The 57491-nt window shown below is 72.3% G+C and carries 46 protein-coding genes (1 of these 46 running past the window's edge); 26 read left to right on the forward strand and 20 right to left on the reverse strand.

The window, feature by feature from the left end; all coding sequences use genetic code 11:
- Window positions 1-299: 299 nt before the first annotated feature.
- Complete coding sequence (locus tag AC3EQ1_RS24825) at window positions 300-716, reverse strand: tautomerase family protein (RefSeq protein ID WP_432096546.1); 417 nt, start codon at window positions 714-716, stop codon at window positions 300-302.
- 118 nt (window positions 717-834) lie between these two features.
- Between AC3EQ1_RS24825 and AC3EQ1_RS24830 the strand changes: the two genes are divergently transcribed.
- The 3 genes from AC3EQ1_RS24830 (at window position 835) to AC3EQ1_RS24840 (ending at window position 4255) form a co-directional block, all read left to right on the forward strand.
- Entirely contained in the window at window positions 835-1758 is a 924-nt protein-coding gene (locus AC3EQ1_RS24830) for a LysR family transcriptional regulator (protein ID WP_432096547.1), read from the forward strand.
- 477 nt (window positions 1759-2235) lie between these two features.
- A complete protein-coding gene (locus AC3EQ1_RS24835; protein ID WP_432096548.1) occupies window positions 2236-3243 on the forward strand; it encodes a 1-aminocyclopropane-1-carboxylate deaminase/D-cysteine desulfhydrase in 1008 nt (335 codons plus the stop codon).
- 343 nt (window positions 3244-3586) lie between these two features.
- Window positions 3587-4255 carry a hypothetical protein gene (locus tag AC3EQ1_RS24840; RefSeq protein ID WP_432096549.1) on the forward strand — a complete coding sequence of 223 codons (669 nt, stop codon included), beginning with the start codon at window positions 3587-3589 and terminating at the stop codon, window positions 4253-4255.
- Window positions 4256-4387: 132 nt separating this feature from the next.
- Here the strand turns inward: AC3EQ1_RS24840 and AC3EQ1_RS24845 are convergent, their stop codons facing one another.
- Window positions 4388-4561: a CsbD family protein gene (locus tag AC3EQ1_RS24845; protein ID WP_388847387.1), complete on the reverse strand. Its 174-nt coding sequence runs from the start codon at window positions 4559-4561 to the stop codon at window positions 4388-4390.
- Between the two features lie 732 nt (window positions 4562-5293).
- Here AC3EQ1_RS24845 and AC3EQ1_RS24850 point away from each other — a divergent pair.
- The 5 genes from AC3EQ1_RS24850 (at window position 5294) to AC3EQ1_RS24870 (ending at window position 14812) form a co-directional block, all read left to right on the forward strand.
- The gene (locus tag AC3EQ1_RS24850) at window positions 5294-6445 is read left to right on the forward strand and encodes a mechanosensitive ion channel family protein (protein WP_432096550.1); all 1152 of its coding nucleotides are present in this window, start codon (window positions 5294-5296) and stop codon (window positions 6443-6445) included.
- Between the two features lie 369 nt (window positions 6446-6814).
- Window positions 6815-8536, forward strand: coding sequence for an aspartate aminotransferase family protein (locus AC3EQ1_RS24855; protein WP_432096551.1), 1722 nt, complete (start codon window positions 6815-6817; stop codon window positions 8534-8536).
- A gap of 1 nt (window position 8537) precedes the next feature.
- The gene (locus AC3EQ1_RS24860) at window positions 8538-12707 is read left to right on the forward strand and encodes a Pls/PosA family non-ribosomal peptide synthetase (protein ID WP_432096552.1); all 4170 of its coding nucleotides are present in this window, start codon (window positions 8538-8540) and stop codon (window positions 12705-12707) included.
- Between the two features lie 272 nt (window positions 12708-12979).
- Window positions 12980-13825: a methyltransferase domain-containing protein gene (locus AC3EQ1_RS24865; protein WP_432096589.1), complete on the forward strand. Its 846-nt coding sequence runs from the start codon at window positions 12980-12982 to the stop codon at window positions 13823-13825.
- A 435-nt stretch (window positions 13826-14260) separates the two neighbouring features.
- Window positions 14261-14812: an EF-hand domain-containing protein gene (locus tag AC3EQ1_RS24870; protein ID WP_432096553.1), complete on the forward strand. Its 552-nt coding sequence runs from the start codon at window positions 14261-14263 to the stop codon at window positions 14810-14812.
- A 158-nt stretch (window positions 14813-14970) separates the two neighbouring features.
- Here the strand turns inward: AC3EQ1_RS24870 and AC3EQ1_RS24875 are convergent, their stop codons facing one another.
- Entirely contained in the window at window positions 14971-15426 is a 456-nt protein-coding gene (locus tag AC3EQ1_RS24875; RefSeq protein ID WP_432096554.1) for a VOC family protein, read from the reverse strand.
- Window positions 15427-15710: 284 nt separating this feature from the next.
- Between AC3EQ1_RS24875 and AC3EQ1_RS24880 the strand changes: the two genes are divergently transcribed.
- Window positions 15711-16700 (forward strand): DUF8094 domain-containing protein, encoded by a 990-nt coding sequence (locus AC3EQ1_RS24880; RefSeq protein WP_432096555.1) that lies wholly within the window; start codon window positions 15711-15713, stop codon window positions 16698-16700.
- Window positions 16701-16816: 116 nt separating this feature from the next.
- On the opposite strand, the gene AC3EQ1_RS24885 is transcribed toward AC3EQ1_RS24880, so the two are convergent.
- From AC3EQ1_RS24885 to AC3EQ1_RS24895, 3 genes are all read right to left on the reverse strand, one after another.
- Window positions 16817-17746: an SDR family oxidoreductase gene (locus AC3EQ1_RS24885; RefSeq protein WP_432096556.1), complete on the reverse strand. Its 930-nt coding sequence runs from the start codon at window positions 17744-17746 to the stop codon at window positions 16817-16819.
- Window positions 17747-18031: 285 nt separating this feature from the next.
- Window positions 18032-19198, reverse strand: coding sequence for a serine hydrolase domain-containing protein (locus AC3EQ1_RS24890; RefSeq protein WP_432096557.1), 1167 nt, complete (start codon window positions 19196-19198; stop codon window positions 18032-18034).
- 895 nt (window positions 19199-20093) lie between these two features.
- Window positions 20094-20660, reverse strand: coding sequence for a DUF3841 domain-containing protein (locus AC3EQ1_RS24895; protein ID WP_432096558.1), 567 nt, complete (start codon window positions 20658-20660; stop codon window positions 20094-20096).
- Between the two features lie 237 nt (window positions 20661-20897).
- Between AC3EQ1_RS24895 and AC3EQ1_RS24900 the strand changes: the two genes are divergently transcribed.
- A complete protein-coding gene (locus tag AC3EQ1_RS24900) occupies window positions 20898-21722 on the forward strand; it encodes a putative protein N(5)-glutamine methyltransferase (protein WP_432096559.1) in 825 nt (274 codons plus the stop codon).
- A gap of 273 nt (window positions 21723-21995) precedes the next feature.
- On the opposite strand, the gene AC3EQ1_RS24905 is transcribed toward AC3EQ1_RS24900, so the two are convergent.
- Entirely contained in the window at window positions 21996-22610 is a 615-nt protein-coding gene (locus AC3EQ1_RS24905; RefSeq protein WP_432096560.1) for a DNA polymerase ligase N-terminal domain-containing protein, read from the reverse strand.
- Window positions 22611-23137: 527 nt separating this feature from the next.
- On the opposite strand from AC3EQ1_RS24905, the gene AC3EQ1_RS24910 reads away from it, so the two are divergent.
- Both AC3EQ1_RS24910 and AC3EQ1_RS24915 read left to right on the forward strand, forming a co-directional pair.
- Entirely contained in the window at window positions 23138-24037 is a 900-nt protein-coding gene (locus AC3EQ1_RS24910) for an RNA polymerase sigma factor SigF (RefSeq protein ID WP_432096561.1), read from the forward strand.
- Between the two features lie 167 nt (window positions 24038-24204).
- Window positions 24205-24432 (forward strand): DUF5133 domain-containing protein, encoded by a 228-nt coding sequence (locus AC3EQ1_RS24915; protein WP_432096562.1) that lies wholly within the window; start codon window positions 24205-24207, stop codon window positions 24430-24432.
- 150 nt (window positions 24433-24582) lie between these two features.
- On the opposite strand, the gene AC3EQ1_RS24920 is transcribed toward AC3EQ1_RS24915, so the two are convergent.
- The 3 genes from AC3EQ1_RS24920 to AC3EQ1_RS24930 form a co-directional block, all read right to left on the reverse strand.
- Window positions 24583-25467, reverse strand: coding sequence for an aldo/keto reductase (locus tag AC3EQ1_RS24920; protein ID WP_432096563.1), 885 nt, complete (start codon window positions 25465-25467; stop codon window positions 24583-24585).
- Window positions 25468-25683: 216 nt separating this feature from the next.
- The gene (locus AC3EQ1_RS24925; protein ID WP_432096564.1) at window positions 25684-26571 is read right to left on the reverse strand and encodes a DUF4190 domain-containing protein; all 888 of its coding nucleotides are present in this window, start codon (window positions 26569-26571) and stop codon (window positions 25684-25686) included.
- 167 nt (window positions 26572-26738) lie between these two features.
- Entirely contained in the window at window positions 26739-27197 is a 459-nt protein-coding gene (locus tag AC3EQ1_RS24930; RefSeq protein ID WP_432096565.1) for a MarR family winged helix-turn-helix transcriptional regulator, read from the reverse strand.
- 157 nt (window positions 27198-27354) lie between these two features.
- On the opposite strand from AC3EQ1_RS24930, the gene AC3EQ1_RS24935 reads away from it, so the two are divergent.
- A complete protein-coding gene (locus tag AC3EQ1_RS24935; protein ID WP_432096566.1) occupies window positions 27355-27750 on the forward strand; it encodes a hypothetical protein in 396 nt (131 codons plus the stop codon).
- Between the two features lie 142 nt (window positions 27751-27892).
- Here the strand turns inward: AC3EQ1_RS24935 and AC3EQ1_RS24940 are convergent, their stop codons facing one another.
- The 3 genes from AC3EQ1_RS24940 to AC3EQ1_RS24950 form a co-directional block, all read right to left on the reverse strand.
- Entirely contained in the window at window positions 27893-28093 is a 201-nt protein-coding gene (locus AC3EQ1_RS24940) for a type II toxin-antitoxin system VapB family antitoxin (RefSeq protein ID WP_432096567.1), read from the reverse strand.
- 267 nt (window positions 28094-28360) lie between these two features.
- Window positions 28361-28630, reverse strand: coding sequence for a hypothetical protein (locus tag AC3EQ1_RS24945; RefSeq protein ID WP_432096568.1), 270 nt, complete (start codon window positions 28628-28630; stop codon window positions 28361-28363).
- Window positions 28631-28933: 303 nt separating this feature from the next.
- Window positions 28934-29365: a DUF7144 family membrane protein gene (locus AC3EQ1_RS24950; RefSeq protein ID WP_432096569.1), complete on the reverse strand. Its 432-nt coding sequence runs from the start codon at window positions 29363-29365 to the stop codon at window positions 28934-28936.
- Between the two features lie 366 nt (window positions 29366-29731).
- Here AC3EQ1_RS24950 and AC3EQ1_RS24955 point away from each other — a divergent pair, with 366 nt between their 5' ends.
- The 6 genes from AC3EQ1_RS24955 (at window position 29732) to AC3EQ1_RS24980 (ending at window position 37749) form a co-directional block, all read left to right on the forward strand.
- On the forward strand, window positions 29732-31312 hold the full coding sequence (locus AC3EQ1_RS24955) for a GMC oxidoreductase (RefSeq protein ID WP_432096570.1): 1581 nt from the start codon (window positions 29732-29734) through the stop codon (window positions 31310-31312).
- 199 nt (window positions 31313-31511) lie between these two features.
- Window positions 31512-32351, forward strand: coding sequence for an SDR family oxidoreductase (locus AC3EQ1_RS24960; RefSeq protein ID WP_432096571.1), 840 nt, complete (start codon window positions 31512-31514; stop codon window positions 32349-32351).
- 100 nt (window positions 32352-32451) lie between these two features.
- On the forward strand, window positions 32452-33768 hold the full coding sequence (locus AC3EQ1_RS24965) for an NAD(P)/FAD-dependent oxidoreductase (RefSeq protein WP_432096572.1): 1317 nt from the start codon (window positions 32452-32454) through the stop codon (window positions 33766-33768).
- Between the two features lie 113 nt (window positions 33769-33881).
- The gene (locus AC3EQ1_RS24970; protein ID WP_432096590.1) at window positions 33882-35321 is read left to right on the forward strand and encodes a cytochrome ubiquinol oxidase subunit I; all 1440 of its coding nucleotides are present in this window, start codon (window positions 33882-33884) and stop codon (window positions 35319-35321) included.
- The gene (locus AC3EQ1_RS24975; protein WP_432096573.1) at window positions 35318-36346 is read left to right on the forward strand and encodes a cytochrome d ubiquinol oxidase subunit II; all 1029 of its coding nucleotides are present in this window, start codon (window positions 35318-35320) and stop codon (window positions 36344-36346) included. Before AC3EQ1_RS24970 ends, AC3EQ1_RS24975 begins: the two co-directional genes overlap by 4 nt.
- Entirely contained in the window at window positions 36343-37749 is a 1407-nt protein-coding gene (locus AC3EQ1_RS24980) for a chloride channel protein (RefSeq protein ID WP_432096574.1), read from the forward strand. The genes AC3EQ1_RS24975 and AC3EQ1_RS24980 overlap by 4 nt, the downstream gene beginning before the upstream one ends.
- A 136-nt stretch (window positions 37750-37885) precedes the next feature.
- Here AC3EQ1_RS24980 and AC3EQ1_RS24985 read toward each other — a convergent pair whose 3' ends face one another.
- From AC3EQ1_RS24985 to AC3EQ1_RS25000, 4 genes are all read right to left on the reverse strand, one after another.
- Window positions 37886-38836 carry an SDR family NAD(P)-dependent oxidoreductase gene (locus AC3EQ1_RS24985; protein ID WP_432096575.1) on the reverse strand — a complete coding sequence of 317 codons (951 nt, stop codon included), beginning with the start codon at window positions 38834-38836 and terminating at the stop codon, window positions 37886-37888.
- Between the two features lie 281 nt (window positions 38837-39117).
- Window positions 39118-39642: a GNAT family N-acetyltransferase gene (locus AC3EQ1_RS24990; protein WP_432096576.1), complete on the reverse strand. Its 525-nt coding sequence runs from the start codon at window positions 39640-39642 to the stop codon at window positions 39118-39120.
- 158 nt (window positions 39643-39800) lie between these two features.
- On the reverse strand, window positions 39801-40391 hold the full coding sequence (locus AC3EQ1_RS24995; RefSeq protein WP_432096577.1) for a helix-turn-helix domain-containing protein: 591 nt from the start codon (window positions 40389-40391) through the stop codon (window positions 39801-39803).
- Window positions 40392-40574: 183 nt separating this feature from the next.
- Window positions 40575-41198, reverse strand: a complete 624-nt coding sequence (locus AC3EQ1_RS25000) for a hypothetical protein (RefSeq protein ID WP_432096578.1) — start codon at window positions 41196-41198, stop codon at window positions 40575-40577.
- 248 nt (window positions 41199-41446) lie between these two features.
- On the opposite strand from AC3EQ1_RS25000, the gene AC3EQ1_RS25005 reads away from it, so the two are divergent.
- The 4 genes from AC3EQ1_RS25005 (at window position 41447) to AC3EQ1_RS25020 (ending at window position 46273) form a co-directional block, all read left to right on the forward strand.
- Window positions 41447-42019, forward strand: a complete 573-nt coding sequence (locus AC3EQ1_RS25005) for a DUF6417 family protein (RefSeq protein WP_432096579.1) — start codon at window positions 41447-41449, stop codon at window positions 42017-42019.
- Between the two features lie 529 nt (window positions 42020-42548).
- Complete coding sequence (locus AC3EQ1_RS25010; protein ID WP_432096580.1) at window positions 42549-42965, forward strand: hypothetical protein; 417 nt, start codon at window positions 42549-42551, stop codon at window positions 42963-42965.
- 540 nt (window positions 42966-43505) lie between these two features.
- Window positions 43506-44681, forward strand: a complete 1176-nt coding sequence (locus AC3EQ1_RS25015; protein WP_432096581.1) for a serine hydrolase domain-containing protein — start codon at window positions 43506-43508, stop codon at window positions 44679-44681.
- Complete coding sequence (locus AC3EQ1_RS25020) at window positions 44678-46273, forward strand: alpha/beta hydrolase (RefSeq protein ID WP_432096582.1); 1596 nt, start codon at window positions 44678-44680, stop codon at window positions 46271-46273. Before AC3EQ1_RS25015 ends, AC3EQ1_RS25020 begins: the two co-directional genes overlap by 4 nt.
- Before the next feature lie 132 nt (window positions 46274-46405).
- Here the strand turns inward: AC3EQ1_RS25020 and ggt are convergent, their stop codons facing one another.
- Window positions 46406-48265: a gamma-glutamyltransferase gene (gene ggt / locus AC3EQ1_RS25025; protein ID WP_432096583.1), complete on the reverse strand. Its 1860-nt coding sequence runs from the start codon at window positions 48263-48265 to the stop codon at window positions 46406-46408.
- 274 nt (window positions 48266-48539) lie between these two features.
- On the opposite strand from ggt, the gene AC3EQ1_RS25030 reads away from it, so the two are divergent.
- Window positions 48540-49406, forward strand: coding sequence for a CAP domain-containing protein (locus AC3EQ1_RS25030; protein WP_432096584.1), 867 nt, complete (start codon window positions 48540-48542; stop codon window positions 49404-49406).
- A 167-nt stretch (window positions 49407-49573) separates the two neighbouring features.
- On the opposite strand, the gene AC3EQ1_RS25035 is transcribed toward AC3EQ1_RS25030, so the two are convergent.
- Window positions 49574-51397 carry a sigma-70 family RNA polymerase sigma factor gene (locus AC3EQ1_RS25035; RefSeq protein ID WP_432096585.1) on the reverse strand — a complete coding sequence of 608 codons (1824 nt, stop codon included), beginning with the start codon at window positions 51395-51397 and terminating at the stop codon, window positions 49574-49576.
- Window positions 51398-51762: 365 nt separating this feature from the next.
- On the reverse strand, window positions 51763-52758 hold the full coding sequence (locus tag AC3EQ1_RS25040) for an FkbO/Hyg5 family chorismatase (RefSeq protein WP_432096586.1): 996 nt from the start codon (window positions 52756-52758) through the stop codon (window positions 51763-51765).
- 364 nt (window positions 52759-53122) lie between these two features.
- On the opposite strand from AC3EQ1_RS25040, the gene AC3EQ1_RS25045 reads away from it, so the two are divergent.
- Window positions 53123-53869 (forward strand): thioesterase II family protein, encoded by a 747-nt coding sequence (locus AC3EQ1_RS25045; RefSeq protein WP_432096587.1) that lies wholly within the window; start codon window positions 53123-53125, stop codon window positions 53867-53869.
- A gap of 1106 nt (window positions 53870-54975) precedes the next feature.
- Window positions 54976-57491, forward strand: part of the annotated coding region (locus tag AC3EQ1_RS25050; protein ID WP_432096588.1) for a beta-ketoacyl synthase N-terminal-like domain-containing protein (this coding region is incomplete at its 3' end). Its footprint extends 2374 nt past the window's final position; 2516 of its 4890 annotated nt are in view.

The raw sequence follows: 57491 nt of genomic DNA on the forward strand, positions 1-57491 counted from the left end.
CCCCCCCTCCCCCCCCCCCCCCCCCCCCCCCCCGCGCACGGCCCGGGGCCGGGCGCCGGCGACGGCTGAGGTGCACGGGCCGGTGAGCCGGCTCTGCCGGACGCGCTCGGTCCGCTGCGTGCCGGCGTCCGGTGCGAACCGGTGCGCGGCGTCCTTCACCGGCGCCCCGAAGGCGTCCGGACGACGAACGGTGGCCGTACGGCGCGGTCACCGGCACCCGGCACCCGGCCCCCGGCACCCGGCCCCCGGCACCCGGCCCCCGGCCCCCGGCCCCCGGCCCCCGGCGCGCGGCGCGCGGCTCAGCGTGCCACCGGGGTGGCCGGTGCGACCGCCGGCCGCCGGTAGTGCTCGAACTGGGTCACCCCGTGGTAGCCGTAGCTCTCGGGGTGCAGCTCGTGCAGCGCGACGCCGGACCGGGAGAGCGGACCGAGGAGGTCCGACAGCAGTTCCCTCGCGGCGGCGATGAAGGCGGCCTTCTCCGCGGCACTGTTCGTGCCCAGGGTGAGGGACACCTCCACGTGCGCGTCACGGTCGCCGGACAGTGGCTCGCCGTCGACGAAGTAGTGGCCCGCCGGGACCGGAACGATGTGGACGACGGTCCGCGCACTCGATTTGTGCAGGACCGAGACCGCCAGCCGGGTCAGCCCCCGGGCGAGGGCGGACCGGACGTCGGCGGGGAGTTCGGAGTCGGTGACGGTGACCCGGATGTGGGGCATGGCTCTCCTCTGCCTGTTCGGGAAGCGTCCGCCGGGACCGGGGGCCGCGGAGCAAGCGTTGCCGACCCTGGCACCCTGGATCCAACACACATCAGTCATGGACGTATGAGGCTGCCGCATGCCCGTGAACCTCCCTCAGCTGAGGGCCTTTCTCGCCGTCGTCGACACCGGTGGTTTCAGTGCGGCCGCCGCCGAACTCGGCATCAGCCAGTCCGCGGTGTCGCACGCCGTCGCCGCCCTGGAACGCGAGCTGGACGCGCCCCTGCTGGTCCGTGCCACCCCGGCCCGGACCACGGCGCTGGGGGAGCGGGTCCTGCCGCACGCCCGCGTCGCGCTGTCGGCGGTCCGGGACGTGGCACGGGTCGCGGCCGACGCCGCCGGGGCGTCGACCGGGACCGTACGGCTGGCAGTCACCCCCTCCGTCGGCCAGGGGCTGATACCCGGACTGCTCCGGCACTGGGGTGAGGACCAGCCTCGGATCACGGTCCGGGTGTTCGAGGGCGACAGCGCCGAAGTGGCGTCCTGGCTGGAGAACGGGACGGCCGACGCCGCCGTGCTCGTCGACCCGCCGCCCGGCCCCGGCGTCCAGCTCGCCGTCGACCACTACGGCGCGCTGCTGCGCCGTGACCATCCCCTGGCCGATGAACCGGCCGTCGGCATCGGCGAGTTGGCCGACGACGCGTTCCTGATCTCCCCCAAGGCCTGTGAAGCGCGCATCCGTGCGATCCACCGCGCGGCCGGGCTGCCCTTCACCCCCGAGCAGCGGGTCCGGGACCCGGCGACCCTCGTCGGCATGGTGCAGGCCGGTCTCGGCGTGACCGTCCTGTCCGAGGTGTCGCGCTCGTCGATCCCGTCCGACCTGGTCCTGGTACCACTGCGGCCCCGGACCTCGCGCCGTCTCGTGCTGACCGGACCACAGGCCGGCTCCTGGCACCCGGCCGTCCGCGCTCTCGCCGAGTCGGCCGCCGGTCACCTGGCCCGCGATGTGCCCCGGCAGCTCGCGGGACCCGACGGAGCGGCACCACGGCCGGCCGGAGCCTGAGACAACCGGCCGGGCTCCGGGACGAAGAGGGGCCGGCCGGGCGAAGAGCCGGGCCGGCCGGTCAGGGCTTTCCCCTGCCGCACCTGGAGCGGTCCATGAGGCCTGCCCTTGTCGGCGGGCCACCGGGAACGCGCCGCTGCCGGCGCCCGAGCCCGGCGCCCGGCGGTACGCGCGCATGTGGCCGACGTGGTGCGGGGCCGCCGCGGTGCGCGCCGGCGCCGGACGATTGGTTCCGCCCCGTCCGGGAAGGTCCGATGGGGGCCGGGCGTCCCGGACGGACACCCCGGCCCCCAAAGGCCCACGGAACCGTGGCCGTCGAGCACCACGGTGAAGCGGAGGGATGCAGGTGACCAGCACACGGTGCCGTCCCCGGAGCGTGGGCCCTCCCCGGAGCGGGCGCCGCTCCCGCGCGGAGCGCCCGCCGGCCCGCGCGGCCGGGCCCGTCCCGTATGCCGCACCGCGCGGACCGGTGCCCGGATGAGCCGCCCGCTGCTGCACCGGAGGTTCCCCGCGCTGGCCCGGACGGTGCCGCACCTCCGGCTGGGCGACGGGCCGACGCCGGTACGGCCGATGACCGGCCTTCCGCTCCCCGTCCCCGTGTGGTGCAAGGACGAGGGCGGGTTCGGCTCCGGCGGGTGGGGTGGCAACAAGGTCCGCAAGCTGGAGTGGATCCTGCCCGAGGCCGAGCGCCGCGGTGCCCGGACCCTCCTCACCGTCGGCGGCCTGGGCACCAACTGGGGCCTGGCGACGGCCCTCTACGCCGGAGAGCACGGCCTGCACACCGCCCTCGCACTGATCGACCAGCCGCTGGACGATCATGTGCGGGCCCAGTTCGACCGGATCCGGCGCTCCGGCGCCACCGTCCACCTGACCCGCACCAAGGCCCGGACGATCGCCGCCGCGCCCTGGCTGATGGCCCGTCACACCACGGCCCGGCGGCCCCCGTACTACGTTCCGGCGGGCGGCTCCGCACCGGTCGGCACCCTCGGCTACGTCGAGACGGCCCTCGAAATCGCCGGGCAGGTGGCGCGCGGAACCCTTCCCGAACCCTCCCATCTCGTCCTGGCCCTGGGCTCCGGCGGCACGGCGGCGGGCCTCGCCCTGGGGCTGCGGATGGCCGGACTGCGCACCCGGGTCGTCGGCATCGTGGTCAACGACACCCTGCCGCTCGACGCCCGCGGCATTGCGGGCCTGGCCCGCAGGACCGAACGGCTGCTGCGCCGCCGCGGTGCCGCCACGGCGGCGGTGGGTCTCCGGCCGGAGGACCTGACCGTGGTCCGGGGCTGGCTGGGACCGGGCTACGGGCACCCGACACCGGAGGCCGAGGCGGCACGGCACCTCGCCGCCCGGGAGGAGCATCTGGACCTCGAACCGGTCTATACGGCGAAGGCGTTCGCCGCGCTCCTCGCACTCGGGGCCGAGGGCCGGTTCGGGGCCGGACCGGTGCTGTTCCTCCACACCCACGGGCCCCGCGGGACCGGCTGAGCAGGCGCGGGGCGGGTTGCGCCTCGGGACCCGAGGAGCGGCTGAACGGCGTGGCACTCGTCGGCCCCGGCAGAGCACCGCAGGCCGGCCTGCGGTCACCGGGCTGCGCCGGGGCGGTGTACGACCTGCGGCTTACAGCGCCTGCCGGAAGGCGGACCGGCCCGCACCCCGGTTACCTCCCGCGGTGGATGGGCCGTCGCGCGTTCTGCCCAAGGATGGCTGCGGGCGCCGACGCCGGGCCGACGGCCACCGCACTCGATCACCGTCCGGCACCGCACCCGGCCACGCATCCGGTTCGGCGTGCCACCCGTCCGACGATCCGTCTCACTCCCGGGAGAACCCCGTGAAGTCTGCTTCCTTGCGCGTCATCGCGGCCGCGACGACCGCCGCCGTCGCGCTGACCACCATGGGCGTCGCCTCCGCCACGACCGCCGACCGTCCGCACGAGCGGCCGTCGCGGGCCCGCGTCACCGGCTCCGCCGAGTTCGGCCTTCCGTACCACCCGGACGCCGATGTCCGCTCGTTCACCTTCGACGCCCGGGCCGTTCCGTACAGCCGGCCGATTCCCGAGGCGCCCACCGGGCTGCCCACCGACGCACGGGGCACGGTGAAGGTCTCCCACTACTTCGCCGAGCGGCACCGTACGGTCACCGCGGAGGGCCGGGTCGACTGCCTCGTCACCGGTCCGCGCACCGCGACCCTGACCGCGGTCATCACCCGGGTCGACGAGGGAGGGCCGGACTGGAAGGGCCGGCGCATCGGGTTCAGCGTGCACGACGGAGGCCAGGACCGGGGCCGTTCCTCGGACCGGGTCGGATTCTCCTGGGACGTCGTGAATGTGAAGTCGCCCGGGGACGAGCAGAGCGAGGGGGCCGAGACCGGCACCTGCATGGCCCCCGCCCCGTACGCCCCGGTCACCAAGGGCGGTTACACGGTGCGGCACGCCGAGCTGCCGCCGGTCCCCGGAAGCGCGGGCCGGGCCGGGAGAGCGCGGACGACAGCGGGGGAATGAACCCGTCGGTGACCGGGTGCCGTCGTCACCACGAGGACGGCACCCGGCGGAACGGAACAGGGGAGGGCCCCGGCGGAGGATTCCGCCGGGGCCCTCCCCTGGCGACCGTACGGACGCCGCGTCAGCAGGGCGTCAGTGGCCGAGTTTGTGCCTGGCCTTCTGCGCGTCCTCCTGCATGCCGCCCCGGAGCCTCTCGGCCCGGCCTTCCGCGGCCATACGGTCGTTTCCCAGTGCGCGTCCGGCGGCTTCCTTCGCAGCTCCCTTCGCCTGTTCGGCGATGGCAGCGGTCCGCTTCTGCGCGGTCATGGTGGTCACTCCTCAAGGCTCGAGGTGTTTCTCCCTGACAAGGGAGCGCGTGCCCGGGGCTCCGGTGCGCAAACCAGCCGGCTGCCGGCGTTTCACCGCGGCGGGGGGAGGCGGCGCGGACGGACCGGCACCGCCGATGAGGGCATTCTCACCCGGGGCATAAGCGCTCTTCCGGGGGAAGGGGAAGCTCGCCCGGCGCGACGGGGGAGCGCACCGGGCGAGACGTTCTGATCATGCCTCATCCCTCCTCCGAGCACACCAAGAATGCGATATTCCGCATACCGGAGCGGCGGACGGCCACGGGAACCCGTCGGTCCGTCAGCTCGATGAGGGCCGGGAGGCCGGTGTGCGCACGAGGGATGGCACGGCCGACGCGCCAACCGTTGCCCCCGCCCGCCTTCCACGCTCCTGTGGTGCGGAGCACTCCCGCTGACGGGGCGACAAACACCGTCACCAAGGCCGGTGTCGTGAAACTCACTCCCGCTGAGCGGGGGCGCAGGCCCCGGGCGCCGGTGAGCGGTCCGCGGTGCGCGCTGCGTACGGCAGGATGACAGGTCACGCGGGGCTGTCCCAACAGCCCTGACGTAGCAGTACTTTTCCGGAACGAACAGGTGACATGGTGACGACAGAGCGTGCCCAACACCCGACCGCGCGCGCCGCGGTGATGCCGGAGCGGGACCCCCGCGGCTCGGCCGGACCGGACACCCTTCCCGGTGTCGGGGGAGGCCGTCGATGATTCGGGCCCTCACCCTGCACGACGTGATCCTCGCCGCCGCCGCGATGGCCGCCGGCATCGCTGCCGGGCTGCTGTCCCGGGTGGCGCTGCGCTGGCTCGGGGTGCGCGCCCAGAGCACGCGGTGGAGCGGGGACGACATCATCGTCGACGCGCTCCGGACGCTGGTGCCCTGGGCATCGCTGACCGCGGGCGCCGCCGCGGCGGTCGGTGTGCTGCCGCTGAGCGGCACCATCCGGAACACCGTCCACCAAGTGCTGCTCGCCGGGCTCATCCTGGTGGCCACCGTCACCGCGGCGCGGGTGGCCACCGACCTGGTGCGGTCGCTGGCGCTGGCCCGTTCCGGCGTGGCCGGGTCGGCGACCATCTTCATCAACATCACCCGGGTCGCCGTACTGGCGATGGGCATTCTGGTCCTGCTGCAGACCCTCGGTGTCTCGGTGGCTCCGCTGCTCACCGCGCTGGGCGTCGGCGGTCTGGCCGTGGCCCTGGCGCTCCAGGACACCCTGGCGAACCTCTTCGCGGGTGTGCACATCCTCGCCTCCCGTACGGTGCAGCCGGGTGACTACATCCGGCTCAGCAGTGGTGAGGAGGGCTACGTCGTCGACATCAACTGGCGCAACACCGTGGTGCGTCAGCTGCCGAACAACCTGGTCATCATCCCCAACGCCCAGCTCGCGGGCACCATCACCACCAACTTCCACCAGCCGGTACGGCAGATGTCGCTGACGGTCCTGGCCAAGGTCGGCTACGGCGCCGACCTGGAGCGGGTGGAGACGGTGACCAACGAGGTGGCCGCCAAGGTGATGGCGGAGGTCGACGGCGGTGTCCCCGACTTCGAGCCGTCCATACGCTTCCACACCTTCGGGGAGTCCAGCATCGACTTCTCGGTCAACCTGGAGGCCTGCGAGTTCAGCGACCAGTACCTGATCAAGCACGAGTTCATCAAGCAGTTGCACCAGCGGTTCCAGGCCGAGGGCATCGAGGTCCCCTTCCCGAAGCGGACCGTGGTCCTGCACCACCAGGACCAGGAACAGCCGACGCGCGGGCGCAGGACGACGACGGACGCCGGGCTGCCGCCGAAGGCGGTGCTGCCCCTGCAGAAGACCGACGAGCCGCCGGCCGGGGACACCGCGACCCTGGTGCACTGAGCCGACGGCGGGGAGGGGGAGCCGTGCCGGGGCGACTGCCCACCCCTCAGGGGGAGCAGCGTGCCGTCCCGGCGCGCGGGGGAGTGCTCCCCGCCGAGGCCGTGCTCAGCACCCGGCGGTTGCCCTCGTGCCCTGGAGTCCATCACTTGGAGTGCTCTCCAGGTCAACGCTGAGTGGTCCATGCCCGCGGTGCGTGGCCCGTCCGGACGTCGCCCCCCGCCCGTGGCCCTGGAGGACTCACTTCCGGCCCGACCAATCCGCATGCGCCTTTTGCTCCGTATTGAAGGTAGCGCTGAGCGGATGTGAGGCCCGGCCCGGCGGTCTGCACGGGTGACGGGTGGTGTGCATGTCGCGCCGACCGTGAGCGCCGTGGACAGCAGCACCCCGCTTCTCACCGTCCCGGAGAACGCGATGACGATCTTCCAGCAGTCCGACACGGCCGTCCGGCAGCCGGAACCGGCCGTCCGCACACCCGGTCCGACGACCGGCCCGCACATCGGGACGGACGTCCCGGGGCCCCGCTCCGCGGAGCTCCTCGCCCGGCAGGAGCGCCGGGAGTCCAACGCGCGGGTCTATCCGAGGCATCTGCCCATCGCGATCGAGGAAGGCTTCGGCAGCTTCGTCCGGGATCTCGACGGCAATGTGTTCATCGACTTCCTGGGCGGTGCCGGTGTGCTCTCCCTCGGTCACAACCACCCGGAACTGGTCCGCGCGGTCACCGGTCAACTCGGCCGCTTCACCCATGGCCTCGACTTCCCCACACCGGCGAAGGACGCCTTCACCGAGGCCCAGCTCTCCATGCTGCCGACCCCGCTGCGGGACCGGATGAAGCTGCACTTCTGCGGCCCGACCGGCGCCAACGCCGTCGAGGCCGCCGTCAAGCTCTGCAAGACGGCCACCGGGCGCGGCGACATCGTCGCGTTCCAGGGCGGCTTCCACGGCGGCACGCACGCGGCAATGGCGCTCAGCGGGACGGTGGCGCAGAAGCGGCCCGTCGCCAACGGGATGCCCGGGGTCCACTTCTTCCCGTACTCCTACTGCACCCGGTGTCCGCTCGGCCTCAGCCCGGACACCTGCGAGACCAACTGCGTCGGCTACCTCGAACGGTCGCTCACCGACGGTCTCTCCGGCATTCCGCTGCCGGCGGCGGTCGTGCTCGAACTGGTGCAGGGCGAGGGCGGCGTCGTGCCCGCAGGCCCCGACTTCGTCCGCCGGGTCCGCGCCCTCACCCGGGACCTCGGGATCCCGCTCGTCGTGGACGAGGTCCAGACGGGCGGCGGACGCACCGGTACCTGGTTCGCCTTCGAGAGTTACGGCATCGAGCCCGACGTGGTCCTCGCCTCGAAGTCGCTCAGCGGTGTCGGCGCCCCGGTCGCGCTGATGCTCTACGACCGGCGGCTCGACGTGTGGGCGCCGGGCGCGCACACCGGGACGTTCCGCGGGAACCAGCTGGCGTTCGCCTCCGGCACGGAGGCGATCAGGATCTTCCGCCGCGACGACGTGCTGGGCAACGTCCGGCGGCGCGGCGAGCAAGTGGAGGACCGGCTCGCCCCGCTGCGGAGCCACCCCTGGGTGCACGAGATCCGGGGCCGCGGCCTGATGTGGGGCATCGAGCTCGCCGAGCCGCGCGTCGCCCGGCCCGCCGGTGACCTGGCCGCCCGGGTCCAGGAGCACGCGCTGCGGCACGGGCTGATCGTCGAACTCGGCGGCCGGGACGACTGCGTGGTGCGGATGCTCCCGCCGCTCAATGTGACCCCGGACGTCATCGACACCGCCTGCGCCATCCTCACCGACGCCATCGAGGCCGCCACCCCGACCACCCCGGCCACGCCGACCGCCACCGCGGCCACGTCGTCGGCCACCCCGGCCACCACCGTGGGCACGTCGTCGGCCACCTCGGCCGGACTGACCGCCACCCCGACCACACCGTCCACCACGGCCACATCGTCGGCCACCGCGGCCACTTCGTCCACTACCCCGACCACGTCGTCCACTACCCCGACCACCCCGTCCACCACCCCGACCGGCGCCGGGACGCCGCCGTCGTCCGTCGGGCGCCCGTCCGGCCGCCCCGCGACCCGGACACCCTGAGATGCCCCGGCCACCCGGAACGGGGGACGCACCGCCCGCCGCCCCGGTGCGCCCGGTCCGCGATCCCACGCAGAGCCAGGCCCTCCGCGATTCCGCGCAGGGCCCGGCCCTGCTGTCGTCCGGCTCCGAACAGGCCGTCCGCTGGCGGCCCGGCGAACGCCTGGAGCAGCTCTTCGAGGACCGGTGCGACCGGCTGCGGACCGCCGACGGACACAGCCCCGCGGCCGTGGACGCAGACGGCGAGAGCCTCACCTATGACCGACTGGACGCGCGGGCCAACCAGCTCGCCCGCCACCTGGCGGCCCGCGGCGCACGGCCCGGCGACCGGATCGCGCTCCTCCCCGGCCGGGCCGTGCACGCCTACGTGGGCATGCTGGCCGTGCTCAAGCTCGGAGCCGTCTATGTGCCGCTCGACGCCGCCTTCCCGGCCGACCGGCTCGCCTACATCGTGCGGGACGCCGGAGTGCGCCTGGTGGTGTCCGAGTCCGCGCTGCGGGAACGGCTGCAACAGGTGCCCGCCGGGGTGGTCTGCGTCGACGAGGCGGCGGCGGAGCTCGCCGCCGAGGACCCACGCCGCCCGGTCCGCCCGGCAGCCGCCGGCCCGCCCGACGACCTCTGCTACATCATCTACACCTCCGGCTCGACCGGCCGGCCCAAGGGCGTGGCGATCCCCCACGCCGCCGTCTGCAACTTCGTCCGGGTCGCCGCGGAGGTCTACGGCCTCCTCCCGCAGGACCGCGTCTACCAGGGCATGACCATCGCGTTCGACTTCTCCGTCGAGGAGATCTGGGTTCCGCTGCTGGTCGGAGCGACGCTGGTGCCCAAGCCGGACGGCGCCGCGCTGGTCGGCCGGGAGCTGGGGGAGTTCCTCATCTCCCGGGACGTCACCGCGCTGTGCTGCGTCCCGACCCTGCTGGCCACCCTCGACGAGGACCTGCCCGGTCTCCGGTTCCTGCTCGTCTCCGGTGAGGCGTGCCCGCGGGACCTGGTGACCCGCTGGCACCGGCCCGGCCGCCGCTTCCTCAACGTCTACGGCCCCACGGAGGCGACCGTCACCGCGACCTGGACCCCGGTGGCCCCGGACCGGCCGGTGACCATCGGCGTCCCGCTGCCCACCTACTCCGCGGTCATCCTCGACCCGGCCGGCCCCCGGGCGCTGGGGCCCGGCGAACTGGGCGAGATCGGCCTCGCCGGAGTGGGCCTGGCCAGCGGCTATGTGAACCGCGCCGATCTCACCGACCGGGTGTTCATCCCCGACTTCCTCGGCATCCCCAACAACCCCTCCGGCAGGATCTACCGCACCGGCGACCTCGGACGGGTCAACGAGGACGGCGAGATCGAGTACCACGGGCGCATCGACACCCAGGTCAAGATCCGCGGTTACCGGATCGAGCTGAGCGAGATCGAGTCGGTGCTGAGGAGCGTGCCCGGGGTCGCCCAGGCGGTCGTCGGCACCCACGGGACCGGTCCGGAGCCGGTCGAACTCGTCGGCTACTACGTGCCCTGCCGGGACGGCCCGCGGGCCGACCGCCGCCGGATCCACGACCACCTGCGGCGACGGCTCCCCGGCTACATGGTCCCTGCCTACCTGGAGGAACTCCCGGACCTGCCGCGGCTCGCCGGCGGCAAGACCGACCGCGCGCGGCTGCCCGCCCCCACCGGCCCCCGCTGCCTGGCCGGCCGGCAGCAGTACACCCCGCCGGCCGGCCCGGCCGAACGGACCCTGGCCCGTCTCCTCGCCGGAGTGCTGCACCTCGACCGGGTCTCGGCCGACAGCGACTTCTTCGCCGAGCTCGGCGCCAACTCGCTCCTCATGGCCCAGTTCTGCGCCCGGGTCCGGAGCCACGGCGATCTGCCGCCGGTGTCCATGCGGGACGTCTATCTGCACCCGACGGTCACCGGCCTCGCCGCCGCGCTCACCCGGGAGCACTCGGCCCCGGCCACCGAGGCCCCCGCCCCGGCGCCCGCCCGCACCCCGCCCCCGGTCCGCCGGGCGCAGTACGTCCTGTGCGGGACGGCGCAGCTCCTGCTCTTCCTCGCCTACACCTACCTGGGCGCGTTCCTGCTGATCGAGGGCTACCAGTGGGTCGCCGCCGGCTCCGGCCTCGTCGACCGGTACCTGCGCGCCACGGTGTTCGGCGCCGCCGCGTTCCTGCTGATGTCCCTCGTCCCCATCGTGGTGAAGTGGGTGCTCATCGGCCGCTGGAAGCGCCGCGACATCCCGATCTGGAGCCTCGGCTATCTGCGCTTCTGGACGGTCCAGACCCTGATCCGGCTCGACCCGCTGGTGCTGTTCGCCGGTTCACCGCTGTATCTCCTCTACCTCCGGGCCCTGGGCGCGCGGATCGGCCGGGGCGCGGTGATCCTCTCCCGGAACGTGCCCGTCTGCACCGACCTGCTCACCGTCGGCGAGAACACGCTCGTCCGCAAGGACGCGTACCTCGCCTGCTACCACGCCGAGAGCGGGTACATCCGGACCGGGCCCGTCACCCTCGGCCGGGACGTCCTGATCAGCGAGAGCACGGTCCTCGACATCGACGTGCAGCTGGGTGACGGCGCCCAACTCGGCCACGCCTCCTCGCTGCACGCCGCCCAGCGGGTGCCGGCCGGTGAGGTCTGGCAGGGCTCGCCGGCCGGTCCGGCGGACGCGGACTTCCGGACGGTGGGGCCCGCGCGTTGCGGCACCCGGCGGAGGCTTCTCTACGGGACGGCGCAGCTGCTCACCGTGCCCTTCGTCTATCTGCCCCTGGCCCTGGGCGCCGTGGGCACCCTGATCCCGGCCTTCCTCTCCGCACCCGCGGCGGCCGTGTCGAGCCCCGGCTTCTACCTCGACCAGCTGCTGGGCTCGCTGGTGCTGTTCTTCGGGCCGCTGCTGGCGGGGCTCGCCGTCGTCACCACCGTGCCGCGACTGCTGAACCGCGCCCTCGTCCCGGGCCGGGTCCATCCGCTCTACGGCTTCCACTACTCGGTGCAGCGGGCGATCTCCCGGATCACCAACACCAAGGTCTACCAGGGGATCACCGGCGACAGCGTGTTCATCGTGCACTACCTGCGGGCCGTCGGCTGGGACCTGACCCGGGTGGTGCAGACCGGCTCGAACTTCGGTGTGGAGCAGCGGCAGGAGTCGCCGTTCCTCACCGTGGTCGGCAGCGGCACGATGGTCTCCGACGGGCTGTCGGTCATCAACATCGATGTCTCCGCCACCTCCTTCCGCGTCACCCGGGCCGTGCTGGGCAAGGACAACTTCCTCGGCAACGCGATCGCCTACCCGTCGCGGAGCCGTACCGGCGACAACTGTCTCCTCGGCACCAAGGTGATGGTGCCCGTCGACGGCGCCGTCCGTGAGGGAGTGGGGCTGCTGGGGTCGCCGTGCTTCGAGATCCCGCGGTCGGTGCAGCGCGACAGCCGGTTCGACGCGCTCGACAGCGGTGAGGAACGGCGCCTGCGGCTCCGGGCGAAGACCCGGCACAACATCGGCACCATCGGTCTCTTCCTGCTGGTGCGCTGGATCGAGTTCTTCGGTCTGGTGCTGATCGCGACCTTCGCCGCGGAGCACTACGGGCGGTACGGCGCGGTCGTGGTCACCGGGGCGACCGTGCTCGGACTGGCCTTCACCCTCGGCTCGTCCGTGCTGGCGGAGCGGACGGTGGCCCGGTTCCGCCCGATGACCCCGCGGTTCTGCTCCATCTACGACCCGTACTTCTGGTGGCACGAACGCCACTGGAAGCTGAGCATGACACCGCCGTTCAACGGCACGCCGTTCAAGAACCTGCTCTGGCGGCTGGCGGGTGTGCGGATCGGCCGCCGGGTCTTCGACGACGGCTGCGGCATGCCCGAACGGACCCTGGTCACCATCGGCGACGACTGCACACTCAACACGGGCTCCACCCTCCAGTGCCACTCCCTGGAGGACGGCACCTTCAAGTCCGGCCGGATCGCCCTCGGCGACGGCTGCACCCTCGACACGGCCACGCTCGTCCACTACGGCGTGACGATGGGCGACGGCGCGGTCCTCGGCCCGGACTCCTTCCTGATGAAGGGCGAGGACGTCCCACCGCGGTCCCGCTGGCGGGGCAACCCCGCGCGGGAGATCCGCGGCAGAAGGGGTACCACCCGTCATGAACGGGGACGTGCATCGGCTGGATCCGCCCGCCCCGACTTCATGTCGTGATCGAAGACGTCCGGTACGAGGTCGAACCGGCCGTAGCCGACAGTTCGGTCAGCGCGCTGTCCCGTACCTGGTGCGCCGGCTGTGGGGGGCCGAGTACATGTACCCCTTCCGGCGCGTCACGGTGCGGAACCGTGCTGTAGGACGTACGGGGTTCGCCGGCTGTGTGAGATACCCCTCTCGCGTCGTCGTGGTGCTGGTGGCCCGAGGAGGCCGACCATGTTGTGATGACCTCCTCACCCCGCCCGCCGCACGTCAATGGCCGACCGGATCCGATGGACGGGACCACCTCGCTCGGTGGAGATTCCGCTCCCGCCCGCGGGTACCTGCTGGACAACGCGCGCGCCGAGGCGGGCGAGCGATTCGTCTGGCTGGCCGAGCTGTTCGACGTTGTGACGCGCGGGCACTTCGATCGACTGGGGGTCGGGGCCGGCTCGCGCTGCTGGGAAGTGGGGGCCGGTGGCCCCAGTATCCCGGAGGCGCTCGCGGCGGCCGTCGGTCCGACCGGGCACGTACTGGTCACGGACATCGACCCGTCGTGGCTGAGGACAGGCGACGGGTACGAGGTGCGCCGGCACGACGTCGCCGCTGATCCGCCCCCGGAGCCGGGGACGTTCGATCTGGTGCACGCCCGGCTCGTGCTGGTCCATGTACCCGACCGGGCTCGGGCGTTGGCCACGATGGCGGCAGCGCTGCGGCCCGGCGGCTGGCTGCTGATCGAGGACGCCGATACCGCTCTGCAGCCACTGGCATGCCTGGACGACAGCGGCCCTGCGCAGCGGCGGGCCAACCGGCTGCGCGACGCGGTCCGGGAGCTGCTGACGCGCCGCGGCGCGGACCTGCGCTACGGCCGGACACTGCCGCGGGCATTGCGTGAGGCCGGCTTGGTCGATGTCGCCGCGCGGGGCGCATTCCCGGTCGGCGGGCCGGCCTGCGACCGGCTGGAGGCGGCGACCATCCGGCACGTGCGCGGCGAGCTGCTCGCGGCCGGCCTGGCCGACGACGCCGAGATCGACGCGCACCTGGCCGCCGTCCACGCGGGCCAACTCGACCTGACACTCGCGCCGCTGATCTCGGCCTGGGGACGCCGTCCGGCCGACCCCCCGCCGGCACTCGGTTAGGTGCGGATCCAGGCGTTGTCCGGTCTGCCCACAGCGCTGTTGGCCGAGGGAGGCCGGGCAGCTCGCGCAGGTGCGTGCCGTGCGTCCCACCGGAGCTGGGGCCGGCCCGCGATCGGCGTCAAGCATCAGCTCGCCGAACGCCGCTGACGGGCGGGAGTGACCGTACGGCGGGAAGGCATCGGCACCGGTGCCCGGTGCCAGGTGCCCGGAGCCCGGTTCGGAGAGGGCCGGGGACAACGGAAACGGAGCATGAATGCGGAATGGCCGCTGAGAGAACCGGCCCGCCGCGGGCGACACGAAGGAGGTAATCGCGTCACCTGATCGTGGCGGTCCCCGGTCATCAGCGGTCGGGGGAAAAAGGCGCGCTGCTAGCGTCCCTGACCGACGGGATGCTCCATCAGACCGTTGTTCGCGGTCTCTTCGGAAAGGCAGAGAATGGCCACTGCAGCAGCTGACGTCGTCGGAAGCAAGATCGAGAAAATCTTCAACGCCCTGGACACCGACCGGGACGGGCACATCGACTGGTCCGATTTCCAGCGTCTGATCGACGGGTTCACCTCGGAGTACCAGCTGAACGGGAACGACCGCCGGACCATGGCACTCCACGCCTCCTACGCGATGTTCTGGCAGGAACTCGTCCGTCACGCCGACGCCGACGGAGACGGACGTCTCTCCAAGGACGAGTACATCGCGGCCTCCCGGAACGCGATCCTCGACACCAGCCGGTTCGACGCCATCAATGGCCTCACCCACGCGCAGTTCGACCTCATCGACGTCGATGGTGACCATCAGATCAGCCAGAGCGAGTTCAACAAGATGAGCACGCTCTGGGGAATTTCCGAGCCGGAGATGAAGGAATCGTTCCAGGCCCTGGACACCGACGGAGACGGGCACATCTCGCGCTCCGAACTCATTCGGGCCTCCCGTGAGTTCTTCCTTTCCAACGACCCGTCGGCGCCCGGAAGCATTCTCTTCGGCCGCGTCTGACAGCCACCCGCGGATCCCCTTCCGGTACGCCCGGGCCGCCGTCATGGCGGCCCGGGCGTTGCCTTGTGCGCCGGGAAAGGGATCTCGTTCGCCCCGGTGACCAGGTGCCGGCCGCGTGCCGCCGACGCGCGGTGGTGACTCCGCATGCCGGCCCGCGCTCAGCAGACGCAGAACTCGTTGCCCTCCGGGTCCTGCAGCACCACGCCGTAGTAGTCCATCCCCGGCTCGTCCATGACCCGGAAAACCGTGGCGCCGGCCCCGGTCAGCCGGCCCACCGTGTCGGTGACCCGCCGGGTGCGGACCGCCAGCGGGACGCCCCGTCCGCCGCCGACCTTCAGGTCGAGATGCAGCCGGTTCTTCACGGACTTGGCCTCCGGGACGTACTGGAACCACACCCGCGGACCGGTCCCGGCCGGATCGACGATCGACTCCGGGGCCTCCCCGGCGCCCTCCGGCAACTCCTCCTCCGGCACGCCCGTGTCCAGCCAGTACTGCCGCCAGGTGGCCTGCCCGCCTGGTGGGGGTTCGGGCACGTACCCCAGGGCCTCGGTCCAGAAGGCGACCATGCTCCGCGGGTCGGCGCAGTCGATCGTCAGCTGCAGCGTCATCTCCATGCGCGCAGCCTGCCAGAGGGGTCCGACAATCCCGCGGTTCACCGACACCCGGGCGTCCCGTCCGGGTCAGCCGCCGGGCTGTGCTGCCGTCCCACCCGGTGGGGCACCGGGACGGGGTGCCGGGCCCCATGAGCCCGCTCACCGGGACAGCCTCAAGCGCGAGCGGATGGCCGGGCGGACCGGGCCCCGCACAGTGCTCCGACCCGCCTGCGACGGTGGCATGCCCATGGTCTAGCGTGCTGATCGCTACGCGTGACAATGAAATAACCGAACGGGGACAGCACATGGCGAAGCGGACAGCGGGCCGCGCGGCTCTGATCGCCGGAGTGATGACGGTGGCCGTCCTGGCCTCCGGATGCAACGGCGCACTCCCGGCCGAGCGCGACCGGGACGACAAGCGTTCCTCGCAGCGTAAGTCGGCAACGGCGGCACCGGTCACGCGTGCCGAGGCCGAGAAGGTCATGGACCGCTACGAGCGCATCAACAACGCCGCCAACAAGAAGCAGGACGCCGGCCTGCTGTCCGGCATCGAGGCCGGAAACCTGCTGGAGCGGGACAAGGCGACCTTCGAGCAGTTCGAGACCCTGTCGAAGAAGGACAAGGATGCCTACCGGCAGGGGTTCACGTACCGCAAGCGCACCTACCTGATTCCGGCGGGGGCGAACTGGTTCGCCGTCACCGCCACGCCGACCTACTCCAAGGAAACCCAGCTCGTGGTCTTCGAGAAGAAGTCCGGCTCCTGGAAGATGACGGCCTCCGTCTGGCCGAAGGAGGAACTGCCGGAACTCGCCAAGGGGCCCGGCGGTCGTGCGGTGGCGGCCGACCTGGGCGCGAAGAGCGGTCCGCTGGCGCCGAACGAGCTGACCAACGCCTATGAGGACGTGTTCGAGACCGGTGGCCGGAAGGACGGCAAGGTCTTCGGCCCGTCCAGCACGCTGTCCGGAACGAAGAAGATCCACCGCGACCGCGGCAAGGAACTGGGCCCCGGGGCCAGGGTGACGTTCTTCGAGACCGAGCCCGCCCACACCGAGACCTATGCACTGAAGACCGAGAAGGGCGGGGTCCTGGCCATCGCGCCGCTCTCCCACAAGATCGAGACGCTGGTCACGCGTCCGGGCCTGGAGATCACACCGTCCGACACGGAGGCGGTCTACGACAGCCGCCGTCGGCCCGTCGTGATCACCGACCTGCACGGTCAGGGCCTGTTCCACCTCCCGGCCCGGGGCAGGCCGACGTCCCTCGACGTCACGTACGAGATCGTGGACTCGCACTGACGGATCCGGTATGCGCGTTGGGCGCGTCCGGCATGCGCGAGCGGTTCCGCCGTCGGTCCCGGCCCCTTTCCGCGGGTGCCGGGACCAGGGCGTGAACCGGAAGGTACAGGTTCCGGTCAGCGGTAGCCGGTCACATCGGCGGGCTTGCCCGGGTCCTGGACCTCGGTGAGGTAGCGCCAGGCGTCGGGACGGCTGCCGTCGAGGTCGGTGAAGCCGTAGACCTGGGCCAACTGCCCGCTGGACAGCGACTTCCCGTTCCAGCGCGCCACCTCGGGGTCCCCGGCGAGTGCCGCCACGGCCCGGCCGACGAAGGCCGGACTCTCGGAGATGGCGAAGTGCGGCGAACGCTGCGTGCCCACGCGCCAGTTCGCCTCGGTGACGCCGTACGCCTCGAGCATCGCCTCGGACCGCAGCCAGCCCGGGGTGAGCGAGAGGGCCGTCGCACCGTGCGGTTCCAGTTCGTGCGCCAGGGCGAATGCCATGCGATTCACGGCGGCCTTGGCGAGGTCGTAGAAGAACGAGACCCGGTAGTGGGCGGCGTTGTACTCGTCGGTCCCGTCGGTCACCTCGACCACCAGGCCGCCGGGCCTCTCGATGAGCAGCGGAATCGCGAAATGGCTGGTGATGGCGTGGGTGTCCACCGCGAGCCGCAGCGTGTGCAGCCCGGTGTCCAGGGACGATTCCCAGACGGGCTTGTTCCACTCGATCTCGGCGCCCCAGATGTCGTTCACCAGCACGTCCAGCCGGCCCTGTTCGCCGCGGATCCGGTCCACCAGCGCGCGCACCTCGTCCGGCACCAGATGGTCCACCCGGACGGCGATGCCGCGCCCGCCCGCTTCGTCCACGAGGGCCGCGGTCTCCTCGATGGTCTCCGGGCGGTTCATCTCCGACCGCTGTGACCCGCTGGTGCGCCCGGTGACATAGACGGTGGCCCCCGCGGCGCCCAACTGCACGGCGATTCCGCGCCCCGCACCCCGGGTGGCTCCGGCGACCAGGGCGACCGTGCCCGCCAACGACACCCCGATGCCTGCCGGTGAGCTCTCCATGCGGCAGAACCTAGCACGATGGGGATATTCCGCCGCCGATCCGGAACAACGGACATCCGTCATGTGTGGTGCAGCCTCCGCTGCCGTGCCGACCGGGCGAGGGCGCCCAGCGCTCCACGGACCCGACCCGCAGCTGTCCCGGGCGTCGAGGAACCGAGGGGCGCCCCGGCCATGCGGAACGGACGGTCGCTCCCGGCCGTCCGTACCCGGAGGGTGCTCCTGCGCGGGGCGTGACCGGGAGGTGAGGGGTACGTAGGGCGCTCCCGCCCGGTCACCCGCCCCGGCTCAGCGGTTGAACGCCGGGATTCCGAAGCGTTGCACGGCCTTGGGCCCTCCGTCGCCCTTGGCGTCCGTGCTGTTCACCGAGTAGACGAGCGTGCGGGACAGGTCGCAGGTGGCGGCGATGACGGTGTGGTAGCCGGGGCGGGAGCCGGTCTTGGCCCACACCACCCTGCCGTTCACTTCGAGCCGCTCCAGGCCTGCGCTCCGGTTGGCGCCGGGGATGTCCGGGACGGTGAACATCAACCGCAACTGCGGCTGCGGCACCACCTTCCCGCGGAACAGCGCGACGAGAAAACGCTCCAGATCCCGCGTCGTGGAGATCATGTCACCGGCCGCCCAACGGTCCGACATGTTCCATTCGGTGACATCGACCGGCTTTCCGCCCATCAGCTGGTACCCACGGTTGTGCGGGCCGTGGATGCGGGGGTCCCCATGACGGGGGAAGGAGGTGTCGCGCATGCCGAGAGGCCTGAAGATCCGCACCGCGGCCTGGTGCTCGTAGGAGTCACCGGTGACCTTTTCGATCAGCATCCCGAGGATCGTGTAGTTGATGTTGTTGTACTGCTGACGCGTTCCGGGGGTGAACGCGGGCCCCTTGGCCAGGCCCGAGGCCACCACTTCCTCGGGGGTGAGTGTCTCGAACCGGTGCGGGAACTCCTGCTCGACGGTGTCGCCGAACGACGTGCCGGGCTGGATTCCGCTGGTGAAGTAGAGCAAGTGACGTACCGTCACCGGTTGGCTGAACGTGGCCGGCAGCGGCCCCGGGAGGTACGTCTCGACCGAGGCGTTCAGGTCGACCCTGCCCTCGGCGGCGAGCTGCAGGACCAGTGCCGCCGTCACCACCTTGGTCGTGGAACCGGCCCGGAACCGTGCGTCTTCGAGGGCCCGGCTGTCCGTCCCCAGCTTCCGCACCCCGGCCGAGCCGCGCCAGCTTCCCTTCCCGCCCACCCGTATCAGAGCCGCGGTCGCGTCCCGGTCCGGCAGCCCGGCGAGAGCTGCCCGCAGAGCGGCCGTGTCGGGCCCTCGGCCGGTCGGGGCCGCCGCGCGATCCGCGACGGTGGGGCAGTCCGCGACGGCCGGGGAGTCCGCGGCGGCCGGGAGGGCCAACGGGCCTCCGGCGAGGCCGAGGACGATCACTGCGGCGAGGGCGGCACGGGTGCGTCTGTGCATGAACTGCTCCTGATCCGGGCTGAGTTGAGTGAAGAATGCGCTCCATTCTGGTGACGGCAGGAGGGACGGTGGTCCTCCGGAGGGAGGGGGACTTCCCTGATCATCTCTCGGGGTGAGTGGGCCCGCGGAGCGGTGGGGATGGGGGTATCCCCTGAGGGGTTGTGCCCGGGGGAGGCATCGTGAGCGGAGCGCCCCCGCGGGGACCGCCCGGCCCGGGGACCGCCCGGCCGCGGGGGCGGCGGCGGGCGGGCCCGCGGGCGCGCCCTGCGGGCTACGCGTCCGGGGAGGAGGACCTTCCGGCCCCACCGGTGCCCCGCCGTGCTTCGAGCGCCGCGATCGCCGCACGGATCTCACGGAGGGACACGGTTTCCTGATCCCTCCGGGTCCGCTGACGGTGCGAAGCGCCCAGGCTCCAGGACGGCGAGTCGAGCGTCGCCCGCGGTGTGCGCCGGGGCAGGGGCTGGTGGGCCACAGCAGTCTCCGTTTCCCCCAGATGAGCGCGGCCGTGCCGGAGCCGCAAACACTGGATGAGGTTCTATGTCAGGTAAGACCGATCCATCGGTTGTTCGGTTCCCGTACAGCCAGAAGTGCGGCAAACAGCCACCCATGGGGCATGCGCCGCCGAACGGCCAGGGGGCGCGGGGCTCTCCCCGCTGCCACTGCCACTGCCGCGACACCCCGCACCGGGACCGTCCGGTACGTCATGGCCTCCCGACCTCCCCGTTCTCCTGACTGTCCGGCCGGCCCGGCACTCCCGGGTCCCGTACCGCCTACCCCGTCGATGCCCTCACCCTGCACATCCGCCCCGCAGCCTCCACTTCTCCGCAGCCTCCACGCCGCCGTTCCCGGGCCGGGAGACGGCGGCGTGGAGTGACAGCCGGTGGCCGACGACGGCTCACTCCGCTCGGGGTGCCGCCGGTGCTTCCGTCACGTCCTCGGCTTCCTCCGCTTCCGCTGTCTCGGCCTCCTCCGCTTCGTCCGCCGGGCGTTCGATCGGGCGGATGCCGCGCACCCACGAGGGGTGAATGAAGGGGAGGCAGGCCTGGACGCCGCACTGCACCGGGTCGTGGAGGTCGTCCGGGCCGACGGACCAGTCCATGACCGGCGACGCGGCACCGGTCAGGACGGCTTCGAGCAGGTCGTTCCAGCCGCTGTACGAGCTCAGCAGCACCAGCTCGTCGGGGACGTCGAGGTCCAGGACGACCACTCCCTGCTCCCACTCGTGGAGGCTGAGCAACAACTCGACGGTGACGGTCACCCGCTCGTCCCGCGTGTCCGGTCCGGCCCAGGCCCACATCGGTGGCCTCCCGGCACAGTCGATGCCCCGCTGCCGCATTTCCCCCACCATCAGCTCGTAGGCCGACCGCCAGGTGGGACTCACCCGTTGCCAGTCCCCTACGAGGCGTCCCGCCTCCTCCAGGGCCGGGACGGCGTGGTGGTGCTGCACTGTCCACAATCGCATGGGCCGATGGTGCCACCCCGCCGGAGGGCGTCCGAGGGGTGACGGGGCCCGGGGGCGTGCTGAACGCCGGGTTCGCCGTGGAGCGGCTGCGGTATGGTTGGCGCGCCAGCAGGTGAACGATCGAGGAGGTGAGTCCCATTACCACTGCGGTAGTCCGGGTGCTCTCACCCGCCGGTCGTACGGTCCCCGAGCAGTAGGAGACCGCGAGAGCGCCCTTCGGTATCCCGGGAGGCTCTCATGTCGACATCACTGTCACTTCTTCTTTCCCCCTCGTCCGTCGTGACCAGACTGCGCGCCGGTGGCTGCGTCTTCGCCGAGGACGAGGCGCAGTTGCTGCTGTCCGCGGCGGGTACACCCGACGAGCTCTCGTCCATGGTCGAACGGCGGGTCGCCGGCCTGCCCCTGGAACACATCGTCGGCTGGGCGGAGTTCCGCGAACACCGGATCGCCGTGGAACCCGGGGTGTTCGTCCCGCGCCGCCGCACCGAGTTCCTGGTCCAGCAGGCCCTCGGCCTCGCCGGTCCCCGCGCCGTCGTCGTCGATCTGTGCTGCGGTTCGGGCGCCCTGGGGGTGTCGCTGGCGGCCGCCCTGAGCGGGGCCGAACTGCACGCCGCCGACATCGACCCCGCCGCCGTACGGTGCGCCCGCCGCAATCTGCGGACGGTCGGCGGCCGGGTGTATCAGGGAGACCTCTTCTCGCCGCTGCCCGCCGCCCTGCGCGGGCGGACCGACCTGCTGCTCGCCAATGTGCCGTACGTCCCCACGGAGGAGATCGACCTGCTCCCCACCGAGGCACGCGTTCACGAGGCCCGGGTGGCGCTCGACGGCGGCTCGGACGGTCTGGACGTCCTGCGCCGGGTCACCGCCGAGGCGTCGCACTGGCTGGCGCCCGGCGGCCACCTGCTGTTCGAGACCAGTGAGCGCCAGGCACCGCGTGCCGTGGAGACGGTGGTCCGGGGCGGCCTGACGGCCCGGACCACCGTCTGCGAGGAACTGGACGCCACGGTCGTCACCGGCACGAAGCCCGCTGAGGGGACCGGGGCGCCCGGGACCGCCGACTGAGGCCGGGGGCGGACGCTGTCGGAGTGCGGCGGGACGGATGCGCAGGCGCGGGGTCCCTCGCGGCTGGGGCGATCCTGTCGTTCGCGGTCGCCGCCACGCTCCTCTCGCAGGCGCTCTATGCGGCGCCCGGGGCGCCAACTCTCGCCGGGGCACGGGCCCGTACGGCGCCTTCACGCTCGGCGGCGTTGCGGCCGTCGCGCACGGTGCCCCCGCCACCGCCCGCGCGACGGCCGCGCCTCGCCCCGGTGATCCGTCACCGGGGCGACGGGCCCGTCAGGGCTCGTCCTCCAGGTCCTCGAGCCTGCGGCCGGTGCGGACCGAGCCGGGCCGGGAGCCGATCGGATCGTGGCGGGCGTCCGCGGCCTCGTCCTTGCGCTTCACCAGCACCCACCGTTCCTTGCCCGCCTGGTCGCCGGTGCGCGTCAGCGAGTAGCCGCCCCGCACCTTCTCTCCGTCCAGCCAGAAGGAGACATGGCCCCGTTCGACGGCGTCGACGACGGAGACCTCCCGGACCTCCCCGTGCACCAGCGGCCGATAGGTGCCGGCGTCCCAGATGATCACCCGGCCCGCCCCGTACTCGCCGCCCGGAATGATGCCTTCGAAGTCGAGGTAGTCGAGGGGATGATCCTCGGTCCGCAGAGCGAGCCGCTTGTCGCGGGGGTCGGCGGAGAGCCCCTTCGGTACCGCCCAGGACAGCAGTACGCCGTCCGCCTCCAGCCGGAAGTCGTAGTGCAGGGCCCTCGCCGCGTGCTTCTGGATCACGAAGCGCGGCGCGCCGTCCGGTGGGGAAGTGCCGCCGGTGGGTTCCGGTGTACGGGAGGCATTCCGCTTGGCGTGGTACTCCTTCAGCCGGTCCCTTCTCCGTCGGTCCCGGTCGTTCTCGGCCATGGCGGCCGAGTGCCCGTGCCGTCCGGCGACAAACCGGGGGAGCGGGGAGTGCCGGAGCTCGGACCGGCGGCGGGGCGCCGCTCTCCGCGCGCCCCTGACCTGGACGGGTGCCTCCCCACAAGCGACCGGGCTTCGCGGCACAGGTGGGGCGGCCCCGCAGCGGCGCGGCCTCTGACGCGCAGGTCGCAGCATCCGTACCCGCCTGCTGCCGAGAACGGAGAGGACGCGCTGGGACAGGTGTTCACCGAACGCTCCGGAGGCCGGGCGAGGCCGAGAAGCTCCGGGGGCCAACGGTGGCTTGATCATGACGCTCGACGGCGCGGGGGCGGGTGATGGCCAGGGGACGGTCACCGGGCCGCGGGCCCCTGAGAGGCCACCCTGGCCGGTCGTCCCACGAGCCGGCCGGGCCCTCAGGGCTGCACAGAGGCTCCGGGGAAGGCGGCCGAAACTTTGTCGCATGGCAAATATTGGGAGGGGTAGGCGCACGCCAACGACGACGGGGGCTACCGAGGAGGGCGTGACCGGACATGACCTTGTCTGTGCGTGCTGCCGCTGGGCAGCCGACCGTACCCGCCGAAACCGTGACCCCGTCCCCGGATGCGGCCGGCCCGTCGGCGGAGGACCTTCCCAGGATCGAGGACGCCAGCAAGGTGGCCCCGCACGACGCGCGCACCCTGTCGAAGACCTTCTTCGACCGGCTCGCCGTCCTGGAGGAGGGCACACCCGAATACCAGTACGTACGCAACACCCTGATCGAGCTGAACATCTCCCTGGTGAAGTTCGCCGTCCACCGGTTCCGCAACCGCCGGGCCGAGACCGAGGACATCATCCAGGTCGGGACCATCGGTCTGATCAAGGCGATCGACCGGTTCGACCTCTCCCGTGAAGTCGAGTTCTCCTCGTTCGCCGTGCCGTACATCGTGGGGGAGATCAAGCGCTTCTTCCGGGACGCCACCTGGGCCGTTCACGTGCCCCGGCGCCTTCAGGAACTGCGGACCGACCTGACCAAGGCGTCGGAGGTCCTCGCCACCCGCCTGGACCGCGACCCCACCCCCGCGGAACTCGCCGAACACCTGGGGCTGCCGGAGGAGGAAGTCCTCGAGGGCATTGTCGCCGGGAACGGCTACAACGCCGTCTCCCTGGACCTCCCCGCCACCGGCAGCGACAACGTCACCGCCGCCACCAGCTATGCCGAACACCTCGGGGATCTCGACCCCTCCCTGGAGAAGGTGGAGAACCTCCAGGCCCTCAAGCCGCTGCTGGAACAGTTGGAGGACCGGGAGCGGCAGATCCTGCAGATGCGGTTCGGCCAGGAGATGACGCAGTCCCAGATCGGCGCCGTCCTCGGCATCTCCCAGATGCACGTTTCCCGGCTGCTCAGCCGTGCCCTCCGACAGCTGCGCAGCGGACTGCTCAGCCACAGCTGAGACAGCTCTCCTTGCCTCCGTTCCCCGGGCGCCCACTCGTTCCCGGGCGCCGTTCCCGAGCGGCCGGTACCCGGGCGGTGCACCCCGATCACCTGTAGCGCCCGGCGCCGCCGTACCCGAGCAGCTCTTCCCGAAAAGCCCTCCCCTGACGAGAGGACCGAAGAACCGTGCTGATGGCCCACCCCGCCGTACTCCAGAAGCTGGTCGAGCAGTACGAGACCCTGCACCTGCTCCAGGCGGGCGAGGGCAGCGCCGAAGTGCGCCGTCGGATGGACGACATCGCGTACACCCTGTGCGTGTCCACGGGCACCCGCGATGTGGACTCCGCCCTCGTCGCGGCGCGGCACCGGCTGCCCGGCGCGCGGGTGGAGGACGACTCCGCCCTCACCATGTGAACCCGCGCAGGGTGAACCGCGGCTGAGCCGCGCGCGCCGGCCCGCCCCGTCACGGGTGGGCCGGCGCGGGGCTCACACCGCCGCGCCCTACTGCGACGATCACGATTGAACGCAGGGACGACGGATACGAGATCGCCGACGATCCGCCGTTCACTGCCGGGTGCTGTCCGGCGCGCCTGTGTCGAGCAGGGTCATGTCCGCTTCGTCGAGGACGAGTTGCGCCGCAGCCATGTTCTCCTCCAAGTGAGCGAGGGACGACGTGCCGGGAATCTGCACGATGGATGGCGACCTGGCCAGCCCCCACGCGATGGCCACCTGGTACGTGGTCGCACCGTGCCGTTCGGCGACCGTCATGAGGTTCGCCTCGGCCAGGGCGGCCCGGCTCCCGCCGAGTGCGAAGAAGGGCATGTAGGCGATGCCGGCGTCGGCGCACAGGTCGACGAGTACGGCGTCCCGCTGATCGAGCACGCCGAACTGGTTCTGCACGGCGGCGACCGGCGCGATGGCGCGTGCCTCGTCGAGTTGCGCACGGGAGACATTGCTGACTCCGAGGTGCCGTATCAGCCCTGCCGCGCGCAGCTCGGCCAGAACGGCGAAGCGGTCGCCGATCGGCACCCCGCCCACCGCGTCGAGCCGCCCCACACGCAGATACACCAGATCCAGGGCGTCGACGCCGAGTTGCCGCAGATTCTCCTCCACCAGTTCCCGCAGCTGATCGGGCCGGGCCTCGCCGTACATCTCCCCGCTCGCGTCCCGCAGCGGGCCGACCTTGGTGGCGATGGTGACGTCCGACGGATAGGGGTGGAGAGCCGTGCGCAGGATGTCGTTGGCGGAGAAGTAGAACGCCGCGGTGTCGAGGTGTCGGACGCCCAGCTCGACGGCGCGGCGCGCCACGGCCACGGCTGCTTCCCGGGGGACGGCGGGGCCGCCCCATCGACCGGGCAGTTGCATGGCGCCGAACCCCAGGCGGGGGATGGTGAGGGTGCCGCCCAGCGCGAAGGTGGCAGCGGCGTCGTGATGCGTATGAGGACTCATGGGGGATCATGCGCAGGTTTCCGGCTCTGTCGCAAGATCGCGCATTGTGGGGCGGGGCACGGTCCAGGTGCGGGGGCCCGCGGAGCTCCTCGGCGCCGCAGGCCCCGGAACCGGGTTTTTTATCGCGTAACTGGTGACCAGTCAGGAGGTCCAGTGCGCGATCGCACGGGGAACTCGATGCACCGGAGACTTCCTCGGCAGGAGGCCCGTGTGCGGTCAGCGGGTGGGGCCGCTCCAGTAGGAGTCTTCCCACCGTGCGGCGTCGGGGCTGAACTCGACCTCGATCCGGTCCGCGGCACCGGGCGGCAGTGAGAAGGCGTACCTGCCGACAGCTTTCCTGCCGGGCAGGACGTATCCGGTGATGACCTTCTGGCGTCCGCTTCCGTCGATCACCAACTCCGCGGAGGCGCCGTCCGCGTCATTGACCTCGGGCAGGCCGGTCTCGACCGCGACCCGCCGGGTGCCCTGATTGACCACGGTGACCGTGACCTGAACGGCCTTGTTGCCCTTGGCGTGACCGTGGGCGAAGGCGTCCGGGGAGAACGGTGTCGGCTCGGACACCGTGACCTTCAGGCCGTCGCCGAAGGTGTACGGCTCACCGAAGGAGAGGTGCCGGGCCTTCTCCGCGGCCGCTGCCGACTCCCGGGCTTCCTGAGCCTCCTTCCTGACCTTCTCGGCTTCCTTCTTGACCTTCGCGCGACTGTCGTCGACGACGTGTTGGACCGTCACCACCGTGAACACCGCACTGCAGGCGGCGATCAGCAGGCCGACGACGCCCAGGGCGAGACCACTGACGGCCAGTGCCTTGTTGGTGGCAAGGCCCTTGCGCGCGTGGCGGAGTCCGATGGCGCCGAAGGCCACGGCCAGCAGGGCCGGCAGCCAGGACAGCCAGAACAGGATGATGAACAGGCCGAGGACGACACCGACGAGGCCGAGTATCAGGGCGGCGGTGCCCATGCCGTTGCGGGGCTGCGGAGCCTGCATGGGATACGGCCAGTAGGGCCCGCCGCCGGGCCCGGACGGCGGAGCCCACACGCCCTGGTCCTGGCCCGGCGCCTGCCGACCCGTGGGTGCGGAGTCATCGGGGGAGTCGGGTATGGGCATGATGATTCCTTTGTCCGAGCCGCTGAACTCGTACCTTACCAAGCAATGTTCTGACTTTATTACCCCTCGGGGTTGATATCGGACTCTCTGTCATGGCTGGGAGCGTGCCGGTTCGGGGGGAAGCGGATTCGCCGTGCGGACGGCGGGGCCGATGTGTCGGGCAGGTCCTAGTGATGCCAGGCCTGGCCGCCCGTGTTGTGGATGAACCGCTGCAGCACCTTGAGGGTGGTCAGATACTCCTCGTCCGTGACACCGGCGTGCCGCTCCGCCCACAACTCGTCCTGCAGCGCGGCCACCTTGTCGAAGAACGTCATCCCTTCCGGGGTGAGGGCGAGCCGGCCCGAGCCGTCCTCGGTGACCCACCCCCGGCCGACCGTCGCGTCGATCTCCGCCCGCAGCCCCTCCTCGCCGGTGTCGAGGTAGTTCCGGAGCACGGCGGACACCTCGTCGCGGGTTCTCACCGAGCCGGAGCGGGCGATCTGCGCCAGGACCCACCACTGCGGCTGGGTGGTGCCCAGCTCGGCGAGCGCGCCGCGGGTGCGGCTGACGACCGCCTTGTAGGCGGCCCAGCTCCAGTAGCCGATGGGCTGGCGGATCAGCTCGGCGTCGCTGTGCGAATACTGCATGGAGGGTCGCTCCTTCATGAGTTCGGAACTGTTCGACGAAGAAGACCGTAGAAATTGAACCGGACTTGAGGTCAAGCACTGTGTCCCTGGGGGAGCGCGACCCCCGCGCCGCCACCGTCCCCGGAGCCGGTCAGCGGCTCGCGGCTACGATCGGCGGATGGCTCGAAACAGGAGGAACGCACGGCGCCTCGTGGCCGACGGGAACACGTATCTGTGGTCGTTGAGCCACAGCCACCGGACGCTGAGCAGCGGCGGGTTCGAGGACTGCTGTGACATCGTCGCCCTCCGGCTGCTCCGGTCGCGAGGCTGTGTCCGCATCCTCTTCCCGGGAGGTCCGGGGCGGTTCGAGCCCGGCGGGACCGTGCCCTCCGGAACGGTCGGCACCGTCGGGGGCGGATGTCTGAACCTGCACGAGCCGGGGACCGTCAGGGCCCTCCTCGACGAAGCGCTGGCCGCGGGCTGGCGCCCCGAAGCCCCCCGGACCGAGGACATGGACGGCTGGGCCTTCTTCGACACCGTCGTCGCGCGGCGGTCCGCGGTTGCGCGCGACTGATCCCCGGTCGCCGGGCGGCATGCGACGTATGGGCCCCGGCCTCGTCGGCGCCGCCGAGGGGCGCGGGGGCCATACAACAGGCGAGGCCACCGCCCTGCAGAGCAGGGCGGTGGCAGGGCAAACGGGCGGCGCGCCCGCCGGGTCAGCCCTGCGGATCCTGCGGCTTGGCCTCGACCTCGCGCAGGGAGTCGTCCTGGTGCTCGGTGCGGGCCTCCGTGCGGTGCCCGCGGGCGATGTAGTCCCGCACGACCGCTTCGACGGCGTCCTGGGGCGAGCCCACTCCGGCCAGGACCATGACCTCCACCACCAGTTCGGCATCGAGGCTGATGTTGACCTTGGCCATGGGAACGCCCCCTTCGTCGGACGGCCTGCCCGCGCGCCGACCAGGGTCGGCCGTGACCGTGTGGTGGCGCCGGGTGGCCCCACCGTACTCACGAGGTTCTGGCCCCTGCGGGTGATTCGCCATTCCGGGTGGATGCCGCGGAGCACCGGCCTCGGGCCGTCCGCTCTTCCGGTGGCCGCGGCATGGAACCCGGGCGGGGAGGGGAGCCGGTCTTCGGTGTCTCCTGCGCGAAGACCAACTCGCCTGCTTATCAGTGAGGATGACGTCTCACCACGTCAAGCCGGGAGAATCCCCTGCGACTCCGCTGATCCGGACCAGGCCTTGCCGCCCCCCATCGGAGACCTTCACGTACAGCGTGTACAACAAGCCGCGCTCCCCGGCGAATTCGCGCGTCCAGAGCAGGACGTCCTCGACCGGGGAGTCGGAGATCTCGAAGTCATCGGACTGGTTGTTCACGGTGTCCAGGAACGAGACGCGGTACACCGCGTGGTCCTGCTCCCAGGAGGAGTCCCTGGGATCAACTGGCCGAATCTGCATGCGGCCACCGTACGGGCCGGGCACATCCGATCACCGTAAAGATCTTCAGGGCCCAGCCCCAGACCCAGACCCAGGACCCAGCCCCGGGATCCAGGAGCGCACCACCCGCGACGCAGCCCCGGCGCCACCCGGCGTGTCGGCCGCCGAGGTGGCGCCGGGGCGCTGGGGGCCGCGCTCGCCGGCGCATGGGCTCCCCGCCCCGAGCGGGACCGGCCCCGTTGCGGCCGGTCCCGGTCCCTGCCCCGAGGGGCGTTGCGGGCCGGGACCGGCCGCGTCCCGGTCGTCCCGGCCCGGTCGTCCAGGTCAGAAGCGTTCCCGCGGCGCGACGCACAGCGCCCAGATGACGAAGCCGTACACCGCGATCAGCACGATCGACCAGAGCGGGTAGTACGGCAGGGACAGGAAGCACGTCAGGAGCAGCAGCCCGGCCAGCAGGACGCCGACCGCCCGCGCCCAGAGCGCGTCCCGGAACAGGGCGAGGCCCGCGAGCAGGGCCAGGGCTCCCAGCACGAGATGGATCCATCCCCAGCCGGACACGTCGAAGGCGAAGACATAGTTCGGCGTGTTGACGAAGATGTCGTCCTCGGCGATGGCCATGATGCCGCGGAAGATGTTGAGGACACCGCCGATGACCAGCATGACCGCGGCGAAGACCACCAGCCCGCCGGCCAGTGCGTCGGTACCGTCGGTGGGGCGGTCACTGCCCGCGCCGGGGCGCTCACGTGTTTGTGTCATGGGATTCCTCGCTTCGGCTGGGATTTCAGCTTCCGACGGCGGTGCGGTGGTGTCCTCACCCGGACCGGGTGAAATCCGGCGCGCCATGCCCCCGGGCGCCCGGCCCCGTACGGTGCCCGGCCCCGCGGGGCGCCACCTCCTGGGACCGGCCCGCTGACCTGGGGCATGTCGTATCCGACGCATCCGCGTGACCGGCCCGGAGCACCGGCGCCGGCCCGGTCACCTGGCCTCACCCGGTGCGGGTGATGCGGGCCGTCCGAGGGGCGGGAGAACCTGCCGGGAACGGCACCGGGAAGCGCGGCTGCCGGGCGGACGCTGTCCAGGTCCCCCGCATCCGGTCTCCCCGCATCGACCCGAGGGGGTCCCGTGGCTGAGGACCAGGACTACGACGTCATCATCATCGGCACCGGTGCGGGAGGCGGCACCCTGGCCCACCGGCTGGCGGAGTCCGGCAAGCGGATCCTGCTGCTGGAGCGGGGCGGGTACCTGCCCCGGGAGCGGGACAACTGGGAATCGAAGGCCGTCTTCGTCGCCGGGAAGTACCGGGCCCCGGAATTCTGGCTCGACAAGCACGGCCATGAATTCCCACCGGAGATCAACTACTACGTCGGGGGCAACACCAAGTTCTACGGCGCCGCCCTGTTCCGCCTGCGCCCGGAGGACTTCGGCGAGATCCGGCACCAGGACGGCATCTCGCCGGCCTGGCCGCTCCGGTACGAGGACTTCGAGCCGTACTACACCCGGGCCGAGCACCTCTACCGGGTGCACGGGCAGCACGGTGAGGACCCCACCGAGGGGCCGGCGAGCGCGCAGTACGCCCACCCGCCGGTCCGGCACGAACCACGGATCCAGCAGCTCAGCGACGACCTGGAGAAGCGCGGCCTGCACCCGTTCCACCTGCCGATCGGCGTCGACCTCACCCAGGACGAGCGGGGCGAGGCGACCCGGTCCAGCGTGTGCATCCGCTGCGACCGGGTCGACGGCTTCCCCTGCCTGGTCGGCGGCAAGTCCGACGCGCAGGTGGTCTGTGTCGACCCGGCTCTGGAACACGCCAATGTCCGCCTGATCACCCACGCCCACGTCCAGCGCCTGGAGACCGATGACTCCGGACGCCGCGTCACCGGGGTCGTCGCCCGGATCGCGGAGGAGGACACCGCCGTCTTCCGGGCGGACATCGTCGTCGTGGCGTGCGGAGCGGTGAACTCCGCTCTCCTGTTGCTGCGTTCGGCGAACGACCGTCACCCCCGCGGCCTCGCCAACAGCTCGGATGTGGTGGGACGGCACTACATGCGGCACAACAACCTGGCCCTGATGGCCGTGTCGAAGGAGCCCAACGACACCCGCTTCCAGAAGACCCTCGCCGTCAACGACTGGTACCTGGGATCCGAGGACTGGGACTACCCGCTGGGCGGCATCCAGATGCTGGGCAAGTCCGACGCCGAACAGATCCACGCGGAGGCCCCGCGATGGGCGGGGTCCCTCGCGCCGGACATGCCGTTCGAGGTCCTCGCCCACCACGCGGTCGACTTCTGGCTCTGCGCCGAGGACCTTCCGCTGCCGGAGAGCCGGGTGACGCTCGACGGCGACGGCCGGGTCCACCTGGCGCTGGACGAGGGGAACAACGTCGTCGCCCTCGAGCGGCTGCGGCACAAACTGCAGAAGATGCTCGGGCACCTCGGCATGCACGAGCACCATCTGCTGTCGCACAGCATCTACCTGCACAAGGGCATGCCGATCGGCGCCACCGCGCACCAGGCCGGGACGGTGCGGTTCGGCACCGACCCCCGTACCTCGGCGCTCGACCCGGACTGCAAGGCCCACGACCTCGACAACCTCTACGTCGTGGACACAAGCTTCTTCCCGAGCATCGGAGCGGTGAACCCGTCCCTCACCGCGATGGCCAACGCCCTGCGCGTCGGTGACCACATCGCCGAACGCCTGCGGTGACGGGCCGACGGGGCGTCACCACCACGGCGAACGATGCCCGTACGCCGCACCGGGGCACCGTTCGCCTTGGGCCATTGGCTTGACGTCTCTCGTCCCGGCGGGCGAATGACGCGGGGTGATCCATGCCGCGCGTCCCCGGTGGTGTTCTCTTCGACCGTGGAGACCCGGGACCTTCCCGTCCACCGGTGAGGAGACGGCAGTGAACACCAGCACCCGCGCGGACCGCAAGGACTTCTCCGTACCGCTGCTCCGCGGTCAGAGAGCACTGGTCACCGGGGCCAATTCCGGGATCGGCAAGGCGACCGCGATCGCACTCGGCCGGGCCGGCGCGGATGTCGTCGTCAACTACGTGGCCGACCGGCCCGCGGCCGAGAGCGTGGTGAAGGAGATCGAGGGGTTCGGCGTACGGTCCTACGCGCACGAGGCGGATGTGTCGCAGGAGGACCAGGTCGTCGGCATGGTCTCCCGGATGGTCGACGAGCTCGGCACCATCGACATCCTCATCGCCAACGCCGGACTCCAGCGCGATGCCTCGCTCACGGACATGTCCCTCGACTCCTGGCACAAGGTCATCGAGGTCAACCTGACGGGGCAGTTCCTGTGCGCCCGGGAGGCGGTCAAGGAATTCCTGCGCCGCGGTGTCGTCCCCGAGGTCTCCCGCTCCGCAGGCAAGATCATCTGCATGAGTTCGGTCCACCAGATCATCCCGTGGGCCGGCCATGTGAACTACGCGTCGTCCAAGGGCGGCGTGCAGATGCTCATGGCGACCATGGCGCAGGAACTCGCCCCGCAGAAGATCCGGGTGAACGCCATCGGCCCCGGCGCCATCAAGACACCGATCAACCGCGACGCCTGGGAGACGCAGCAGGCCGAGGCCGACCTCATGACGCTCATCCCGTACGGCCGGATCGGCGTGCCGGAGGACGTCGCCGACGCCGCCGTCGTTCTCGCCTCCGACCTGCTGGACTACGTCATCGGCACCACCCTCTACGTCGACGGTGGCATGACGCTCTTCCCCGGCTTCGCCACCGGCGGCTGACGGCACCTCAGCCGCGGCCGTCACCCCCATCGGACGGCCCGCGCCGGCACCGGCGCCGCGGCGGACGCAGACCCGGCCGGGACGGACAAGGGAGAACAGCGTGCAGGACCATGTGTCGCCGCGCCGGGTGGTGATCGTCGGCGGCGGATTCGCCGGTCTGTTCGCCGCGCGGGAATTCCGCCACTCGCCCGTTGCCGTGACGCTGGTCGACCGCTGCGCCCACCACCTCTTCCAGCCCCTGCTCTACCAGTGCGCCACCGGCATCCTCTCCGAAGGGCAGATCGCCCGGCCGCTGCGGTCCGTACTCCGCCGGCACCCCAACGTCCGCTGTGTCCTGGCCGAGGCCACCGGCCTGGACGCCGCGGACCGCGTGCTGTACGCCGACCGGCCCGACGGGACACGGCTGGAGCTCCCCTACGACGACCTGATCGTGGCGGCCGGGGTGCGGCAGTCCTACTTCGGCCACGACGAGTTCGCCGCGCACGCGCCCGGCATGAAGACCCTCGACGACGCCCTGGCGATCCGCCGCCGGATCTACCGGGCGTTCGAGCTGGCGGAAGCCGCCACGGACCCGGAGGAGCGGGACCGCTGGCTGACGTTCGCCCTGGTCGGAGCAGGCCCCACCGGGGTGGAGCTGGCGGGGCAGATCCGCGAGATCGCCACCCGCACCCTCGACCGGGAGTTCTCCGCGATCGACTCCGGCCGGGCCCGGGTGCTGCTCTTCGAGGGCGGGGACGCGGCACTCGGCTCGTTCGGCCCGGAACTCGCCCGCCGCACCGAACGCACCCTGGCCCTGCTCGGCGTCGAACTGCACCTCGGCACCCTGGTCACCCGGGTCGACGACCGGGGCCTCACCGTCCGCTCCCGGGACGGCGCGGCCACCGACATCCCGGCCGGGACCGTGCTGTGGACCGCGGGCGTCCAGGCCCCGCCGCTGGCCGACGCGCTGGCCCGGGCGACCGGAGCCGAGCAGGACCGGGCCGGACGCATCGTCGTCGACCCCTACCTCACCATCCCCGGGCACCCCGAGATCCGGGTCGCGGGCGACCTGATGAGCCTGAACGCACTGCCGGGCCTGGCCGAGGTCGCCATGCAGGCCGGGCTCTACGCGGCCCGGCAGATCCGGCACAGCGTCGAGCACCGCACCGCGGCACCCCGCCCCTTCGCCTACCACGACCTGGGCAGCGCCGCCTACATCAGCCGCGGCCGAGCCGTCGTCAAACGGGGCCGGCTGCAGATCTCCGGCGTGCTCGCCTGGCTGATCTGGCTGTTCATCCACATCGCCTTCCTCACCGGGTTCCGCAGCCGGCTCGGCGCCCTCCCCACCTGGCTGATCGTCTTCCTCACCGGGAACCGCCGGGAACGCGCCTTCACCTCCGGGGCCCTCGCACCGCACCGGGCCGGGAGGCCCACATGAACCTCGCCTCGGGACTGCACCTCGCCTCGGACCTGTACGTCGCCCGGGAACTGCACCTCGCCCCCGGGCTCGTCACGGGCACGCCCGCACAACTCCTGCCCGCCCGGGAACTCATGGCGTTCACCCTCGCCTCCCACATCCTCCTCGTGCCGTTCGGTGTCGCCCTGCCGTTCCTCACGCTGCTGATGCACTACCGCGCCCTGCGCAAAGCCGACGCCGTCGCCCACCTCCTCGCCCGGCGCTGGTCCGCGATCATGGCCGTCCAGTTCGCCGTGGGCATCGTCACCGGCACCGTGCTGTCCTTCGAATTCGGCCTGCTGTGGCCGGGGATGATGGGCCGCTGGGGAGACGTCTTCGGCATCGGATTCGGCGTGGAGGCCTGGGCGTTCTTCCTCGAGGCCGTCCTGATCGCCATCTACCTCTACGGCTGGAGCCGGCTGAAGCCGTGGACCCACTTCTGGCTCGGACTGCCGCTCCCCGCCGCCGCCCTGATGGGCGCCTTCGGCATCCTCGCCGCCAACTCCTGGATGAACACCCCGCGGGGATTCCGCCTCGACAGTTCGGGCAGCCCCGTCGACGTCGACCTGCGGCGCGCCGTGTTCACCCCCATGTTCGGCCCGCAGTACTGGCACTTCGTGCTCGCGATGGTCCTCACCGCCGGATACGTCGTCGCCGGGGTCTACGCGGTCGGCTGGCTGCGCGGCCGCCGGGACCGCTATCACCGGCTCGGGTTCACCCTGCCCTTCACCGTGGCCGCCGTGCTGAGCCCCGTGCAGTTCGTGGTCGGCGACTCCATCGCCCGCAGCGTCTACCAGAAGCAGCCGGTGAAGTTCGCCGCCACCGAACTGGTCTGGCGGACCGACACCCACGTACCGGAGTACCTCTTCGGCCGGATGCACCCCGACGGGTCCGTGACCGGCGGTATCAAGATCCCCCAGCTCGACTCGATCCTCGCCGGCTTCAGCCCGGACACGAAGGTCACCGGGCTGACCTCCGTCCCCGCCGACGCCCGGCCGACCGCCCGGCAGGCCACCATCGCCCACTGGGCGTTCGACACCATGGTCGTCCTCGGCTCCCTGCTGGCGCTGCTGGCCCTCTGGTACGCCTGGAGCTGGTGGCGGCGACGGGACCTCCCCGCCTCGCGCTGGTTCTTCCGCTGCGCCGCCTGCGCCGGGGTGGCCTGCCTGGTCACCGTGGAGTGCGGCTGGATCACCACCGAGGTGGGGCGCCAGCCGTGGATCGTGTACCAGGTCATGCGGGTCTCCGAAGCGGTGACCACCACCCGCGCCGAGGCCCTGTGGGCGATGCTCGGCGTGGTGGTCGTCGTCTACGTGCTCATCTTCGGCGCGTTCCTCGCCGTCGTCCTGAACATGCGCACCCGGTGGCGGATGGCCGACGAGGGCCTGGCCGGGGCCGGACCGCGCGGCGACAGTCCGGAGGACCACACGCCGTACGGGCCCGCCCCGGAACCGGCCGCGGTCCGCGCCGGCCCGTCCGGCGGCACCCCTCCCGGACACCCGCCTTCCGACCGGACCCCGGGTGGAACCCCATGATCGAGGCCGTCATCGCCTGGATTCTCCTCCTGGCCGTCGCCGCCTACGCCTGCGGGGGCGGCACCGACTACGGCGCCGGCTTCTGGGACCTGGTGGCCGGCGGAGCGGACCGCGGCAGCGCACCCCGCCGGCTGATCGACCACGCCATGGCGCCGGTGTGGGAAGTGAACAACGTCTGGCTGATCTTCGTCCTCGTCCTCATGTGGACCGGCTTCCCCGAACTGTTCCGCATCGTGTTCTCCGCGATGTGGCTGCCGCTCGCGCTCGCCGCCGTCGGACTCGTCCTGCGCGGCGCCGGGTTCGCCCTGCGGAAGCCCACCCGGCGTCTGGCGGGACGGCGGGTCTACGGGGCGGCGTTCGCCATCGCCTCCGTGCTCACGCCGTTCTTCCTCGGCGCCGCGGTGGGCGGCGTGGCCACCGGCAGGGTCGGCACCGGAACCACTGCCTCCGCCGACGCCTGGTCCAACCCCACCTCGGTCATCGCCGGACTGCTCGCCGTCGCCGCGAGCGCCTTCCTCGGCGCGGTCTTCCTCACCGGCGACGCCCGCCGGCTGGGCGAGGACGCCCTCGTCGCGTACTTCCGCCGCCGCACCCTGCTGAGCCTGGCGGTGCTCGCCGTACTGGCCCTCGTCGGCCTGCGCGTCACCCGCGACGACGCGAGCCACGTCCACTACGGGCTCACCCACGGGACCGGACTCGTGCTCGTCGCCGTCGCCGCCGGATGCGCCGTCGCCACCGTGCCGCTGCTCCTGCGGGGCGCCACCACCTGGCCCCGCGTCACCGCCCTCGGCTCGGTCGCTCTGGTCGTGGCCGCATGGGGGATCGCCCAGCGGCCGTACCTGGTGCCCACCTCCCTCACCGTCGCCGAAGGCGCCGGATCCCCCGCGACGCTGCGGTGGCTGCTCATCGTCACTCTCGTCGCCGTCGTGCTCGTCGGCCCCGCCCTGGTGTTCCTCTACTGGCTCGACACCCACGGGAAGCTCCAGCCGCTCACCGACGCGGAACTGGCGGACGAGCCCTCATGACCGCGCCCACCCCGCCGGCCCGGGAACCGCGGCCGCCCGGCCCCGACCGGCTGCGGGAGGTGCTCCGCAGCCCCGGATACCTGCGCGGCCTGGTCTTCTGCGCCCTGATCGGCGTCCCCGTGTCCCTGGCCGCCTTCTGGTTCCTGGTGGGCATCAACGAACTGGAGCACGCCCTCTGGGACGACCTGCCGCACGCCGCCGGATGGACGGATCCGCCCTGGTGGTGGCCGCTGCCGCTCGCCCTGGTCCCCGGAACCGTCGTCGCCCTCGTCGCCACCCGACTGCCCGGGAAGGGCGGTCACATCCCCGCGGACGGGCTCCACGCGGGAGGCGCCACCGCCGAGGCCCTGCCCGGTGTACTGCTGGCCGCCGCAGCAAGCCTGCCGTTCGGGGCGGTCCTGGGCCCCGAGGCACCGCTGATCGCCCTGGGCGGGGGCCTGGCCCTGCTGTTCAGCAAGCTCGTCCGGGCCGAACAGAGCACGCAGGGCAGCGCACTCCTCGGCGCCGCGGGCGCAGCCTCCGCACTCTCCGCGATCTTCGGCAACGCTCTGGTGGGGGCCGTGCTCCTGATCGAGGTCAGCGGAGTCGGCGGCACACAACTGCTGCTCATCATGCTGCCCGCGCTGCTCGCCAGCGGAGTCGGCTCGCTGGTGTTCACCGGTTTCGGCCGGTGGACCGGATTCGAGACCGGCAGCCTCGACATCGGACTGCCCACCTCCGGACTCCCCGACGTGGGCGATGTCGCCTGGGGGCTGCTGCTGGCCGTGGCCGTCGGCGCCACCACCCATCTGGTCCTCGCCGGCGGACGCAGGGCCGAGCGCTTCGTCGCGGCCCGGCCGGTCCGGAACACCCTGATCTGCGCGGTCGCCGCCGCGGCCTGCTGCGCCCTGTACGCGGTGGTCACCGGCCGCTCCCCGGCGGACGCCGCCCTGTCCGGGGAGGCCGCCCTCGCGGGCATGGCGTCCGATCCCACGAGCTGGGCGACCTGGGACCTGGTGGCCGTCCTGGCGTGCAAAGCCGTGGCGTACGCCCTGTGCCTGGGCAGCCTGCGCGGTGGACCGGTGTTCCCCGCACTGTTCCTGGGCGGCGCGGCCGGACTGCTGTGTTCCCCGCTGCCGGGCTTCGGCGTCGTCCCGGCCATGGCGGCCGGCATGGCAGCGTCGGTCGCATCGGTGCTCCGGCTGCCGGTCAGCGGTCTGCTGCTGGTGGTGCTGCTCCTCGGCGGAGTGAAGATGGTGCCGGTCGCGGTACTGGCCGCGGTGGCCGCGATCGTCACCACCGAACTGCTGCCCCGGAGCTCGGGGCGGGGGAGGGCTCCGGCTGCCGGGGGCGGTGGAGGAGACGCGGACGGTGGAGGCGCCGGCGACGGCGGGAACGGCAGTGGGCGGCCGCAACCGGCTTGAAAGGGAAGACGGTTTGTTATTGCGGGGCGCCCCTGTCGGTTGCATCCGCCCGGTCGGCGGCACAGCCGGGTGTGCCCGAGCGCCGCGGTCGGGCCAACCTGGGCACGCCGGTTGGCCGGCGCGCACGTGCCTGGGGCTATCCGGGGATGGCACCGGGGTCGACGCCGGTCAGGTCACAGCTGGTGTCCCACAACCGCGCCGCGACGGAGGTGTCGGCAAGGTGGTTCCACACCGGCTCACGTCGGGGCTCGCCCCGCAGGCCGAAGACGCGCGGTCCCCATAGCTGGCCTCCGCGCACGGCCGGGTCGAGCACCGCTCGGACCGCGGGCCACGCGCCGGCATGCTTGCCCTGGACGACGAGCGCCGCAGGTGCCGCGCTCAGCCGCGCCCCGGCAGTCCGCACATGGACCGGCGGCCGTGACGGGGTGAGAGAGTCCAGCGCGCCGCCGGGATGGACCACCACGCTCGCCACCGTGCCACCGACGGCGCGCAGGCGGCGGTCGAGTTCGACACCGAAGTACATCTGCGCCAGCTTGGAACGTCCGTAGGAACGCTTGGGCCGGTAGTCCTTCCGGGACTGCAGGTCGTCGAGGTCGAGCCGCTCCGATTTCGCCGCGAAGCTGCCCACGGTCACGACGCGGGCCGCCGGCGCAGCCGACAGCAGCGGTACCAGCCACCGGGTCAACGCGAAGTGCCCGAGGTGGTTCGTGCCGAACATGAGCTCGTGACCGTCCCCCGTCTCCTCGCGCGGCGGATCGTCAAGCGCGACGCCGGCGTTGTGGACCACCGCGTCCAGGCATTCCACCCCCAGCGACTCCACCACCGATGGCAGCGACGAGAGGTCGGCGAGGTCCAGCCGGACGGCCCGCACCCGCGCGCCGGCGACACGTGCACGTATCGAAGCCATGGCGACCTCGGCCTTCGCAGGATTCCGGCTGCCGAGCACGACGGTCGCTCCGGTTGCCGACAACTGCTCCGCGACGAAGTACCCGATGCCGGCGTTGCCGCCGGTGACCAGGAAGACGCTGCCATCGGCCCGCGGCAGCCGTTGGACATTCCAGGGCGCGGTGGAGGATGTGGACGACACGGCGACGGGGCTCCCTTGCTGGAAGGCGGCTGCCGCGGCATGCGGGCAACTCGACCCCCACCGTTCCGGCAGCCACCGACACATCGCCTGTCGATCACCGACAGCCCCGCCGGTCGGCCGATATCCCACCGACACGGTGCCGGCTCGTCAACGCGTCACACGAGAGCCCCTCATGCAGAGTCGTGGTCTTCCTTCGTGCCCGCCTCGCCCAACTGCCGCTGAACGGAGACCGGCTCATTCCGTCAGGGGCTGGTGACCGGGTGCGGGCCCCGCACCGGTACTCAAGCGAGTTGCTTGTAGTAGAAGCTGCAGTCGCGGAGCGTTCCGGCCGGGTCGGTCGCATAGCCGGGGACGACGCCGTACCGGCTCCAGCCGGCGGAGCCGTAGAGGCGGTCGGCGGCGCTGTCCGTCTCGGTGTCGAGGAGCAGCAGGGTCGCTCCGGCGTCGGCCGCGCCTCGTTCGGCGGCGGCCAGCAGCGCCCGGCCCAGCCCCTGCCCCTGGGCGCCGGGGTGCACCATGAGTTTCACGATCTCGGCCCGGTGACGGCCGTTCGGCTTGGCCTCCAGAGCGAGGCCGACCGTGCCTATGAGACCGCCGTCGCGCCCCTCGGCCACCCACACGGCGAGGCTGCCGTCGGCCACGGCGGGCTGCCGGGCGGCCCACCAGGCCGCCGCCGCACTCCGGTCGAAGGGAGTGCGGAAGCCGAGCGAGGCGCCTTCCGCGACGACATCCGTGAGCAGGCCGGCCAGGCCGCTCACCGCGGCGCGGAAGTCGTGCGGCGACAGTCGGGTGATGGAGTGATGCACGGGGGTCCCTCGGTGGGTCGGTGATGCGGTGGGCCGGGGAGCAGCGGCGGGGGAGCGGACGTGGCGGGCCGGAGCCGGGGCCGACTTGCTCCGGGCCACCGCGCCCGGTGCGGCGGCCCCGGGCGCCGCCGTCTTCGGCGGGAGGGACGAGGCTCCGCTCATGGAAGGACCACCAGCACGGCGTACCGGACGGAAACGGGGCCGGGGTTGTGGAATCGCGAGTGCCCCCACAGCCGGAAGCGCAGACAGTCGCCCGCCCGCAACGCGTGCACCGCGCCTGCGGCGGTGATGTCGAGCGCGCCGTCCAGCACCCAGATGTGCTGCTCGACGCCGGGGACGGGCGGCTCGTCGTAGGAGATGTCGGCGCCCGGCTTCAGCAGGCCCTCCACGACCTCGCCTCGTAGACCGGGGAGCGGTGGGGAAACCGAACGCCGGGTGAATCCCGACTGCCGGTCCTGCCACACCGTTTGCTGCGCGGCCCGGACCACCTGTGGGGAATCCGACTCGACTTCGGCCAGCAGCTGCGACATCGTCCGCCCGTACGCGGCGCACAGGGAGCCGAGCAGCGTTGCCGTCGGGCTGATCTCCGCCCGTTCCAACCGGGACAGCGTCGAGCGGCTGATATCCGTGTGCCGGGCCAGCTCCTCCAGTGACCAGCCCCTGTCCGTGCGCAGCTCGGCGAGCCGCGCGGCCAGCCGGCCCTCCAGCCCGTCGGCGCCCCGGTTCGGGGGCGCGGAGTCGATTCTCATATCTGGGATGCTATCCCGGATCTGGGACGTCCGTGGTGGATTTCGTCGAGAAGGCGCTTGCTCGTGGCTCGGGTACGCCCGGGGCGGGGCCGGTGCCCGAGCGGAAGGCCCGGCGACCTTGCAGGAACCCGAACACCCGCAGGCCCGGGCGCGCACCCGACGGGAAGCGGAGGGCGCTGCCGGTCAGACCGTCACCGTGGTGGTGACGCGCATCAGAGCAGGTGTGCGGGGCACCGAACCGAATCCGAACCGCACGGGAGGGTCGACGGGGGCGAGAGCGCCGAGATCCTGCCCCTCCAGGAGCCCGGTGGCGCCGCGGAGCCGGGCGTGGTCCCACGCGTCGTACCGCTCCCGCCGTCCGCCGCCCGCGGTGCCCCGGGTGCGCACCCCGGGCAGCAGCAGCCGGGCGGCGGTGTTCACCAGTGCGGACCAGGCGGGCAGTGCGGCAAGGGGGCGGGGGACCGCGTGGAGGAGGACGCCCAGGGCGCTGCGCCTGCCGATGCCGAAGCGAAGGCTCAAGGCGCCCGCCTCGACCGTCCAGGTGGCCGCTTCCGCCGTGACGGTCACCGGAACCACGAGCACCCGGTCGAATACGTAGGTGGTGGCGACGAAGTCCGCGATGTCCGGGGCAGGGGCGAGCAGTAGCCGTTCGCCGTCCGGCTGCTCGATCATCACGTCGCTGAACGGCCCGAACGGCGAGCTCGACCAGTGGCCCAGCACCAGACGCGTACCTGATGCGGTTCCGATTCCGGCGATCCAGCCGTCGAACCGTAGGTCCCTGCCCGTCTCGGCGGCCTTGCCCGTCATGGTGACCGGGTGCCCCGAAAATCAAGATCACCCCAGTGGGGCGGGCTGTTCCGGCCGATGGCGGGAGATGTCGAGCCGTTCGTGGGGCACGTCGCGAGCCGCATCACCGGACGCGGCTCGTCATCGACGGGAACCGCGGCATCGTCGGCCCCTTTCCGCTGCGGCGTCGACGGAGCGGTTTCGCCGACCACCGCCGAGAACACCTGCCCGGCCGATACATTCGGCCTCCGGCGAAGGAAAGGGATGCGGTGGGCATCAGCGACTGGCAGCGCACCACGCTCATGCAGGTGCGGGACGGGCAGGCCGGGACCGGTCACGGCTGGGTCACCGAGAAGTCCGGCATCAGCAGGGAGTCCGTCGAGGCGTTGCGGAGGCTCGGGCTGTGCGAGACCGCCGACTACGCGGTGCGGGCCGTGATGGAGCCGCAGCCGGTCGAGTGGGCGGCGCGGCTCACCCCCGACGGTCACGACGTGCTGCTCTTCGCCGAAGCCCGTCGCGAGGGACCGCCCCTGCACCGAACCGAGAGCGAACCGGCGCCCGGGCACCGCGAAGTCCTGCTCCGCCCGGGCGAGATGACCGCGCTGCGGGTCTTCCTCCACCTCGCCGGGCATCTCCGCCTCGAACCCGCGCCCGGCCTGGCCGACGCGGTACGCGACGCACGCTTCCGGAGCACGGAGAACCGTTGGGCGCTTCATGTGACGCATGCCCAGATGCACTCGATCGCCCGCGCTTTCCACCTCGAACGCCTCACGGGACACGCCACCGCGTCCAATCGTTTCGCCCGCGAGTACGGCGTCCGTTATCCACCGGAGCGGCGGTAGTCCATCCGGGCCCTGGGTTCACTTCGTCGCAGCGGCGGTGCCGGCAGCCTCTCAATGCCTCCCTGATCGGTCGGGAAGGGAGCCAGTTTCCCCGTGTGTCGCTGAATTCACCGAGGCCTGGGCGGCCCGGGCGGATGCGGGGGATTCCGTTCGGGGAGTTCCTGTGGACGGGAGGGGTGGACTGTGCAACGCGGAACGGGTGCCCGACGGCAGTCTTGCGGAGCTCGAACGGAATTGGTCTTCTCAACTCCGATGCGACCGCTGTCCGGGGCCGGGAAATCCGGTGCGGAATCGGTCCGGCCTGCTGTTCCGTGACATGCGGTGCCGATCGATTCGTCCCGTTGTGCGGGTGTGTGCCCGAACGGATCCGGCCGTCCGGGCGGATCCGGGAGCGGGTTTTCCGTGGTTCACCGAGCGCTTGCCGAAGCCTTCCGGACCTGCACATTCCGAGTTTGAGGGACATCGGGAAAGGGCTAGGGTGAGGGCGTCGTTCATCGACCGATTCACGGGGTAAGGACAGAATTTGAATATGGCACGGAATGCTGTGACCGGTTTCGTCACGGGCGGAGTCGCACTTGCGGCCCTGTTCGCCGGAACGCCCGCGCACGCGGTGAAGAAGGAGCACACCGTCGTGGATGCGTCGAATACGCGGGCCATGGTGCTGATGGCCGACACGGCGACCGACAAGGTGTATTCCGTCTCCGGGGTGTACACCACTCCGGAGCGGGGTTCCACTTACGTGCGCAAGATGGTGAAGAAGCCCGGCGAGCCCGCCAAGGCGTGGGGCGGCTGGGAAAAGGCGAAGCGGGACGCGGAACCGGACCACCTCGGATATCCGCACCGCTTCACCTGGAAGCTCGCGGCGGACGGCGTGAAGTTCCCGAACGGGACCCGCGTCTCCGTCCAGATCAAGGGGCACGGTTCCTCACCGGCCTTCGCGATCTGATCCGGAGCACCGCGCCAGGGCCACCCGAGCCATCGGGTGGCCCTCCGCCGTGTTCGGGAGACGCGGTGGTGTTCCGGCCCTTCATGGCGAGGAAGGGAAACCGACGACGGTTCCACACCGTTGTCGGCGCCGGATGGTGCGCCGATCGCCGTTCCCGCATCGCTGCCGGAGTGGTTGCCGGGCCGACGGCGCATCGAAACGGAACTTCGGCCACCGGGTGCTTTCCCCACCGGCACCCCCTTGCTCACCCCAGGAAGGCCCGGGAGTCGGCCGGTAGACCGGTCCGGTGGTGAGCGCCATGGATCGATGGGCCCCGGTCCGGAAGGCTCCTGAGGCATGACAGAGACCACCGGAGCACCACCGGACGCCCGTCGGCCTGGGGCCCCGCCGTCCGGTCCGCCGCCATCGGTGACCGCACGCCACGCCGTGACCGGCCGCCATCCCACTACCGGGCGCCACACCACCGCGCCCCTTCCCTGCGGCAGCCCCGGTCCCACCCGACGCCGCGTCTTCCGCGGGCTCGCGGCATCGGCCGTCGGCATGCTGGCTGTCGGCACCGCCGCCGGCACCGGCCACGCCGCACCCTCGCGTACGCCCCGCGACCCGGGCGCACTCGATCGCGCCGCGGTCCGCAGGGAACTCACCACGCTGATCGCCACCCAGAACCTGCCGGGCGCACAGGCCGTCATCACCGATGCCGCCGGCCGGGTGACCGAGATCGGGGCCGGAGCCGGTGACCTGGACACCGGCCGGCCGTTCCCGCACCGCTCGCGGCTTCGCGTGGGAAGCAACACCAAGTCCTTCATCGCCACGGTCGTACTCCAGCTCGTGGCCGCCGGGCGGGTCGTGCTCGACGCGCCGGTGGAGCGCTATCTGCCCGGGACGCTGCACGGCAACGGTCACGACGGACGCCGCATCAGTGTCCGCCGGCTGCTTCAGCACACCAGCGGCCTCCCCGATTTCGAGCAGGTCGTGGACGTGGAGACGCCGGGCCACCGCCGGCCGGAGCAGGTCGTGGCCCTGACGCTGCGGTACCCACCGCGTTTCCCGCCCGGTGCACGCTGGGAGTACTGCAACCTCAACTACGTCCTCCTGGGCATGCTCATCGAGCGGGTCACCGGGCACTCCTACGAGCACGAGGTGGAGCGCCGGGTCATCCAGCCGCTCGGCCTGCCCCACACCTACTGGCCCCGTTGGTCCGAGCAACGCCTGCACGGCCCTCACCCGACGCCGTACCGGCCGACGGAGAACGGCGGTCACCGCGAAGTCACCTGCGTCAATACCTCCGGGATCGGAGCGGCAGGTGCCCTCGTCGCCACCGCGCAGGACCTCACCGTCTTCTTCACGGCACTGCTGTCCGGCGCACTCCTGCCGGCGGCCCAGCTCGCGCAGCTGCGGGCGACCGTCCCGGCGGATCTCGCCCGCGGAGCCGAGTACGGTCTCGGGCTCGCCCGCTATCCGCTGGATCCGGCCGCGGGCGGCGGCTGGTTCTGGGGACACGGCGGCACTCTCCCGGGCACCCGTACCCGGGGCGGCGTCGGGGCGGACGGCCGAGCCGTGCTCGTCGCCGTCAACGAGGCGGCCACGGGCCCCGACTCCGCCCAGGCGGTGACCGACACGGTCGGCCGGATCTTCCGGCACGTACCGCGAAAGTTGCACGTACCCGGAAAGACCGCCGTGCACCGGCGACTTCTGACGGAAGGCGGCCCCGCATGACGGCCCCGCGCACCGCACGTATCGCGGCGGTCGGCGTCCTCGCCGCGGCGACCGCGTTCACCGTGCTCCCCGGCTCCGCCCCCGCGGCGCCCAGGCCCGGGACCGCCGCCCGGCTCGCGGGGCCCTCGCCGGGCACAGCGGCGCCGGCCGCCACCGGCTCAGACTCCCTGCGGCGCTTCACCGAGCAGCGCCCGGACTGGCGCACCTGCGAGCACAAGGAACTCGACGAGGCCGGTGCCCGGTGCGCCACCATCCGGGTGCCCCTGGACTACCGGAACCCGGAAGGGCGCACGATCACCGTCGGCTTCTCCCGGATCAAGGCCACCGACACCCGGCACCGCATCGGCGTGATGATGCACAACAGCGGTGGCCCCGGCGGCATCACCCTCGACATGCCCCTGCTGTCCGTCCCCGCCATGGGCAGAGAACTGGCCGCCCGCTACGACCTCGTGGGCATGGACCCGCGGGGCGTGGGCCGGAGCAGCGCCCTGCACTGCGGAACCTCCGGGCACTGGCTCCGCTCGGCGGGCTACGACAGCGCCGGCTTCCGTGCCCAGGCCCGTTACGAGGCCCGGCTCGTCGACAGCTGCCGCAAGAGATACGGGAAGAAGGTGTCGTACCTTCGGCACTTCACCACCCGGAACACCGCCCGCGACATGGATCTGCTCCGAGCGGTGCTGGGGGAGCGGCGGACGTCGTACTTCGGCGTCTCCTACGGCACCTATCTCGGCGCCGCGTACGCGAACATGTTTCCCGGCCGGCCGGACCGGCTGCTGCTGGACAGCGCGATCGACCCGGCCCGGTGGAACGTCTCCATGCTCCGCGACGCCGCCCCGGCGAACGAGAGGTTCCTCGACGCCTGGGCGCGGTGGGCGGCGCGCCGCGACGGCACCTACGGCCTGGGGCGCACCGCCGCCGAGGTCCGGGCGAACGTCGAGGGCATCGCCCGCCGGGCCGCCCGGGAGCCGCTGACCGTGGGCCGCTACACCGCCGACGGCCAGCTCGTTCCCATGGTGCTGGCCGCCACGATGGCCGACGACCGGCAGTTCGCCCGCGCGGCGGAGAACATCCGGGTGCTCCACGACGCGTCCCGGGGCCGCACCGTGCGCCCCACCGAGGATCTCGCCCTGTTCCTCGGCCGGCCCACCGCCGACATGGACACCCAGAACTCGCTGCAGCTCGCCCTGCATTGCGGGGACGCCCGAGCACCCCGCGACCTGGCCTGGTACCGGAGGAACGTGGAGCGCAGCCGGGCGAAGGCACCCCTGTTCGGCCCGCTGTTCAACGGCGTGAACCCGTGCGCCTTCTGGCCCGGCGAGCCACTGGAACCACCGGTGCGCACCGGCAACGCCGCACCCGGGCTGATCGTCCAGGCCACCGGTGACCCCCGCACCAGCTACGGGAACGGGCTCGGGCTGCACCGCAGGATGCCCGAGTCCCGCATGGTCACCCTCCGGGCCCAGGTGCACGGGGTGTACGGCATGTACCCGAACCGCTGCGTCCGCCGGACGGTCAACGACTACCTGCGGACGGGCGAGCTGCCCGCCCGGGACGCCGTCTGCGAGAAGGACCGGGGGCGAGGAGCGGGCTGACACCCGGCAGCGGTCGGGGTCTCCGCTCCCGGCGCGGGCTCCGGACCGCTTCCCCCAGGGCCCCGAACCGCAAGCGTCCAGTCCACCCGGCACGAGCAGTGCCGGGTGGACTGGACGGGCCGTGCGGTGAGGTCAGCGGTCCTCGTGGAGCACCATGGCCGAGCCGCCGCCGCGGCGTTCGGGCTCGGCCACCGCGGTCATCCGCCCGTCGCGCCGGAACTCCAGAGCGGCCGCCGCCCCGATCTCCGGAGCGGGAGTGAAGGCCTTCGGCGCGAGCACGAACCTGTGGCCGAGACGCTCCAGCCGCTTGCGCTCCGGCGACTTCAGGAAGGCGGGCTCGGCCTCCGTCGCCGCCTGGTTCCGCTGGGAGATGCGCGGTGCGGCGACCGCCTCCGGCAGCGACATCCCGAGGTCGAGCCGGTTGACGAGCGTCTGGAGCACCGTCGTGATGATCGTGGCGCCGCCCGGCGAACCGACGGCGAGCTGCGGCTTGCCGTCCCGCAGCACGATCGTCGGCGACATGCTGCTGCGCGGACGCTTGCCCGGGCCCGGCAGGTTCGGGTCCGGGGTGCCCTTCTCCAGCGGCGCGAAGTCGAAGTCGGTGAGCTCGTTGTTGAGCAGGAACCCGCGCCCGGGCACCGTGATGCCGGAGCCGCCGGTCTGCTCGATCGTCAGCGTGTAGGACACCACGTTGCCCCAGCGGTCGGCCGTCACCAGATGGGTGGTCGACGGCCCTTCGTGCGGCTGCTTCGTGCCGGTGCCCCGGTCGCAGCCCGCGTCGGGACGGCGCGGGTCACCGGGGGCGAGCGGACTGGTCAGCGCCTTGTCCGGACGGATCAGGCAGGCCCGTTCCGCGGCGAACCGCTTGGACAGCAGCGCCCGGGTGGGCACCTTCGAGAAGGCCGGGTCGCCCACCCAGCGGTTGCGGTCGGCGAAGGAGATCCGGCTGGCCTCCAGATAGCGGTGGAGGGCCTGGGTCCGGTCGGCCTTCGACAGCCCCTTCTTCTCCAGGATGTTCAGCGCCTCACCGACGGTGGTGCCGCCGGAGGAGGACGGCGCCATGGAGTAGACGTCCAGCCCGTGGTAGCCGGTGCGGGTCGGCTTGCGGGGCACTGGCGTGTACGCGGCCAGGTCGCGCTCGGTCATCAAGCCGGGCCGGGCCTTGTGCTCGGACCCCGGGGCCATCGGCGGCTTCCGCGCGGTGCGCACCACGTCGCGTCCGATGCCGCCGTGGTAGAGCGCGTCCACGCCGTCGCGGGACAGCTCCCGGTAGGTCCGGGCGAGATCCGGGTTGCGGAAGAGGGAGCCGACCACGGGAAGCTTCCCGTTCGGCAGGAACAGCTCCTCGGTGGACCGGAAGTGGCGGAACCGCTTCTCGTTCATGGCGGTCTGGGCCCGGAACTCGTCGTTGACCACGAAACCGTCGTCCGCCAGGCGTGTGGCCGGCCGCAGCGTCTCCGACAGGGGCATCGTCCCCCAGTCGTCCAGGGCCTTCTGCCACGTGGCCGGGGTCCCGGGAACGCCCACGGACAGACCCGAGTTGACTGCCTCCTCCGACGGGAGGGGCTTGCCCGTGGCGGGGTCGAGGAACGAGTCCTCACGCATCTTCGCCGGGGCGGTCTCCCGGCCGTCGATGGTGCGCACCTTCCGGGTCTTCGCATCGTAGGACACCAGGTAGCCGCCGCCTCCCACCCCCGCGGAGTACGGCTCGACCACACCGAGCGCGGAAGCGGTCGCCACCGCCGCGTCCACGGCGTTGCCGCCCTTGCGCAGCACCTCCAGCCCGGCCCGGGACGCGTACGGGTTCACGCTGGAGACCGCACCCCCGCTGCCCCGGGCGACCGCCTTCTTGGGCGGCGGCTTCAGCCCGGTGGCGGAGGCGGCCGGCGCGCCGTCGGCGGACGAGGACGGGGCGACCACGGTATGGACGATCAGGGGAAGTGCCAGCGCGGTCACGGACGCGGCAACGACAACGGCACGGCGGACAGCCATGGAGCCTCCGGGGACTTCGGTCGAGGGGTGCCCGAAACCCTCGCAGCGTTGGGGCGGGCCAGCAATGTCGACGCGCAAGATTTGCGCGGGATCTGAGGTTCCCGGCGGGTAACCGAGTGGCCCGCCGATCCCGGGAGATGTCCCCGTTTTCCGGCCGTCCGGCCCGCCCGCCACAGATTTTCCAGCCGCTCCGCCGAAAAGTGTTATCGCCGTACTGCCGTCCGCTCTCCTCTGCGCCGGACCGACCGGCGCAGCACCCGGAGAGCGAGCAGCCATGCACCACGAACACGACGACGACACCCGCACCCTGGCCCCGGTCACCGGCAGCGGCGGTGACCGGCGGGCCGGACGGCGCGGCCGGCGGGCCCGCGCCCGGCGCCTTCCGGGCGGCATACCGGCGGTGGCGGGAGCCCTGGTGGTCGCCGCCGCGGTGGGCGGCGGCGCCTACGCCCTGAGCGGGCCGGACGACGCCGGGCGGGACGCACCGGCCGCCGCGTCCGTCCGCAACGCCCCCGCCGCCGACGCACCGTCGACACCCGAGGCGACCCCGGCCCCCGCCCGGACCTCCGCCTCCCCGAAGCCGCGCCCCTCCGCAAAGGCCCGGACCGAACGGCCCGCACGGCCCACCGCGACGCCCCGGAAGCCCCGCCGCACGGCCACCCCCACGCCCGCCACCGGCGGGGACACCGCCCAGCGCCCGGAACGGAACACCCGAACCCCGCGCACCACCGGCGGCGCCCCGGCCACGGGCCGTGCGGCGGAGGCCGTGGCGCGGATCGTCTCCCTCGCCAACGCCGAGCGGGCCCGGGCCGGCTGCTCCCCGCTGCGCGTCGACCGCCGGGTGCAGGCCGCCGCCCAGGCGCACGCCGATGACATGGCGGCCCGCAACTACTACGACCACGCGAGCCCCGAGGGAGGGCAGGCCGACGGCCGGATGCGCAACGCCGGCTACCCGGCCGGGAAGTGGGGGGAGAACATACACAAGGGGCCGAAGGACCCCGCGACCGCCATGCGCGACTGGATGAAGAGCCCCGCCCACCGGGACAACATCCTCGACTGCGGCTTCAAGGACTTCGGTGTGGGGGTGAACTTCAGCGGCAACGGGCCGTGGTGGGTGCAGAACTTCGGCACCAAGGCCTGACCCGGCGGCCCCGGGGCGTGGCGCGGGCTGAGGGGCCTTGCGCGGTGCCCTGGCACCGCGCCCGTTGTGAACAGCCCTGGTAGCGGAGCTGCCAGGGCTCTCCGGTGCCTTGCGATGCGGGCACCGGACCACGCGACCTCATCGGCCGCTCATCGTGCAAGGACCCCTCAGCCCGGCTCGGCGAGCTCCTGGACCCACAGCGTCCCCTCGGAGCCCGGCACCGCGGCGACCCCGGTGTCCCGGTACCGGCAGTCGAGCATGTTCTCCTCGTGGATCGAGCCGTCCGTCCAGGAGTCCACCACGCGGGCGGGGTCCGACGGCCCCCGGTTCAGGTTCTCCGCCCAGCGCGACCAGTCGTAACCCGCCGCCGAGATCCGGGCGTCGGCGTGTTCCCCCTCGGGGTTCGCGTGGTCGTAGTAGTGGCGGGCCGCCATGTCCCGGGCGTGGGTGCGGGCGGCGGCGGACAGGCGCGGATCGATGCGCAGCGGCGCGCAGCCGGCGTCCGCGCGTGCGGCGTTGACCAGGGAGGTCAGCCGCTGCTCCGGCCCTGGGCCCGGCTCCTGCCGCGGCGCGGCGGGGGTCGTGCGGGGCCGCCGGGACGGTTCGGCGGCCCGCGGGGTCCGCTTCGGCGGCGGGGACGAGGGCCGGGCTGTGGTCGTGGACGGAGTGGGGGCGGGCGCCGGGGACTCGGTGGCGGGCGTGCGGGTGGACGGTGGCGCGGCCACGGACGGACGTTCCGCCGGAGCCCTCCCGGACGGCCAGAGCAGGGCCAGGACGACCCCGCCGGCCAGCAGTCCGCCGGCCACCGCGGCGGACCGCCTCGCCCGGCTGCCCCCGGCCGCATCCGGGCCGGACGCACCGGGTCCCGGAGGCTGGACGCCCGTCGAACCGGAGCTCGGCAGCGGGGTGCCCGTCGTGGCGGAGTACGTCGGCGGGGTGCCCGTCGTGCCGGAGTTCGGTAGTGCAGCGCCCGTCGTGCCGGAGTCGGCCGCTCCGTCGGCGGGGGCGGGGCCGGGCGAGCCGGGGGTGCCCGGGGCGGTGGCCGGTGGGTTCGGCGCGGCCGGCGACGGCCCGGCAGGAGCGGCGGGCCCGGTGGGAGCGGGCGCCGGATGGCCGGAAGGTGCTGCCGCCGGGATCTGTGGTCCCGCGGCGCCGTCCGCCGGGAGGGCCGTTCCGTGGGCGACGGTCCCGGCCGGGCCGGACAGCCACGACGGGGTGCCGGCCCCGGACAGCGGGAGGACCAGGGCCAGCCCCGCGAGCAGTCCCTCGGCGGGAACGAGATCCGTCCAGTGCCCCGCGCAGCGGCGGCAGGTACGGGCATGGCGGGCGATGCGTTTGCGCCACAGCGGTGCGGGCCGGCCGTCCCAGGCCGTGGTGACGGTGGCCAGGGTGGGGCAGCGCGGTTCGGAGGCCAGGGCCCGCACCACCACCCGCGCGACCTCCAGTTGGTCCTTCATCCGCTTGACCCGGACCGCGGTGTGCTGCGGGGTGGTGTCCAGGGCGGCCGCCAGCTCCGCCCGCGTCAGTGTGCCCGCCGCCTCCTGCCACCACAGGGCCAGCAGATGGCGGTCGTCGGCGTCCAGCCAGCGGGTCGCCTCCGCCACTTCGCGGCGCTGCCCGGACAGGCCCAGGCGCAGGATGCTGAGATCCGTGAAGTCGCCCGTGGGGTCCGGGGCCTCCGGCGCCAGGTCGAGGGAGGTGACGGCCGTCTGCTGCCGGGCATTCCAGCGGCGGCGTATCTGGTTCATCGCGATGGCGACGAGCCAGGAGCGGAATCCGGTGGGCTCGCGGAGCCCGCCGAGTCCGTCGAGGGCGCGGAACATGGTCTCCTGCACCACGTCGTCCACATCCGCGTGCCCGTCCAGGGCCCGGCCCACGATGTTGTAGACCAGCGGGAGACAGTCGGAGACCAGGCGTTCCCGGGCGTGCGGGTCCCCTGCCCGGGCCGCGGTCACCAGTTCCGGTATGGGGATGTCGTGCCTGTTCTGCACTGTGCTCGTCCTCGCTCGTTCGGCCCCGTCGTATGGAGATCCGTCGGCGCCGCGCGGATGACGGAAACCGGGAGCCGAACCGTCCGGACGCGGCGGACGGGGCCGGTCTTCCGGACGGTTCGGTCACCGGACGGTTCGGTGGGACGGGCGAACGGCGGTGGGGGCGGCACCGAGGCGGGGTACTGCCCCGCACGGCAGTCGTGGCCGGCCGGGAGCCCGGCCGGCCCACCGCGAACGCTCCGCGGCCGACCGTACTGCTGGGGTGCGGTCCGCCCCGGACCGGCGGGCCGTGCAGGCGCCGGCGGTCCGGCGGTCCCGGGCGGCCCGGCGGTCCGGGAGAGTTCGGCGGTCCAGGAGGGTTCGGCTCAGCCGATGACGCCTTCGATCTCCACGAGCAGGTCGGAACGGCAGATGTCGACGGTGAACCAGGCGATGTCCGCAGACGGGTGGAAGGCCTCCTCACAGGCCTGCCGGACGCGCGCCAGGTGCTCCGGGTGCCGGACATAGACCTTCACCTGGGAGAGGTCGGAGAGTTCGTATCCCCGGGAGATGCCGTGCTGCGCGAGGTTGGATGCGCTGATCAGACGCTCGATGTTCTCCAGCGCCACCTGGCACTGCTTGTCGACACTGTCGGCGTGAACGGTCTGATGGCCGAGAATTCCGGCGGTACCCGAGATGTAGAGCAGATTCTCGTCCGGCCCCGCGCCCCGAGGGGCGAGATGGGTGGCCCGGGCGAAACTCGGCGACTTGGGCCCGTACTCGACCGGATAGTTGTAGGCGGGAACCTGGCGCGGATTCTCGATATTGACCCGGGTGCCGGTACGGGAGGCGAGAAAGTAGAACGCGACGCCCCCGCCGAGCGAGCCGATGCCGGTCGCCGAGGGCATGTCCCGGCCCTGCGCGGTGTACTGCTCGAATGCCTGCGCCCGGCCGCGGCAGAAGTCGCGGTAGACCTCGAGCCCTTCCCCGTTGGGTTCGTTGATCCGGCCGATGAGGTTCCACATACGGAAGACGCTCTGGTGGCCGAGCCGCTCGACGAGGTCGAAGGCCGCTGCGTAGGCGGCGCGGGTGGCATCGGTGTAGAGCTCCTGCTCGGGTATGTGCCCGGCGCAGAACAGATAGTCGTCGTTGTAGGCGTAGTGCAGGCCGTTCTCGGTTCCGGTGCGGACCGGCCGGTCGACCGTCCATCGCTCCGTGCGCGCCCGGTCAGCCGTTTCCGTCATGTGGACGCTCAGGACCGGGGCATTCCCGGAGGTAAGCGGAGTCGAGACCTCCGGGCCGTACACGACGTCGCCGATCACGAACCGGCCGGACTGAATTCCGGATTCCCGGCCGGGGACGAGGTACTCGCATCGCAGCATTGCAGTTCTCCAACACGCCGCGGTCAGCGGCCCGGTGATGAGGTGGGTGTGAGAGGGAAGGCGTGGGGGTGGCACGCGGTGACGCACGGCGAAAACCGGCCCGGGGTGCAGGACGCACGCCGACGGGCCGTCGGGCACTGACCTTACGACACCGATCGTTCTCGGACACAAAGAATGCCGACCTGGTCAACTTCACTCGTGCACCCAACAGTTGTGAAACCGATCACAGCGACGGCCGCCAACAGGCGTTCTCAGCTGGGGAGATGGTTCCCTCGGGGCTCGTAGGATTTCGGATCCCGATGGTGTTCGAAGCGGCGCTCGTAGGCTTACGAGCGTTGCCCGCGACGAAGGACGAGACAGCCCGATGACCGTACACACCGACCGCGAAAACGCCTGGATCCAGCGATTCGGAAGCTCCTCCTCCGGTGATCTGTCCCTGGTGTGCTTTCCACACGCCGGAGGGGCCGCGAGCTTCTACCACCCGCTCTCCCGGATGCTTCCCTCGTCCGTGAACATGCTGGCCATCCAGTACCCGGGGCGTCAGGACCGGCGCGCCGAGCCCTGCGTGGAGAACCTGGCGGAACTGGCCGACCGCGTCCACGAGGTGCTGCAGCCGCTGACCGGGCAGCCGCTGGCCCTCTTCGGCCACAGCATGGGGGCCACGCTGGCCTTCGAGGTGTCGCGGCGGCTCGAGGAGCAGGGTGTCACCCCGGTGCATCTCTTCGTGTCCGGCCGCCGCGCCCCCTCACGGCACCGCTCGGAAGGCGTGCATCTCCGCGACGACCAGGGTCTCATCGAGGAGTTGAAGGAGCTCAGCGGCACGGACGCCAGGCTGCTCGACGACGAGGAGCTGCTCCGCATGATCCTTCCCGCGCTGCGGGGCGACTACAAGGCGGCCGAAACCTATGTCTACCGACCGGGGGACCCGCTGGCCTGCCCGGTGACGATGTTCACCGGCGACGCCGACATCCGGGTGAGCGCGGAGGATGCCGCAGCGTGGCGCGAACACACCACCGGCCCCTTCGAGTTGATGACGTTCGACGGCGGACACTTCTTCCTGACCGGCCACATGCAGCGCATCACCGAAGTGATCACCAGCGCGCTGCGCTGAACGGCAGGCCGGGCGGGGTGTGCGGCGGCGGTCCCGGCATCGAGGGCCGCCGTCGGCGCGGACGGATTCGTCGGCACCCTGTGGCATGCCCTGAAGGGGGCGTTATGCGGTGGTGCCCCCGCCTTCTGGGGCTGAGCGGTGCAGTCTGCGGAAGGTGTCTGGGGGGTAGGTCACCCCGGCCTGCGGAACGATGCCTGAGGGGCCCGTCAGGCATGACGGCCCATCAATTTGCCCGCCCAGATGTCAGATCATGCGCGGATGGGACCTGCGTCACATTGACTTTGTTCGACGCAAGTAAAAAAATCGTCATTTGATGGGGCCATGCCCTCATCAGAAGCAATCCGCTCGTCGGCACCCAGGGAGGACGCCGAGCCGGTGACGGCGCGAGCGGGCACGACCGGTGGGACTGACCAGCCACCGGTCGACACGGGGGTCAGCCGTCGGAGCAGGGGCGACGGCACATCAAGGGGGATACGCAGGATGCTCGGTCGGCACGGCTTCACAGAGCCGCCGTCCCACGGCCTCGGCGGCGACGGTCACGGCCGGCACCACACACCGGAGCAGGCGGTTCGGCCCGGCCGCCGCCGTGCCACCGGTCTCCGCACCCCCGGCTCCGGAGCGATCCGCAGCCACCCGCGCCCGCACCTGACCGCCCGGACTGCGGGCGGTGCACCGTCACAGGCGATCCGCACTCCGCACCCGAACCCGCACCTGCACCCGCACGGAACGGCAGTCCGCGGAACAGCCACTGCCGGAACAGCCACTGCCGGAGCAGTCGCTGCCGAAACCGCCACCGCCGGAGCAGCTGCTGTCGAAGCAGCCCCTGCCGGAACAGCCGCCCACGGGAACGCCGTTCGGAGGAGCGCCGTTCAAGGCCACGCCCGTCACCGGAAGCCCGCCCACGGTGGCCGGTGCACGGCCACCGTCCCTGCCGCCCCCACGGACCGGGCCCCCGCGGCGGCCGCCGCCGCACGGCACTTCTCACGACGCTCCCACGGGCACACCGCCGCACGTTGCGAGCACCGCCCCACACGCCTGGGCTGAACGCCCCACCGGGCTCTGCGCCCGTTTCTGCGGATTCACGAACCACGAGAGGGAAAACGACGTTGCGCGCGGAGCTGATCCAGCCACTGTCCGAACTGCTGCGTGAGCACGCCGAGCAGCGCGGGAACCAGGTCGCCTTCGACGACGGGCGGCGCGGCGCGACCTACCGTGACCTCGAACGCCGGACCGCCCGGCTGGGCGGACACCTCGCCGGGCTGGGGCTGGAGCGCGGCGACCGCGTGCTGTTCCTCCTCAACAACAGCGTCGAGGTCATCGAGACTTACCTCGCCGTCACCCGGGCCGCCTGCGTCGGGGTGCCCGTCAACCCCCGCTCCGCCGACGCCGAGGTCGCCCACGCCATCGACGACAGCGGCGCCCGCGTCGTCGTGGCCGATTCCGCACACCTGGAACAGGTCACGCGCATCCTGTGCGACGGCCGCGACCGGGTGACCCTCGTCCTCGTCCAGGACCCGGGCGCCGCGCACCCGGCCACGGTCCCGCACCGCTCGTTCGAGACCATGGCGACCACGGACCCGGACACGCCGGCCCCCGACGACCTCGGTCTCGACGAGCCGGCGTGGATGCTCTACACCTCCGGCACCACCGGCCGGCCCAAGGGTGTCGTGTCCACCCAGCGCAGCTGCCTGTGGTCCGTCGCCGCCTGCTACGCACCCGTCCTCGGACTGTCCGAGAACGACCGTGTGCTGTGGCCGCTCCCGCTCTTCCACAGCCTCGCCCACATTCTCTGCGTCATCGGCGTGACCGCGACCGGGGCCACCGCCCGGATCATGGGCGGGTACGCCGCCGAGGACGTGCTCGCCCTGATCCGCGACGAGCCGTTCACCATGATGGCCGGGGTCCCGACGATGTACCACGACCTGGTACTCGGCGCCCGCGGAACACGCCTCGACGCATCCGGACTGCGGGTCTGCCTGGTCGCGGGGGCGGTGACCACCCCCTCCCTGAGCCGCGCCTTCGAGGACACCTTCGGCCTCCGGCTCCTCGACGGCTACGGCAGCACCGAGACCTGCGGCATGATCGCGATCAACCGGCCCGACGGCCCCGCGGTCAGCGGATCCTGCGGCCTGCCGGTCCCCGGCCTCGGTGTCCGGCTCGTCGATCCGGACACCGGCCGCGACGTCCCCACCGGCACGGAAGGCGAAGTCCGGGTCAGCGGCCCCAGCCTGATGACCGGCTACCACAACCAGCCCCTGGCCACCGAGGAGGCCCTGCGCGACGGCTGGTACCGCACCGGCGACCTGGCCCGGCAGGACGACGACGGCTACCTGACCATCAGCGGCCGCATCAAGGAACTCATCATCCGCGGCGGGGAGAACATCCACCCCGCGGAGATCGAGGACGCCCTCCGCGCGGCGCCCGGTGTCGCGGACGCGGCCGTCGCCGGCCGGCCGCACGAGAGCCTCGGCGAAGTTCCCGTCGCCCATGTGATCCTGGACGACAGCGGCACCTACAGCGGGGAAGAGGTCCTCCGCACCTGCCGGGAGCGGCTGGCCAACCACAAGCTGCCTGCGGCGCTGTACGCGGTCGACACGATCCCGCGCACCGGCTCCGGCAAGATCATTCGGCATCTGCTCGCCGAACGCCCCGCCCGCCTGCTCACGGTGGGGGACACCGGGCACGAAGCACTGTTCCGGGTCGACTGGGCCGAGGTTCCGACCGCTGGGTCCTCCGGGGCCACCCGGGACACCGACGGCCTCGACGCCGGGGGAGCCGGGTGGGCCGAGACCGGTCCCCGGCACCTGCTGACCGGCGCCGACGGCTACCCGGACCTGGCCGCGCTGCGCGTCGCCGTCGACTCCGGCACGCCTGCGCCGGACTTCGTGGTCTGCCACCTCCCGCAAACCCCGGCGGACGGGACTCCGGTCCGGCACATTCCGGCCGAAGGGATTCCGGTCCCGCACACCCCGGCCGGCGGGGCTCCGGTCCCGCACACCCCCGACGGGACTCCGGTCCCGCACGCACCGGCCGGGGCCCGCCCGGCCGACGGCGCCACGGCGCGCGCCGCCGCCCGGGCCGCGCTGGACACCGTGCACAGGTGGCTGTCGGACGACCGGTTCGCCACCTCCCGCCTGGTCCTCGTCACCCGCGCGGCCGTTGCCGCCGTACCCGGCGACGACGCCCCCGACCTGGTCGGCGCAGCGGTGACCGGTGCCCTACGGTCGCTCCAGACCGCACACCCCGGCCGGCTGATCCTGCTCGACACCGACGACCACCAGGCCTCCCGAGCCGCCGTTCGCGCTGTCGTCGCGACCGGAGAGCCGCAGCTCGCCCTGCGCGCGGGCCGGGCGTTCGCCCCCCGGCTCCGTCCCGCCCGCTCCACCACGCCCGATGTCCGCCCCTGGAACCAGCACGGCACCGTCCTGATCACCGGGGCCCTCGGCACCGCCGGCCGACGGATGGCACGGCACCTCGTCCGGGCACACGGCGTACGCCATCTGGTGCTGGCCGACCCGGCCGCCGACCGCGCCCCGGACGCGGCCGGCCTCCGGGCCGAACTGTCCCGCGCCGGAGCCACCGTCACCCTGGTCACCTGCGACGTGAGCCGGCGCGCGGATGT

Source organism: Streptomyces sp. bgisy100, from assembly GCF_057709105.1.

What these genes read in the sequence shown, in the direction of transcription:
- AC3EQ1_RS24905 (WP_432096560.1), bottom strand. Translation starts at nt 22,610, where the DNA reads ATGGCCGAGAACGACCGGGACCGACGGAGAAGGGACCGGCTGAAGGAG.
- AC3EQ1_RS24825 (WP_432096546.1), bottom strand. Translation starts at nt 716, where the DNA reads ATGCCCCACATCCGGGTCACCGTCACCGACTCCGAACTCCCCGCCGAC.
- AC3EQ1_RS24975 (WP_432096573.1), top strand. Translation starts at nt 35,318, where the DNA reads ATGATCGAGGCCGTCATCGCCTGGATTCTCCTCCTGGCCGTCGCCGCC.
- AC3EQ1_RS24950 (WP_432096569.1), bottom strand. Translation starts at nt 29,365, where the DNA reads ATGACACAAACACGTGAGCGCCCCGGCGCGGGCAGTGACCGCCCCACC.
- AC3EQ1_RS24945 (WP_432096568.1), bottom strand. Translation starts at nt 28,630, where the DNA reads ATGCAGATTCGGCCAGTTGATCCCAGGGACTCCTCCTGGGAGCAGGAC.
- AC3EQ1_RS24935 (WP_432096566.1), top strand. Translation starts at nt 27,355, where the DNA reads ATGGCTCGAAACAGGAGGAACGCACGGCGCCTCGTGGCCGACGGGAAC.
- ggt (WP_432096583.1), bottom strand. Translation starts at nt 48,265, where the DNA reads ATGGCTGTCCGCCGTGCCGTTGTCGTTGCCGCGTCCGTGACCGCGCTG.
- AC3EQ1_RS24845 (WP_388847387.1), bottom strand. Translation starts at nt 4,561, where the DNA reads ATGACCGCGCAGAAGCGGACCGCTGCCATCGCCGAACAGGCGAAGGGA.
- AC3EQ1_RS24890 (WP_432096557.1), bottom strand. Translation starts at nt 19,198, where the DNA reads ATGCACAGACGCACCCGTGCCGCCCTCGCCGCAGTGATCGTCCTCGGC.
- AC3EQ1_RS24860 (WP_432096552.1), top strand. Translation starts at nt 8,538, where the DNA reads ATGCCCCGGCCACCCGGAACGGGGGACGCACCGCCCGCCGCCCCGGTG.
- AC3EQ1_RS24870 (WP_432096553.1), top strand. Translation starts at nt 14,261, where the DNA reads ATGGCCACTGCAGCAGCTGACGTCGTCGGAAGCAAGATCGAGAAAATC.
- AC3EQ1_RS25010 (WP_432096580.1), top strand. Translation starts at nt 42,549, where the DNA reads ATGGCACGGAATGCTGTGACCGGTTTCGTCACGGGCGGAGTCGCACTT.
- AC3EQ1_RS24930 (WP_432096565.1), bottom strand. Translation starts at nt 27,197, where the DNA reads ATGCAGTATTCGCACAGCGACGCCGAGCTGATCCGCCAGCCCATCGGC.
- AC3EQ1_RS24995 (WP_432096577.1), bottom strand. Translation starts at nt 40,391, where the DNA reads ATGAGAATCGACTCCGCGCCCCCGAACCGGGGCGCCGACGGGCTGGAG.
- AC3EQ1_RS25040 (WP_432096586.1), bottom strand. Translation starts at nt 52,758, where the DNA reads ATGCTGCGATGCGAGTACCTCGTCCCCGGCCGGGAATCCGGAATTCAG.
- AC3EQ1_RS24865 (WP_432096589.1), top strand. Translation starts at nt 12,980, where the DNA reads ATGGACGGGACCACCTCGCTCGGTGGAGATTCCGCTCCCGCCCGCGGG.
- AC3EQ1_RS25045 (WP_432096587.1), top strand. Translation starts at nt 53,123, where the DNA reads ATGACCGTACACACCGACCGCGAAAACGCCTGGATCCAGCGATTCGGA.
- AC3EQ1_RS24940 (WP_432096567.1), bottom strand. Translation starts at nt 28,093, where the DNA reads ATGGCCAAGGTCAACATCAGCCTCGATGCCGAACTGGTGGTGGAGGTC.
- AC3EQ1_RS24850 (WP_432096550.1), top strand. Translation starts at nt 5,294, where the DNA reads ATGATTCGGGCCCTCACCCTGCACGACGTGATCCTCGCCGCCGCCGCG.
- AC3EQ1_RS25015 (WP_432096581.1), top strand. Translation starts at nt 43,506, where the DNA reads ATGCTGGCTGTCGGCACCGCCGCCGGCACCGGCCACGCCGCACCCTCG.
- AC3EQ1_RS24880 (WP_432096555.1), top strand. Translation starts at nt 15,711, where the DNA reads ATGGCGAAGCGGACAGCGGGCCGCGCGGCTCTGATCGCCGGAGTGATG.
- AC3EQ1_RS24885 (WP_432096556.1), bottom strand. Translation starts at nt 17,746, where the DNA reads ATGGAGAGCTCACCGGCAGGCATCGGGGTGTCGTTGGCGGGCACGGTC.
- AC3EQ1_RS24900 (WP_432096559.1), top strand. Translation starts at nt 20,898, where the DNA reads ATGTCGACATCACTGTCACTTCTTCTTTCCCCCTCGTCCGTCGTGACC.
- AC3EQ1_RS24895 (WP_432096558.1), bottom strand. Translation starts at nt 20,660, where the DNA reads ATGCGATTGTGGACAGTGCAGCACCACCACGCCGTCCCGGCCCTGGAG.
- AC3EQ1_RS24830 (WP_432096547.1), top strand. Translation starts at nt 835, where the DNA reads ATGCCCGTGAACCTCCCTCAGCTGAGGGCCTTTCTCGCCGTCGTCGAC.
- AC3EQ1_RS24925 (WP_432096564.1), bottom strand. Translation starts at nt 26,571, where the DNA reads ATGCCCATACCCGACTCCCCCGATGACTCCGCACCCACGGGTCGGCAG.
- AC3EQ1_RS25030 (WP_432096584.1), top strand. Translation starts at nt 48,540, where the DNA reads ATGCACCACGAACACGACGACGACACCCGCACCCTGGCCCCGGTCACC.
- AC3EQ1_RS24980 (WP_432096574.1), top strand. Translation starts at nt 36,343, where the DNA reads ATGACCGCGCCCACCCCGCCGGCCCGGGAACCGCGGCCGCCCGGCCCC.
- AC3EQ1_RS24920 (WP_432096563.1), bottom strand. Translation starts at nt 25,467, where the DNA reads ATGAGTCCTCATACGCATCACGACGCCGCTGCCACCTTCGCGCTGGGC.
- AC3EQ1_RS24875 (WP_432096554.1), bottom strand. Translation starts at nt 15,426, where the DNA reads ATGGAGATGACGCTGCAGCTGACGATCGACTGCGCCGACCCGCGGAGC.
- AC3EQ1_RS24970 (WP_432096590.1), top strand. Translation starts at nt 33,882, where the DNA reads ATGGCGTTCACCCTCGCCTCCCACATCCTCCTCGTGCCGTTCGGTGTC.
- AC3EQ1_RS25020 (WP_432096582.1), top strand. Translation starts at nt 44,678, where the DNA reads ATGACGGCCCCGCGCACCGCACGTATCGCGGCGGTCGGCGTCCTCGCC.
- AC3EQ1_RS24910 (WP_432096561.1), top strand. Translation starts at nt 23,138, where the DNA reads ATGACCTTGTCTGTGCGTGCTGCCGCTGGGCAGCCGACCGTACCCGCC.
- AC3EQ1_RS25000 (WP_432096578.1), bottom strand. Translation starts at nt 41,198, where the DNA reads ATGACGGGCAAGGCCGCCGAGACGGGCAGGGACCTACGGTTCGACGGC.
- AC3EQ1_RS24835 (WP_432096548.1), top strand. Translation starts at nt 2,236, where the DNA reads ATGAGCCGCCCGCTGCTGCACCGGAGGTTCCCCGCGCTGGCCCGGACG.